General features: G+C 49.6%; 46 protein-coding genes, 2 tRNA genes, 1 rRNA gene and 1 pseudogene (1 of these 50 only partly in view). 19 read left to right on the plus strand and 31 right to left on the minus strand.

The window, feature by feature from the left end; all coding sequences use genetic code 11:
* From ACFSUS_RS10995 to ACFSUS_RS11055, 13 genes are all read right to left on the minus strand, one after another.
* Positions 1-96 carry the 5' end (the start) of a hypothetical protein gene (locus ACFSUS_RS10995; protein WP_381522437.1) on the minus strand. Its footprint begins 723 nt before the window's first position, so the window shows 96 of its 819 coding nt (coding positions 1-96); the start codon lies at positions 94-96; its stop codon lies beyond the left edge, outside the window.
* A 22-nt stretch (positions 97-118) separates the two neighbouring features.
* The gene (locus tag ACFSUS_RS11000; RefSeq protein ID WP_381522439.1) at positions 119-2,677 is read right to left on the minus strand and encodes an ATP-dependent Clp protease ATP-binding subunit; all 2,559 of its coding nucleotides are present in this window, start codon (positions 2,675-2,677) and stop codon (positions 119-121) included.
* A 243-nt stretch (positions 2,678-2,920) separates the two neighbouring features.
* Positions 2,921-3,373 (minus strand): hypothetical protein, encoded by a 453-nt coding sequence (locus tag ACFSUS_RS11005; RefSeq protein WP_381522441.1) that lies wholly within the window; start codon positions 3,371-3,373, stop codon positions 2,921-2,923.
* 11 nt (positions 3,374-3,384) lie between these two features.
* Positions 3,385-3,858, minus strand: coding sequence for a hypothetical protein (locus tag ACFSUS_RS11010; RefSeq protein WP_381522443.1), 474 nt, complete (start codon positions 3,856-3,858; stop codon positions 3,385-3,387).
* A gap of 109 nt (positions 3,859-3,967) precedes the next feature.
* A complete protein-coding gene (locus ACFSUS_RS11015; protein ID WP_381522445.1) occupies positions 3,968-4,720 on the minus strand; it encodes a caspase family protein in 753 nt (250 codons plus the stop codon).
* A gap of 42 nt (positions 4,721-4,762) precedes the next feature.
* On the minus strand, positions 4,763-5,911 hold the full coding sequence (locus tag ACFSUS_RS11020; RefSeq protein WP_381522447.1) for a caspase family protein: 1,149 nt from the start codon (positions 5,909-5,911) through the stop codon (positions 4,763-4,765).
* A 61-nt stretch (positions 5,912-5,972) separates the two neighbouring features.
* The gene (locus ACFSUS_RS11025) at positions 5,973-6,476 is read right to left on the minus strand and encodes an OmpA family protein (RefSeq protein WP_381522449.1); all 504 of its coding nucleotides are present in this window, start codon (positions 6,474-6,476) and stop codon (positions 5,973-5,975) included.
* A gap of 12 nt (positions 6,477-6,488) precedes the next feature.
* Positions 6,489-7,259 carry a hypothetical protein gene (locus tag ACFSUS_RS11030; protein WP_381522451.1) on the minus strand — a complete coding sequence of 257 codons (771 nt, stop codon included), beginning with the start codon at positions 7,257-7,259 and terminating at the stop codon, positions 6,489-6,491.
* A 20-nt stretch (positions 7,260-7,279) separates the two neighbouring features.
* A complete protein-coding gene (locus ACFSUS_RS11035) occupies positions 7,280-9,541 on the minus strand; it encodes a kelch repeat-containing protein (protein WP_381522453.1) in 2,262 nt (753 codons plus the stop codon).
* Between the two features lie 320 nt (positions 9,542-9,861).
* Positions 9,862-10,191 (minus strand): hypothetical protein, encoded by a 330-nt coding sequence (locus ACFSUS_RS11040; RefSeq protein WP_381522455.1) that lies wholly within the window; start codon positions 10,189-10,191, stop codon positions 9,862-9,864.
* A 61-nt stretch (positions 10,192-10,252) separates the two neighbouring features.
* Entirely contained in the window at positions 10,253-11,398 is a 1,146-nt protein-coding gene (locus tag ACFSUS_RS11045; RefSeq protein WP_381522457.1) for a caspase family protein, read from the minus strand.
* A gap of 15 nt (positions 11,399-11,413) precedes the next feature.
* Positions 11,414-12,202 (minus strand): hypothetical protein, encoded by a 789-nt coding sequence (locus ACFSUS_RS11050; protein ID WP_381522459.1) that lies wholly within the window; start codon positions 12,200-12,202, stop codon positions 11,414-11,416.
* Positions 12,203-12,222: 20 nt separating this feature from the next.
* Positions 12,223-13,038: a formylglycine-generating enzyme family protein gene (locus ACFSUS_RS11055; RefSeq protein WP_381522461.1), complete on the minus strand. Its 816-nt coding sequence runs from the start codon at positions 13,036-13,038 to the stop codon at positions 12,223-12,225.
* Positions 13,039-13,576: 538 nt separating this feature from the next.
* Between ACFSUS_RS11055 and ACFSUS_RS11060 the strand changes: the two genes are divergently transcribed.
* Together ACFSUS_RS11060 and tamL are read left to right on the plus strand one after the other, a co-directional pair.
* Positions 13,577-18,667 carry a translocation/assembly module TamB domain-containing protein gene (locus tag ACFSUS_RS11060; protein WP_381522463.1) on the plus strand — a complete coding sequence of 1,697 codons (5,091 nt, stop codon included), beginning with the start codon at positions 13,577-13,579 and terminating at the stop codon, positions 18,665-18,667.
* Between the two features lie 2 nt (positions 18,668-18,669).
* Positions 18,670-21,087 (plus strand): translocation and assembly module lipoprotein TamL, encoded by a 2,418-nt coding sequence (gene tamL, locus ACFSUS_RS11065; RefSeq protein WP_381522464.1) that lies wholly within the window; start codon positions 18,670-18,672, stop codon positions 21,085-21,087.
* 98 nt (positions 21,088-21,185) lie between these two features.
* Here the strand turns inward: tamL and ACFSUS_RS11070 are convergent, their stop codons facing one another.
* A complete protein-coding gene (locus ACFSUS_RS11070; RefSeq protein WP_381522466.1) occupies positions 21,186-21,914 on the minus strand; it encodes an arylesterase in 729 nt (242 codons plus the stop codon).
* 129 nt (positions 21,915-22,043) lie between these two features.
* Here ACFSUS_RS11070 and ACFSUS_RS11075 point away from each other — a divergent pair, with 129 nt between their 5' ends.
* From ACFSUS_RS11075 to ACFSUS_RS11085, 3 genes are read left to right on the plus strand one after another with little or no spacing between them, the layout of a single operon-like run.
* Positions 22,044-22,745 carry an ABC transporter ATP-binding protein gene (locus ACFSUS_RS11075; RefSeq protein WP_381522468.1) on the plus strand — a complete coding sequence of 234 codons (702 nt, stop codon included), beginning with the start codon at positions 22,044-22,046 and terminating at the stop codon, positions 22,743-22,745.
* 47 nt (positions 22,746-22,792) lie between these two features.
* Positions 22,793-25,318, plus strand: a complete 2,526-nt coding sequence (locus ACFSUS_RS11080) for an ABC transporter permease (protein WP_381522471.1) — start codon at positions 22,793-22,795, stop codon at positions 25,316-25,318.
* Positions 25,319-25,376: 58 nt separating this feature from the next.
* Positions 25,377-25,577 (plus strand): hypothetical protein, encoded by a 201-nt coding sequence (locus ACFSUS_RS11085; protein WP_381522473.1) that lies wholly within the window; start codon positions 25,377-25,379, stop codon positions 25,575-25,577.
* Positions 25,578-26,028: 451 nt separating this feature from the next.
* On the opposite strand, the gene ACFSUS_RS11090 is transcribed toward ACFSUS_RS11085, so the two are convergent.
* The 3 genes from ACFSUS_RS11090 to ACFSUS_RS11100 form a co-directional block, all read right to left on the minus strand.
* Positions 26,029-26,658, minus strand: a complete 630-nt coding sequence (locus ACFSUS_RS11090) for a hypothetical protein (protein ID WP_381522475.1) — start codon at positions 26,656-26,658, stop codon at positions 26,029-26,031.
* Between the two features lie 402 nt (positions 26,659-27,060).
* Positions 27,061-27,456, minus strand: coding sequence for a hypothetical protein (locus tag ACFSUS_RS11095; RefSeq protein ID WP_381522477.1), 396 nt, complete (start codon positions 27,454-27,456; stop codon positions 27,061-27,063).
* Positions 27,457-27,608: 152 nt separating this feature from the next.
* Complete coding sequence (locus tag ACFSUS_RS11100; RefSeq protein WP_381522479.1) at positions 27,609-28,361, minus strand: SDR family NAD(P)-dependent oxidoreductase; 753 nt, start codon at positions 28,359-28,361, stop codon at positions 27,609-27,611.
* 175 nt (positions 28,362-28,536) lie between these two features.
* Here ACFSUS_RS11100 and ACFSUS_RS11105 point away from each other — a divergent pair, with 175 nt between their 5' ends.
* From ACFSUS_RS11105 to ACFSUS_RS11120, 4 genes and pseudogenes are all read left to right on the plus strand, one after another.
* Entirely contained in the window at positions 28,537-30,120 is a 1,584-nt protein-coding gene (locus ACFSUS_RS11105) for a CehA/McbA family metallohydrolase (protein ID WP_381522481.1), read from the plus strand.
* A gap of 75 nt (positions 30,121-30,195) precedes the next feature.
* A pseudogene (locus ACFSUS_RS11110) lies at positions 30,196-30,947 on the plus strand (IS5 family transposase).
* Between the two features lie 256 nt (positions 30,948-31,203).
* On the plus strand, positions 31,204-31,788 hold the full coding sequence (locus ACFSUS_RS11115) for a DUF308 domain-containing protein (RefSeq protein ID WP_381522483.1): 585 nt from the start codon (positions 31,204-31,206) through the stop codon (positions 31,786-31,788).
* A gap of 156 nt (positions 31,789-31,944) precedes the next feature.
* Positions 31,945-32,631, plus strand: coding sequence for a class I SAM-dependent methyltransferase (locus ACFSUS_RS11120; RefSeq protein ID WP_381522485.1), 687 nt, complete (start codon positions 31,945-31,947; stop codon positions 32,629-32,631).
* Between the two features lie 113 nt (positions 32,632-32,744).
* On the opposite strand, the gene ACFSUS_RS11125 is transcribed toward ACFSUS_RS11120, so the two are convergent.
* The 5 genes from ACFSUS_RS11125 to ACFSUS_RS11145 all read right to left on the minus strand — a co-directional run bounded on the left by ACFSUS_RS11125 (position 32,745) and on the right by ACFSUS_RS11145 (position 38,229).
* A complete protein-coding gene (locus tag ACFSUS_RS11125; RefSeq protein WP_381522487.1) occupies positions 32,745-33,365 on the minus strand; it encodes an ABC transporter ATP-binding protein in 621 nt (206 codons plus the stop codon).
* Positions 33,366-33,381: 16 nt separating this feature from the next.
* Positions 33,382-34,176 (minus strand): acyl-ACP--UDP-N-acetylglucosamine O-acyltransferase, encoded by a 795-nt coding sequence (gene lpxA, locus ACFSUS_RS11130; protein WP_381522489.1) that lies wholly within the window; start codon positions 34,174-34,176, stop codon positions 33,382-33,384.
* Between the two features lie 94 nt (positions 34,177-34,270).
* Positions 34,271-35,665: a bifunctional UDP-3-O-[3-hydroxymyristoyl] N-acetylglucosamine deacetylase/3-hydroxyacyl-ACP dehydratase gene (locus ACFSUS_RS11135; RefSeq protein WP_381522491.1), complete on the minus strand. Its 1,395-nt coding sequence runs from the start codon at positions 35,663-35,665 to the stop codon at positions 34,271-34,273.
* A 91-nt stretch (positions 35,666-35,756) separates the two neighbouring features.
* A complete protein-coding gene (lpxD, locus tag ACFSUS_RS11140) occupies positions 35,757-36,785 on the minus strand; it encodes a UDP-3-O-(3-hydroxymyristoyl)glucosamine N-acyltransferase (protein ID WP_381522493.1) in 1,029 nt (342 codons plus the stop codon).
* A gap of 175 nt (positions 36,786-36,960) precedes the next feature.
* Entirely contained in the window at positions 36,961-38,229 is a 1,269-nt protein-coding gene (locus tag ACFSUS_RS11145; protein WP_381522495.1) for an HD domain-containing protein, read from the minus strand.
* Positions 38,230-38,356: 127 nt separating this feature from the next.
* On the opposite strand from ACFSUS_RS11145, the gene ACFSUS_RS11150 reads away from it, so the two are divergent.
* Positions 38,357-38,433 (plus strand) — tRNA-Ile (locus tag ACFSUS_RS11150).
* A gap of 156 nt (positions 38,434-38,589) precedes the next feature.
* Here the strand turns inward: ACFSUS_RS11150 and ACFSUS_RS11155 are convergent.
* From ACFSUS_RS11155 to ACFSUS_RS11175, 5 genes are all read right to left on the minus strand, one after another.
* Complete coding sequence (locus ACFSUS_RS11155) at positions 38,590-38,880, minus strand: hypothetical protein (protein WP_381522497.1); 291 nt, start codon at positions 38,878-38,880, stop codon at positions 38,590-38,592.
* A gap of 192 nt (positions 38,881-39,072) precedes the next feature.
* Positions 39,073-40,113 carry a DNA polymerase IV gene (gene dinB, locus ACFSUS_RS11160; protein WP_381522538.1) on the minus strand — a complete coding sequence of 347 codons (1,041 nt, stop codon included), beginning with the start codon at positions 40,111-40,113 and terminating at the stop codon, positions 39,073-39,075.
* Positions 40,114-40,295: 182 nt separating this feature from the next.
* On the minus strand, positions 40,296-41,618 hold the full coding sequence (locus ACFSUS_RS11165) for a Gfo/Idh/MocA family protein (protein WP_381522498.1): 1,323 nt from the start codon (positions 41,616-41,618) through the stop codon (positions 40,296-40,298).
* Positions 41,619-41,704: 86 nt separating this feature from the next.
* A complete protein-coding gene (locus tag ACFSUS_RS11170; protein ID WP_381522500.1) occupies positions 41,705-42,532 on the minus strand; it encodes a hypothetical protein in 828 nt (275 codons plus the stop codon).
* A gap of 23 nt (positions 42,533-42,555) precedes the next feature.
* Positions 42,556-43,731, minus strand: coding sequence for a dipeptidase (locus ACFSUS_RS11175; protein WP_381522501.1), 1,176 nt, complete (start codon positions 43,729-43,731; stop codon positions 42,556-42,558).
* Positions 43,732-43,952: 221 nt separating this feature from the next.
* Here ACFSUS_RS11175 and ubiE point away from each other — a divergent pair, with 221 nt between their 5' ends.
* The 6 genes from ubiE (at position 43,953) to ACFSUS_RS11205 (ending at position 48,010) form a co-directional block, all read left to right on the plus strand.
* Entirely contained in the window at positions 43,953-44,690 is a 738-nt protein-coding gene (gene ubiE, locus ACFSUS_RS11180; protein WP_381522504.1) for a bifunctional demethylmenaquinone methyltransferase/2-methoxy-6-polyprenyl-1,4-benzoquinol methylase UbiE, read from the plus strand.
* On the plus strand, positions 44,624-45,436 hold the full coding sequence (gene porT / locus ACFSUS_RS11185) for a type IX secretion/gliding motility protein PorT/SprT (RefSeq protein WP_381522506.1): 813 nt from the start codon (positions 44,624-44,626) through the stop codon (positions 45,434-45,436). The genes ubiE and porT overlap by 67 nt, the downstream gene beginning before the upstream one ends.
* Before the next feature lie 135 nt (positions 45,437-45,571).
* A tRNA-Val gene (locus ACFSUS_RS11190) sits at positions 45,572-45,646 on the plus strand.
* 566 nt (positions 45,647-46,212) lie between these two features.
* Complete coding sequence (locus ACFSUS_RS11195) at positions 46,213-46,467, plus strand: DUF6364 family protein (RefSeq protein ID WP_381522507.1); 255 nt, start codon at positions 46,213-46,215, stop codon at positions 46,465-46,467.
* A complete protein-coding gene (locus ACFSUS_RS11200; RefSeq protein WP_381522509.1) occupies positions 46,464-46,940 on the plus strand; it encodes a type II toxin-antitoxin system VapC family toxin in 477 nt (158 codons plus the stop codon). The genes ACFSUS_RS11195 and ACFSUS_RS11200 overlap by 4 nt, the downstream gene beginning before the upstream one ends.
* Before the next feature lie 650 nt (positions 46,941-47,590).
* On the plus strand, positions 47,591-48,010 hold the full coding sequence (locus ACFSUS_RS11205) for a hypothetical protein (RefSeq protein WP_381522511.1): 420 nt from the start codon (positions 47,591-47,593) through the stop codon (positions 48,008-48,010).
* Positions 48,011-48,175: 165 nt separating this feature from the next.
* Here ACFSUS_RS11205 and ACFSUS_RS11210 read toward each other — a convergent pair whose 3' ends face one another.
* From ACFSUS_RS11210 to ACFSUS_RS11220, 3 genes are all read right to left on the minus strand, one after another.
* The gene (locus ACFSUS_RS11210; RefSeq protein WP_381522512.1) at positions 48,176-48,571 is read right to left on the minus strand and encodes a DUF5991 domain-containing protein; all 396 of its coding nucleotides are present in this window, start codon (positions 48,569-48,571) and stop codon (positions 48,176-48,178) included.
* 46 nt (positions 48,572-48,617) lie between these two features.
* On the minus strand, positions 48,618-48,878 hold the full coding sequence (locus ACFSUS_RS11215; protein WP_381522513.1) for a hypothetical protein: 261 nt from the start codon (positions 48,876-48,878) through the stop codon (positions 48,618-48,620).
* Between the two features lie 71 nt (positions 48,879-48,949).
* Positions 48,950-49,780 carry an MBL fold metallo-hydrolase gene (locus tag ACFSUS_RS11220; protein WP_381522540.1) on the minus strand — a complete coding sequence of 277 codons (831 nt, stop codon included), beginning with the start codon at positions 49,778-49,780 and terminating at the stop codon, positions 48,950-48,952.
* A gap of 475 nt (positions 49,781-50,255) precedes the next feature.
* On the opposite strand from ACFSUS_RS11220, the gene ACFSUS_RS11225 reads away from it, so the two are divergent.
* The 3 genes from ACFSUS_RS11225 to ACFSUS_RS11235 all read left to right on the plus strand — a co-directional run bounded on the left by ACFSUS_RS11225 (position 50,256) and on the right by ACFSUS_RS11235 (position 56,207).
* Positions 50,256-53,354 carry a SusC/RagA family TonB-linked outer membrane protein gene (locus ACFSUS_RS11225; RefSeq protein ID WP_381522515.1) on the plus strand — a complete coding sequence of 1,033 codons (3,099 nt, stop codon included), beginning with the start codon at positions 50,256-50,258 and terminating at the stop codon, positions 53,352-53,354.
* A 55-nt stretch (positions 53,355-53,409) separates the two neighbouring features.
* The gene (locus ACFSUS_RS11230; RefSeq protein WP_381522517.1) at positions 53,410-54,870 is read left to right on the plus strand and encodes a SusD/RagB family nutrient-binding outer membrane lipoprotein; all 1,461 of its coding nucleotides are present in this window, start codon (positions 53,410-53,412) and stop codon (positions 54,868-54,870) included.
* 65 nt (positions 54,871-54,935) lie between these two features.
* Positions 54,936-56,207: a dipeptidase gene (locus tag ACFSUS_RS11235; protein WP_381522519.1), complete on the plus strand. Its 1,272-nt coding sequence runs from the start codon at positions 54,936-54,938 to the stop codon at positions 56,205-56,207.
* A gap of 187 nt (positions 56,208-56,394) precedes the next feature.
* Here the strand turns inward: ACFSUS_RS11235 and ACFSUS_RS11240 are convergent.
* Positions 56,395-56,531 (minus strand): 23S ribosomal RNA (locus ACFSUS_RS11240); the annotation flags it as partial.

Genomic DNA, 56,531 nt, shown 5'->3' on the forward strand with positions numbered 1-56,531 from the left:
ATTGAGCCCATCCATCGGCCTTGTCCGATCACGAGGGAAATACGGTGATGGCGACAACGTAACCTCCTGCATCGTACCATTGTGTGAAATAAACATATCGCTTCTCTGTCAGAATTTTCTAACCCGCTTCCCCATCTAAGAGACTCTCCTTATTCAAGCTTGTCTGAATTCCGTCGAAGCTAATTTCTCCGGATTCATTCGTCGTTAGCGTCAGATGACTTCCCTTGCTAATCTCGCCCGCCACAATCATACGCGAGAGTGGTCTCCGTAGCCGATTGCGGATAACACCCCGTAACGGCCTTGCGCCGTATTTAGGCGTATAGCCTTCCAGTGCCAGTTGCCGACGGGCAGCATCATTAATGGTTAACGTAATACCCTGCTTATCAAGCGTCTTGAGTAGCGACTTCAGTTGTATGTTGAAAATGCTGACGATAGCCTCCTCAGAGATGGGCTGGAACGGAATAATCTCAGTAAGTCGACCCAGAAATTCCGGCCGGAAATAACGACCCATGATTTCCAGCAACTCGTTTGATGCGGCTATCTCGCCTTTTGCCGCCTTCTCCACCACGTAGTCGCTGCCGATGTTGGAGGTGAAGAGAATAATGGCATTGGAGAAATCACCTTCGCGACCGAGTCGGTCATGGAGCAGGCCTTCGTCCAGGATTTGCAGAAATATATCGAACACCGAGGGGTGCGCTTTTTCGATCTCGTCGAACAGCACCACGGCAAAGGGTTGCTGCCGGATTTTAGTGACCAGCAAGCCCCCCTCTTCATAACCAACGTAACCCGGAGGAGCACCGTAAAGCAGGGCGGCCGAATGCTCTTCTTTAAACTCCGACATATCAAAACGGATCAGCGCCCGCTCATCGTTGAAGAGAAAATCAGCCATCGATTTTGCCAGTTCAGTCTTACCCGTACCCGTTGGTCCGGAGAAGAAGAACGAACCTATTGGCTGACCGGGTCGGCTGAGGCCCGAGCGGTTTTCCAGAATCGCATCGGCAATGATTTTTACGGCATGATCCTGCCCCACCACCCGCTGTTTCAGGTGATCGTCTAACGCCAGTAGTTTGTCCCGTTCCTTCGACTGAATCTTGCCGAGTGGAATACCCGTTCGGTTGGCAACAACGGCAGCCACTTCGGCCGGTTCGACCTTATCGCGAACCTGCTCACCGAGGGCTTCAAGTTTATTAAGTACGGTTGTTAAATGATCGGCCAGGGCGTCGGCTAGCTCAAACTGATCCGTCTGCAAATCTTCTTCAATTTGTCCTAGTAAAACCGGGCTTAGCCGGTTCTTTAATTGCCGCTCGAACCATCGAACGTTACCCATATACGTTAAAGGATCGTCGGCAGATGATTTCTCCCGAATGCCACCCAATTCGGTGCGTAACCGTTCTATTTCTGGTTGGGTTGTCTCAGCGGCCATTTTCATAGCGGCCATAGTCCGGTCGATCAGGTCAATGGCCGCATCGGGTAGCCGCCGGTCTTTAAGGTAGCGTTTTGCCAGCCGGACCGTCTCAGCAACGGTCGTGTCAGCGACTCCTATCTGATGATGTTTTTCGAATAAGGGGAGTATGGTACACACCATTCGGGTAGCTGTTGGCTCGTCGGGCTCTTCGACAGCCAGCACCTCAAACCGACGGGCAAAGGCTTCATCTTTTTCGAGGTATTTCCGGTACTCGTCGTTGGTGGTGGCTCCAATCAGCGTTAATTCGCCCCGCGCCAGTTCGGGCTTCAACAGGTTTACAGTGCCAACTGCTCCACCGTTGGGGTCCATCAGGATATGGATCTCATCAATGAAGAGCAGCGCCCGGTCGAACTGTTTCAGATCGGCCAGAATGCCCTTCAACCGATCTTCGATTTCACCCTTGTACGACGCTCCGGCAATCAGCGAACCCATATCTAACTGGAACAACTGCGCATTTTTAAGGTGAGGGGGCACATTACCGGCCACAATCTGTTGCGCCAGTCCTTCAACTAATGCAGTTTTGCCAACGCCCGGCTCACCGGTAATGATTACGTTTGGTTTGAGACGACGACCCAGAATTTCGATCATCTGTCGGGTCTCGCGGTCTCGTCCAACAATGGGATCAAGTTTGCCTTCGCGGGCTGATGCAGTTCGGTCGGTGCAGAACTTAAAGAGCGTTTTGCCGGTCGCAGCGACGCCGTTGGTATTGGTAGCGGCCTGCCCATTACTGGTTTTTCCGTTGCCGCCCATCGCCCCACCGCTGATGGCCTGCTGCAACCCAACGTCTAACAACGCTTTTTCGAGCAACTGGTTTTCCGTTAGCGGAAAGGATTTGAGCTGGTCACGGCTAAAGGCTACGTCGGGTTTACACATCGCCGTTAACACCGCTATTGGCGCTAGTTCAGTCTCACCAAGCTTCATCCGGACTACGTCCGAAACCTCCATCAGGGCGCGTACCTGCTTGTCGCCGGTGGGTTCCTCAACCGGGCGTGCCGACTTGGGATAGGCTTCAACGCGGATGTCGGCCCAATCGCGGAGGTAGGGCACGTCAATGTCCCAGACGGCTAGTTGGGAGGCCAGGCCAACATCGTTGTGAAGCAGGCCCATGAGCAGATGCCCCGGCGAAAACGTCAGGTGCTGATGCTCCCGCGCAATGGCCTGGGCAATACTGACAGCCCGGCGAAGTTCTTCCGTATAAGCAAGGGTTAGCATGGTGAGAAGGGGTTTATCCGCACCGATCAAGCGCTGAACGTAGCGGTTTATTGACCGGAGCCAAAGACTCTTTGAGTAAAAGGCAAAATGATTGAGTAAACGGCACTAAACCGCTCATCTTTAATGAAATAACCTTCATACCTTACTTTAAAAATTCCAGCTTCTGTATGTATTCGTTTCGCAGATTCAAATCCTTTGTGTTTGTCGTTAAAATGATTGGCTTAGGAAACAATGGCTTTATTTTTAATACCACTTGCCTTGTGGATAATTGCCCACAAAAGCAACGATCTGAAATAAGAGTGGACGAACAAGTTTCCATTGCGGCACACCGCCACCGGGTGGATATTGACGGTCGTCGTCCATGTCAGCACTGTGACGGATAACCGGCAGTACTTTCACCAGAGCATCGCTGCCATTTGGTTCCCATCCAGCCACAGCTATCTCTTTAAGTTTGGTAACATTCATTGTACCGGTGCCAGCCCAGCGATGGTCAGCGACCTGGCTGTAGCCCCGTAATTCAAAATCAGCTGGACCGGGCAGCGATTGGCCAGGTGCCAGCAAAGCCACGTATATTCCCTGGCTTAATCGCCCCTGATGGAATCCCAGCGCTCGTTCAACTTCAGACAATGTCCAACCTCTGACGCATTTGACTTTAGTGACGAAGCCCTTCTGCTCAATGATGTTGCCGACCTGCATAGCACATTTAGTTACAAATAACCCCTGAACAACGCTTTTATAATCTCGCTTTCCATCCACATGTATGTGGGAGCAACCACCTCGTTTATCTTTTTCTGAACAGGGGTAGCACAAGCATTCGTGGTGTCGTATACATCTTTGAGCAGAAAGACAGAGGTGGTCAAAAGCCCCAGCGGTCCGGAGACGGATGATAAGCCGGTTTTGACAAATGACATACTCATGAAAACCACCGCAATAGCGCATTCATGCTGACCATTGAGAGCCAGTTTTGTTGTTGACAGCGTTTGTTGGGCCAGGAAGAAGCCGAGATCTTTACTGCTGATCTTACGCCCCTTCTTTACTAAATCGTAAGTTAAAGTGAGTTGACCCGCCAAAAAATCGACGTACTCTTTTGGTAACTCGGCCTTAAGGAGCCCTTGTTTTACGGCCGCTTTCGAAGCCTCTTTAACCAATTTTTCGAAAGCAGCCTTCTGATCATCGCTCATGAGTGGATAGATTTAATGATTGTGGATGGCCTGTCATTTTCGGATGAAGTGATAGTGCCCTGCCAGCAACGAATATGCAGAGTGGTAGCGGTAAAAAGCGATACGCCGTCTACTTCCGGGAAAAATAGAAATCACCCGTCAGCGATGTTAATTCCCAAGGTATCTGTCTATTGTTCGATTGCTGGATAACATCTGCTCTAACAGCCCGAAACATCTGAATTAAAGTCTGGTTGGGAACGGTCATAGCTTTTAATAAAGCCCCTGTATAGAGGCCATTCCGACCAGTGCCTTCAAGTGCTGCCCGGCCTGGCGAGGTAGCGTAGGCCACTACAAAGCCGATAGGTGTATCCAGATCATTCAGCGGATTAGTCGCAGTCCGTGTGAAAGACCTCTCAAACGGGTTGGTTCGGTCCGTATCCAGAATAATAATATTGGTTTTTGCTTTGGCGCTTTTCAAGCCATTTATGAGCTGGTTAGTCATCAGGCACATCTGTTCTACATCGGCCGCGTTGGTCGGTCCAGCATCGATAGGTGCCATGAAGTGCAGGCCATTCACCTCAATTCCATGCCCGGCATAGTAAACCAGCCCTACTGGATAGCCTGCCAGTTTAGACGTGAATTCGCTGACAGCCTTTTGCATAGCCTCTTTATTCAGATTCTTGTGTAGCAACACCTCAAATCCTAATCGGGTAAGGATAGCCACCATGTCATCGGCGTCGTTGAGGGCTTTCGGCAATGGAGTATGTTGGGTATACGTACCATTACCAATTATCAAAGCCAGGCGCTTTTCGGCAGGTGGTGACTGGGCAAAGACAGCTCCCATCAACGAGCCAATTATTAGTAAAGGCAGAAGGGTTTTCATAGTGTAGATAGTGGTAGACAGACGTAAAACGCTATAAGTCGTTTACTTCCGCAGGAAATAAAAATCACCAGTCAGTGACGATGAGTCCCAAGGTGTTTGTTTGCTATTACTTTGTTTCATGACCTCCAGTCGTACCTGCTTGAACACGCTTTCAATGGATAGATCTGGCACATTTAGGTATTTCAGCAAGGCCGACGTGTAAAGACCATTGCGGGCAGTACCGTCGGCGGCTGTCTGGCCAGGTGCAGTAGCAAAGGCTAAATAAGACCCACTTGGTCCGTTCATTGGCGATAAGCCTTTGTTTCCATCATCACCCCTGGCCCAGCTACGATCGAAGGGATTATTCCGGCAGGCATCCAACACCACAATGTTGGTCCGCACGTGCGCTTCCCGCATCTTGGCCAACACTCGGTCGGCAAACTCACAGGTATATTCAATATCGCCTGCACTGCGCGGCTCAGCGTCAATAGGAACTAAGAAGTTGGTTCCAGCGTGCTGCATACCATGACCAGCGTAGTAAAACATACCAACCTGACAATTATCCTGTAGTTTCTCACCAAAATCATTGATGGCCGCAGCCATCTGCTGCTTGGTAACGTTGGTATGCAACATCACCTCAAAGCCAACTTTTTCCAGTGCAGCTGCCATATCGTTGGCATCATTGACCGGGTTGACTAAACGGGAAGCCCCCGGATAGCTTGCATTCCCAATGACCAATGCCAGCCGTTTTTCGGCAACAACCGGTGCTTTTTTCTCGTAGCGAACCAAGAATGTTTCGGAGGTAGTACCGCCTGGATTTTGGGCCACTAGTTTGAGCCGGTTATCTCCTTCGCGAAGCTGTACAGTTTGCGAGAGTGGATGGTCGCAGGCAGGTTCGGTATCGGCCTGCACTTTCAGATCACGATCAGCCTGTTGGAGAGCATCGTTGACAAACAAGCTCAGACGAGTCAGCGGCTTGCTGGTTTTGACGCAGGCCTTGATAAGCAGTTGATCGGTTTGTACAGTTGCCATCGACCCATCGCCTGTCAGGAAAATGATTTGGGGAGCTTCGACGGTCTCAATACCGTAAAGACCTTTTGTATCAATTTTCTGGCGTACACTCCGGGAGGTCGAAATAGCGGATTCCGGCTCCTGCGCCAGGGCTGTTATGGCAAACAGCAAGCCACTCAACAAAAGTATACCTGGTTTCATATGTCTGGACAGGTTAAAAGACAATGTATTTAGCAAGTCTGTTTATTCTGATATTAATTTATTACTGCTTCGTTACAGTCATCTCGACACGTCGGTTTAACTGCCGCGTTGCTTCTGATTTATTACTGGCAATAGGCCTGATAGGACCGTAACCACGCGTGCTGATACGCTTAGCAGCAATTCCATTTTTTACGAGATAGTCCTTCACTAAATCCACTCGCTTTTTTGAAAGCCTCACGTTTTCGTCGAAATCACCCTGATTATCGGTGTGGCCCGTTAGCTCAATCTCAACCGTCGGTTTATCGCGCATGAAAGCAACCAACTGATCCAGCGCTGGCTCAGCGCCAGGTAGAAATTCGGCCTTACTCTGTACAAACTGAATTGACTGCAACGGATTAGAAGCGCCCCCGTTAGACCCCGAACCAGTTAAACTAGCCTCGAATATGGGTTTTGTACTGATCTTCACACGCCCACTTCGAGAGGTTGATACTCCTGAACCGGGTTCCTGTGCCCGAGCCAGATTCAGAACTAACACGCTGACAACAAGTAGTAACGATGTTCTCATGCCAATACGAATTTAAAACTTGCGAACAAATCCAACACGAATAGCCTGGCTATCAGGCTGGATTAGCCAGGCGGACCCACGGTTAGCCGTGCGCGGCTGCTTTGACTTACGAACAACTAACCAAACGACATTGGCAACGGCGAGGGCTGCGGTTGCTCCGGCCACAATAGTAAATGTCCCCTGGCGACTCTCAATATCCTTACGCTTCGTTTCGGCAGTGTTCCACTCGGGAAGTGTTGCCGCTACGGTATTTTTGTTATACGCTTCTACGTCTTTGTTCAGGCTTGACGACAATGAAAACGTGTAAGCAGCTAGTCCGCCTGTAGCGACCCAGCCAATAATTGGTAATATTGATTTCTTCGGAGCTGTCACGACCGGGACAGGAGCTGGTGTTGGTGGTTTGGCTGCTACTGGGGGGCGGCTCCCCGACACTGGCCGCACCAACCGGATGATCACTTCAACTTCTTCATCCAACTGTACATTATCCCGCACGACGTCCCAATAAATGGTCTTGTTACGGCCAGGTGTTAATGATTTACCCACATTACCGCTGACGGTGTTCGGACGAAACCGCCGACCCGAGGCCGTTTCAATTTCAACGTACAGCGAGTCACTGGGCTGAACCGACGGCAGGTCGTACTGAATAACCAGCCGTTTGGTCTTCTCGTCGGTCGATATCCGGATGTTCGTTGCCTGCGACGGGCTTTGTTGAGCCCGAGCATGTAAGACTGCAAGTAATACGATTAGAAGAGTTAACAGTTTATGATTAAATATCAATTTCATAGTCAGACGATTATACCTTATTACTCAACTATTAATGCCCAAACATCCTGAGACCTCACACCATTGCCATCCATTGAAGACCCAAAGCACAGATAGATTGTATTACCAATACTAAACAAGGTTCGACCCGATAAACTAGGCGGCTGAGGGCCTTGAGAGGAAAGTGATACTTGTAGCCACTGTCCGTTTTTGTATTCAAATAATTTGTTATCATCAACCGATACCGCGAAGGCTCTATTACCAATTGTAACACCCGTATTGATGCGAGGTTGAGGCATATCGGCTTTAGCGTCAAATTTAGTTGTTGCATTGGGGCTAAATTCGACTGTAGCAGTAGGATGGCTGTAGGTGTTATTAATAACTAGTGTTCCACCGCCAATAACACATTTACCATCATAAGAGACCATCGCTGGGTCGCGAACTCCCGCCAGACGAGTTCCCATACCTGTCAATGGAATAATCGCTGATGTACTGGTTTCTGTATTATACTCAAGTATGCTAGACTGATCTACTGTTTTACCTGCAGCATCTATAATAAGACCAATTCCTATATAGGCTTTCTTTCCAAGGACACACACGTTACAGAATGCCCTATTTAAGCGAGCGTCAGTACGGCTAGTCCATTTATCTTCTTTTGGATTATAAATTAGGATTTCTGATTTGATGCTATTGTTATTAAATAAACCGGTCAAATAGCCCACTCCATCAACGGCAAAGGCCGCGCCATTAAATCCTCTTAAAGGCAGGTTGGCTTTCCTCGTCCAAGTTTCATTACTCGGATCAAATTGCCATACTTCGTCTGTCAGGCTCTCTGGTGCTAAATCGCCACCAGCGATGTAAGCTTTATTGTCAATAACGAACACATCTGAATTGGCTCTAGCTGCACCGGGAAAATTGTTTAAACGACGCCATACAAATGAAACTGGTAATGTTTTAAACTTCTTTACTTCTCCATAACCAGGTTCCGCTTTACCATTAACAGGTATAGTAATTGCGTAAGCTCTGTAATAGTATTCGGTATTTGGTTCCAGCGGCAGATTGTAAATGTCTGTGGCAAGACCGTATAGACTATTTAATTTTAATTCGCTGCCCGGTTCACGATTGGACATCACCACGCTCCCATTGTCAGGTTTGGGGTCACTATTCGTTTTTGAGAAGCAGATACCGTATTTATCTATTGTCGTCGGTGCTGATTTTACCTTCAACACCAAATTGGCTTTTGTCGCCGTAATAGCTACCGCATCAACGGTTTCAACATCCGGTTTTTGAGCTACGGGTGCAGCGCCCGTTTGGAACGTTTTTACTGAACCATACCTAACAGTGTCAACTTTATTGATCGCATAGGACCGGTAATAGTATTTTTTGTTTGGTTCCAAGTTAGTAAGCACTATAGTGGCCGATGCCCCTGTAACTCCCGAGGCAGCCGCTTTGCTGTCACCGACTGATGGCGTCTGATTGCTGGGCGAATACACAACTCCGTACTCCTTCAAAGTGACCTGACTGGCATTTGTAACCTGGCTTTGCACCACAGCGGAACTTGATGATGGCGTCCCCACTACATCGAGAGTTTCAACCGACGGGACCGGTTCACCTGTTTTAGCCTGCCTCACATCACCATAGCTTACATCACCCGTGCTGGTAATCGCATAAGCCCTATAGTAGTACGTTGTGTTGGGCAGCAGGTTCGTGACGGACACAGGAACAGTTGCTCCCGTAGCGTTGACCGCCGGAATTTTATTATCACTAACAGTCGGGGTTTGGCTAGTAGGCGAATAAACAACGCCATATTCTTTAAGCGTTACAGTGCTGCTATTCATGACCTGCACCTGTATCTGGAAAGAATTTGATCCAGGCGAGCCAGTCAAATCGAGGGTTCTTACATCAGCAATAACAGTTGCTGTTTTAAAAGACATTATTTCACCATAGCCAACGATGCCTTTATCGTTAATGGCGTAGGTACGGTAGTAATACGTAGTATTAGGCTGTAGACCATTCAGCATGACTTGGGCATTACCAGTTGTACCATTAGCTGGTATTTTGGTATCACTAGTAGTCGGTTGCTGATTCGAGGAAGAAAAGACGACACCAAATTCCTTTAGGCTATTTGGGCCTAAAGTTTCAATCCGGCAATCAACTTGCACCGAAGTCGTAGCTGGATTAGTAGCCGTTCCAGTCTTAACCTGGGGAATAAGATCATAGGGATTCACTTTCCATTTGGAACAGTTAGCCAACAGTAATCCTAAGCCTAGCATGATAAGCAAGCTACGTAAAGATAACGCCATAAAAACAAGTGTTAATATGTTATTTATCAACAGTTTACTTAGCAAATGTACAGCGTAGCACTGGGTGTAGGCAATACCGTGAATACGGTATTTTGACGAGAATATGCCCCTTATTTTACCACCAAAAAGGGTGATTTACCCGTTGCTATATTGAATCTTGTAATATGGGTTACCTGCCGTTTTTATGTCCTATAAATAGATTAAGAAAACTGTGTTTTTATTATCTTCTTACTTACTATACGTAATCCAGCTCAGCGTTACCGTCCGGCCAGTAAAGTTGTAACTACCGACATGAAACACGCCGTACCGGCCTTCGTTTGTCACATAAGCAAACTCCCGTTGGCATTCGGATCACAAGCCGGTAAGCCAATCTCGAACTGTCTTGCCGAAAACGTCAGGACAGTCAACTCTTCAAAAGAGATTGCTGATAGACTGAGCACCGTGGTCAGGCTATATCTAGTTCCACTGGCTGGCACAAAGAGGAGATTGTTGCTTTCAGTTACGTTCCATTTAAAATCACCCGCAGCACTAATGGTCTTTCCGCCATCGAGATCGTAAAACCCGTTCTCTGCAATCGTGACTTGGCCTTTTGAAAATACATTGGAGGCTTCGACCTCTTTAGGGTCAATATTCCATGTAGAACATCCCATGGATAGACCAGCAAGCGTAATCACCAGGACGAGGTTAGCTGTGGTCACTTGTACTGCGTATCTATTTGCGTTGGAAATAAAAGTCTCCTGTCAGTGAGGTCGATTCCCAGGGTACCTGCTTGTTGTTCGATTGCTTCAATACTTCCGCCCGCACCTGCTGAAAAAGTTGAATGATTGTCTGATTGGGCGTCTGTAAAGCTTTCAATAAAGCAGCCGTGTAAAGACCATTGCGGCCGTTGCCGTCGGCGGCCGTTTTTCCGGGCGAAGTGGCATAGGCAATGACCGAGCCAATGGGGGCATCCATCGTGGCTAAGCCGTTATCGCCCCCGCCCCGGCTCCACTTGCGCTCAAAAGGAGCATCGCGACAGGCATCAAGCACCACAATGTTAGTACGCGTACGGGCGTCTTCCATCTTAGTCAGAATACGATCGGCAGGTAAGCAATCATATTCTATCTCGTTGTCACTCTCCGGCTTAGCGTCCAGCGGCACGAGGTAATTACGCCCTTTACTTTGGACACCGTGTCCGGCGTAATAAAACAACCCCACCTGATAGTCACGTAGTTTGTCGCCAAAATTGTTAATGGCTACACGCATAGCCCGGTTATCCAGATTGGTGTACTGCATGACCTCGAAGCCTAATTTTTTTAACGCAGCCGCCATATCATTAGCATCATTGACAGGGTTACTCAACTTGTTTGCGCTTGGGTAATCGGCGTTCCCAATTACCAACGCTAACCGCTTTTCGAGCACCAGCACGGGCGGCTTCTTGTAGTTTACTTCTAGTGATGAAGTTATCTCCCCTCCTCCCGTCAGATAGGCTACCAACTTCAGCTTGTTTCCACCCTCGATTAGTTGCACCGTCTGGCTGAATGTCTGCGGACACTCTTTGTCCTGATCTACTTTCAGGTCACGAGTACCTGATTGTAATTTATCATTCAGGAAGAGCGTGTAACGAGCAACAGGTTTGGCCGACGTGATGCAGGCTTTAGCAATAAATGTAGGGGCCGACACAGTCTGGTCGGCTTCCATATCGCTTGTCCAGTCAATACGCGAGGCTACCGTTGTCGCAGGTACATTGGGGAAGAAGGGGGTTGTATTGAGCCGCGTCATCGGGCTTTGGAAGGTAGTCACTTGCTTTGGGGCAGGCTGGGCAAATACGGCTCCGACCAGCAAGCAGGCAGCAGTAAAGAGTATAGGCGTTTTCATGATCCACGGAGCGGGTTAGAAGGTGCGGCTTAGTCCAATGCTGGTAATCTGACGGCCTGACTGAATCAGCAAGGACGTTCGGGCGGGCTTTGGCTTTCGGACAACCATATAAACCACATTAGCTACGGCCACCAGGGCGGCCGCACCTGCCACCACGGTAAAGGTGCTTTTGTTCTTATCAATCTTAGCTTTTAGGTCATTAAAACGTTGCAGATCGGCTTCGTTGTCGGCAAATTCTTTGCTATTATACTCGTCTACGTCTTTGTTCAAGCCTAAGGCGATCGTAGTGGCATAACCCGCTAATCCGGCCGTGGCTACCCAGCCGATGATCGGGATTATCGATTTTTTACGTACAACCGTCCCCGGCTCGGCAACGCGGTCGACGCTGGATTTTACGGCCGGCGAAACTGCCGACGTGCTTTTGTCCGCAGCCGCTACGGTGGCTGGGTCCGTAGTTGTCACCATACGAGCTACCCGCAGTAATACCTTTACATCTTCGTTGAGCCGGACGTTATCACGCACAACATCCCAGGCAATTAATTTGCTCTTACCCGGTTTGAGCCCTGATCCTACGTCGCCGTTCACGCTCGTGGGCCGGACGATACGCCCTGAAGCGGTTTCAAGCTCGATGTAAATCGAATCGCCGGGTGATACCTGCGGCAGTTCATACTCAATAATGACCTTGCGCACGGTTGGATCAGTACGTAGCCGGACGTTAGTGGCCGATGTCTGTGCTTCTACCCGACCCGATAGATGCAGCAGGACAGTAACGCAGCTAAGGATTATGTGATGGTGCTTTTTCATAAGTAATAAGAAAGGACAGATCAGGGTTCACGCACAACTCGAAAGCCAGTTTCGTTGGGCGGGGTGGCAAAACTTCGGTCGGCCACGCGGCAAAAGTTCGATTTATAAGAACCACCTCTGGCCACCCGGGCGGTACCTCTGGTGGGCCCAGTCGGGTTAATAGCCGTTCCCGTCAGTGTACTGTAATAGTTCACGGCGTATAGGTCAGCACAATGCTCATGGACGTTACCACTCATGTTGTAGATACCCAGTTCGTTGGGGGCTTTTGCCATGCCGCTACCCGGCTGCGAAACGTTTGTCTGGGCCACGGCGGCCAGGTTATTGCTACCCGCGTACAGAAACCCCTGGCTTTTGGTACCCCCACGAGCGGCAAACTCCCACTCGGCTTCAGTTGGCAGGCGATACCGCTTGCCATTATTCACTTTGGTAGTTAGCCACTGGCAGTAAGCATTGGCATCGTCCCAGCTGACATTGACTACGGGGTACTCATTGATCAGCCCCCAGGGCGGAGTGGCAGGTGCGGCACGCTTCGTATCGGTAACGAAGTCGTTGTATTGCTTAACCGTGATTTCGAATTTACCAATGTAAAAGCCGCTCAGTTCAACGTCGTGAATAGGCATCTCATCAACGTCGCCATCGCCCCCCATTTTGAACTTACCGCCCTGCACAGTTATCAAATCTACCAGGGGTGCATTGGTTATGTCGGGGAGCTGAGTGACAGGAGGTGGGGGCGGAGGGGTTACTATCTCACGAATTGTTTTATCGGCTACATCCCATTTAGAGCAGCCCGCCAGCAACAGAATGAGTGTAAGAAACGTATAGAGTGTGGTACGCATACTGGTAAATGGACTAAAGATTCAGGTACTTTCCTCAGCAAACAAGAGCACTTTCAACTGACGATAACATGTTCATATATAGCCTGTTATTCCATAGAAAATATAGCGTAAAAATGACGTCAGCATACGATCAAAGCGGCATTATATTGAGCAAGCGGTAAACGTCTTTGAGTAACCGGTTATTCTACGCTCCCGAGTAAATACCTCATTATGATCATATTATGAAAAATATATTCATTCATCGGCTCTCGTTAACCACTTCATTTAAGTTAGTCGCAGTCAGCATTGCCGAGGGCAACAAGTGTACTTCAGGTTGTGGTATGTTTTTGGCTAGACGAGCTACTGGATACCGACAAGTTTATCGTCTGGCGATTGTTCTCTCAGTAAACGGGACAATGTCTTTGAGACCATTCGTTAGCTTTGGAGCCGTCTAGTAACATATTTCCCCCTGTACTCGTTATCAACAGGAAGCTTGTCGCTCCGAAGTGGCACTAAACTGACGTAGTCAGTCTTAAAATTTGTTCAACTATCTCGACGAATGTCCGTGTCGAAGTCGATAATTCGGGTTCTGTTTGGTCTGCTTGCGCTCGTGCTGTTGCTGGTGGGGTTTGTGGTGCTTGTGGCCACTACGCCCTGGGGGCAGGGCTTTGTGACAAAGCAGGTCAATAGTTATTTGGCAAAAAAAATTCAGTCGCCCTTTCGGATTGGACGCATCAGTTATTCCATTCCAGACTGGATTGAACTCGAAGACGTGTTCTTTAAAACCCCCAAAGGCGATACACTCATCGACGGTGGCCGCATGCGTGTAGACCTTGATATGTGGGGATTACTTAATAACCGGGTAGCTATTAACCAGGTCGAACTGGAACGCATTCGTTTGAATATCAGCCGTACGTTGCCTGATACGTCCTTTAACTTCCAATACATTTTAAACGCATTTGACACAGGCACCGCCCCTGAACCCTCAGACACAGCCTCGACTCCATTAGCGATTAATCTGACAGGGATTACCCTCAAAGATGTGCGTATTAAATACCGCGATGATGTGGTCGGCGCGGATGTTAATGCCTCTCTCGATAGCCTACGAGCCAACTTCAAAGAGACTGACGTTGATAAGTCACGGTATCATTTGTCGGACGTTACTATAGATGGCCTCAATGCCTTTACCCGTTTGTACGAAGGTTTACCTACACCCCCTAGCCCCCCCAGCGACCCAAACGATTCGCTCGATATTGGTTTAGGGAAGTGGCAGGTAAACCGCGCCAAGTGGGACGTCCGGGTTGAAACTGCTGATTTTAAAACGCAGGGTAGCATCGGACGACTAGCGATGGAAACGGATTATTTCTACCTCAACGGCTCAAAGATTGGCATTCGATCGCTTAATCTGGCCAATGCCGATATTGCCGCCGTTCTGACTAAACCAACCCGAAAAGCGACAACAACCCAGCCCACGGCAACAACCGCAACGACCACCCCAGGCTGGCAGGCCAAACTGAGCAATGTCCGCTTCGCCGACAACCGGCTGCGTTTTGACGATGAAACCGCTCCCCGGCAAAAGCGCGGCTTAGACTACGGTCATCTTGACTTGCAGAACCTAGGCATTGACGGCCGGTTTTTAACGTATGCTGATCTGGGTTCACGGGGCCAGCTCATAAGCGGTCAATTGCGCAATGGGCGGTTCCGGTCAACGAGCGGGTTTGTGCTTCAGAGCCTGAACGGCGACGTACTATATACCGACAAAACGACCAGCGTGACTCGGCTATTCGTGCAAACCCCGACCTCGCTCCTGCGTGATCAGCTGGTGCTGCGTTACGATTCCCTGGCCCAGCTGAGTGATCCACGATTTGCTAAGCGCGTGAGCGTTAATGTCAATCTGCGCCAAAGCCGGTTGTCCGTTGACGATGTGCTACAACTGGCCCCTTTCCTGGCCGACACCCCTCCCTTTGCGGGCAACCGTGGAGGTGTCTTCACGGCCAACGCGCAGGCAACCGGTACGCTGGCCGCCCTGAACCTGCCCCGACTTGAATTTGCGATGCTTTCGGGCACACGAATTCGGGCGAAGGGTCGTCTGACCAACGTAACGGACCCCGAGCGCCTGGGGGTAGATATTGACATTCAGGAAGGCACAACCCGGCTGGCCGACATCAACAAACTAGCACCGAAAGGGTCTATTCCCCCATCAATTGCCCTGCCGCCAGCGCTGCGGCTAACCGGGCAGTTGAAGGGTCAGCTGAACGATCTTATTCTGGATGCCAACCTGAACACCGACTGGGGAACCGCTAGTTTTGATGGTCGGTTGGCTGGCTTTGTTTCGGGGAAGAACCAGACCTACAAAGGAACGCTCGACCTGGATAACTTCGATGCCGGCAAATGGCTCAAGCAAACGGGCACCGTTGGCAAACTAACCGGCCGGGCTACCGTCGATGGTCGGGGCATTGACGTCAACACACTCACTACGCGCTTTGATCTCAACGTGCAATCGGCCGAGTTGAGTGGCTACCGATACCAGAATCTCGATGCCGAAGGGAACCTGACCAATGGTAACCTGACCTTGACGGGTGGCCTTAAAGATCCGAATGCGAACCTATCGCTGGACATTCGATCGAATCTGAAAGGAGAATTTCCGAGTGTAGAAGGTCAGACAGTGATTAACGAGCTGAATCTACAGCCGTTAAAACTCTACAATGACCCCTTATCGCTCAAAGGACGTATCCTACTGGACATGGCGTCGACCGATCCGGCCAAACCCGTAGGAACCGTTTCTGTGGGCGACGCCGTCGTTACGTTATCCGGTAAAAGCTATCCGATTGATTCGCTGTATGCCCGACTGGCGGCCAACGGCACCAACAAGACCGTGGTGGCGCAGGTGCCGGGGGCTCGGGTTAATCTCGATGGTCAGTTTGAATACACTCAGTTGTACGACATTATTGCCGGAGAAATCAGCAAGTACATTGCTATACCGGCCTTAACCTACAAACGAATTCCGCCCCCCTACGCCTTCACCGTTGGCATGAAAGCGTATCAGAATCCGTTGTTGCAGGCCTTCGTACCATCGCTGACTAGTTTGGACACGGTTCGCTTGAACGCGTACTTAGACAATACAAGGGATACAACCCTATCGGCGACGCTCCGTACTGGTGTAGTTGTGTACGATACCACCACTTTGCAGGGAAGCCGCGTGACATTACGTGGGGTTGGCAATCAACTGAATGTCAATGGGCGCATTGATGGTGTTCTGTACGACGGTATCACCGTTCGGCAAACGAATCTGACCGGAACGGCGGCTAATAATCAGTTTCGGTTTGCGGTTATCAACAAGGACTCGGTTAATCAGGACCTGCACGGCATAGCCGGTACACTCAGCATTGTCGACTCCAGCTACCGGTTTCAGTTTGCCAAAAATGGGTTGCTTACCAACTATCAGCGGTGGGAAACCGACACGACCGGCTTCGCGCAATACGGTAAAGACGGTGTACTGGTAAATAACATACGGATTGAGCAGGACCAGCAGTCACTGGAAATTACGAGTACTGAACCGTATGGCAATGCTCCAATCCGGGTTACTACCCGCGCCATTGAATTAGCGAATCTGGCCCGGCTGGCTAATCAGGACACAACCCTGGCCAGTGGGCAGCTCAACGGTACCATTGTCGTACGCGATTATCTGGCCGAAGATAGTCAGCTGGCGTTTATCGGGTCCATTTACGTCGATAGTCTTCAGGCAATGAGTAAGCCGATTGGTAACCTGACCGCCCGTTTCCGAAATAATACCGATGGGCGTATCAACGTCAATACGTCCCTCGCCGGTCCTTATAACGATGCCACAATAACGGGTTTCTACAACCCCGAAAATGCCAAAGAAGCGCTCGACTTAGCCATCAGCCTCAAAAGATTAGATGCGCGCACGATTGAAGCCTTTAGCTTCGGCGAACTGCGGCAGGCCCGGGGTAAACTTACTGGCGAATTCAGCGTGGCTGGTGCCATTGACAATCCAAAATTAAACGGTAATGTCGCCTTCGATTCCGTGGCGTTTAACATTAAGCAATTAAACGCCACATACCGCATCGATAACGAAAAGCTGGCGTTTGCGGGTCAGACGATAACGCTGAATGACTTCAACGTGCGCGATACACTCGGCCGAACCCTCACGACTGATGGCACAGTTGTCCTGAAAAATCTTCCTAACGCCACGTATAATCTACGCGTTCGGGCCGAGGAGTTCCAGGTATTAAATGCCGCCCGAAAAGATAACGATTACGCCTACGGCCAAGCCGCCATTAGTGCTGATCTGCGCATTAAAGGAGCCGGTTCTAACGCGTCCATTAATGGAAAAGTCAAGCTCGAAGATGGAAGTAAAATATCCATCGTACTGCCTGATGAATCGTTAGGAGCCGATACCGGAGAAGGCGTGGTGGTTTTTGTCAATCACAGCGACTCGTTAGCACTGGCGAAGTACTTATACCGTCCAAAACGCGACAGCCTGGCCCCACGCCTGGCCTTTGAAGAACTCAGTAACTCGACCATTTCGCTCGACCTCGAAGCGGATGAGAAGTCGGAGCTTACTATTGTCGTCGACGAACTAAACGGCGACTACCTGCGGGCCCGGGGCAACGCTCAACTTAACGTAGGCGTAAATGCGGCAGGGCAAATTACGGTGCTGGGCCGCTACGACGTAACGGAAGGTGAGTACTCGCTGACGTATCAGGTCTTGAAGCGTCAGTTTCAACTTCAGAAGGGTGGCTACATCCAGTTTACCGGCGATCCGCTCAAGGCGGACATTAACATGACCGCTATCTATAAGGTATCGGTTCCTCCCGCCGACTTAATTGGCAATGAAACGACAAGCGCGGATGCTTCAGGTTCGGCAGCTCAGCGTAAATTACCGTTTGAGGTAGCGTTAACTATTAGCAATAATCTGGCCGCACCCAAGCTGGACTTCGACATTCGGCTCCCCGAAGCTGAAGACGGTAGTTCGGGTGGTATTGCCTCAAACGCTTTTGCCACGACAATCGAAAATAAGCTAAAAACGCTTCGTCAGGATCAGTCACAGATCAACAAGCAGGTCTTTGCATTGCTAATTCTGAACCGGTTCCTGCCCGAAAATACGTCTGATTTCTTCTCGGGTAATAACAACAGTGGCGGTTTAAACAACCAGGCTGAAAACCTGGCGCGTAACAGCGTTAGTAAACTGATCTCTGACCAGCTCGGGCGACTAGCTTCGGGCGTGCTCAAAGGCTTTGATGTTGACTTTAACTTGCTTTCTCAAACCGGTAGCGCCAACACGGGTGGCACAACCAACGGAGCCAGAACTGATTTGAACGTTGGTTTATCACGTAGTTTTCTGGCCGGACGGGTAACCGTGTCGGTGGGTAAAAACTTCGTGCTCGAAAACGCAGCTGGTGCCGCTACGTCGAACAACCAGGTATTCGACAATTTATCGGCAAACTACAATGTCACCCGAGATGGCCGCTACGTCTTACGGGCGTACCGCCGTAACGATTACCAGGCCATTCTGGACGGCTATATTATTGAAACGGGTGTTGGCTTCGTCATAACAGTGGATTACAATACGTTCTCAGACATATTCCAACGATCACCCAGCCCCACGCCTACGCCCACGGTAAACTGATTATGATTGATCGTGTATTTAAACCTCTCATCGGTTCTTTAACTATCTCTCATGTACAGCGAGAGATCCGGTGGCTTTGTTTCCTGTCGCTGCTATCGCTCAATGCCTGCAACATTGCCAAGCACCTGCCCGCCAATGAGCGACTTTACACAGGAATCGATGTCGTTATCAACGCGGATTCAACGGTCTCTAAAAGCGATCAGTCGGCCGTTCAGACCCAACTGTTAGAGCTGGCCCGGCCCAAGCCTAACTCTCAGTTATTCGGTTATCCGTTTAAGGTCGGTCTCTACTACCTCTTTGGTGAACCCAAAAAGCCAAAGGGTTTCCGCGCCTGGTTCCGACGTAAGTTTGGTCAGGAACCCGTGTTGGCCAGCGCTAAAGCCATTTCGTCGAACATTCCGATCTGGGAAGCGACGTTGCAGAACCAGGGGTACTTTGGCTCTCAGGTTACTGGGTCGTTAAAAGAAGAAGGCTATAAAGCACGAGGGGTTTATCAAGTCGATCTGAAAACTCGGTTCTATATTGATTCGGTAGCTTTCCAAAAAGATACAATTCCTGAGCTTCAGGAGTTGGTCAAAGCACTGAACGCATCGGCCCGCCGAACGATCATCAAGAAAGGAAGTCCTTACAGCCTCGATAATATCAAGCTGGAGCAGGAACGGATTGGGCAAGCCATTAAACAGCGGGGATTCTTTTATTTTATACCGAGTTACCTGATTACGTTGGCGGATAATGATACGGCCACCCACCGAACGACCCTGTATTTCGCGATTGAGCCGACAATGCCTACTGCGGCTGGCGTTCCTTATTCCATTCGCAACGTATTTATCTATCCCAACTATAACCTCTCGACCGCCCAGATTGATACCAATCGGCGTTTGGCTTATCAGTCTGACGAACGGTTCAGGATTGTCGATTCAACCCGACGCTTCGATCCCAGGCTGTTCCGCGATGTGGTAACGGTGCGGCCCGGTGCCCGCTACAATAGTCGACAGCAGGATTTAACCCTGTCGCGGCTCACTAATGTAGGGGCGTTCAAATTTGTCCGGAACCGATTTGATCCGGCGGAGCAGGGTGATTCAGCTGTGCTGGACGTAAGCTACTTTCTGACGCCTGCCCCCGCCAAGTCGATGCGCCTGGAGTTAGATGGCACCTCGCGTTCTAACAACTTTAGCGGTACGCAGCTGATTGCCAGCTGGCGAGACCGTAATGCCCTCCGACGTGCCGAGCTGCTTACCATAAATGCAACCGCCGGTATCGAATTTCAAATTGGTGGTGGAATTGAGGATCGAGCCACGAACTACCGATTTGGCCTAGATGCAACACTGAGCTTTCCACGGCTGGTAAGCCCGGTCAGCTTTAAGTACGACCAGCGCCAGGCTTTACCAAAAACTAACATAACGGCCGGGTATCAAACCATTATCCGTGGCGGGCTATACCGCATCAACTCATTCTACACAACGTTTGGCTATTCGTGGCGGCAGAACCAGCAGGTTGAACATACGTTTCAGCCGTTCAACGCAAACTATGTGTATGTGCCGTTGCCCGCCGGGGACCGGCTTTATGAGATTTTAGAGAGTGATACCGTGCCGAAGATTATAAAGGATCAATACAATGCCATTCTATCATCTGGTCAACTTATCCTCAGTACATTATATACGTTTGCTTATAATTCACCAACCCGTTCTCAATCTCCAACGACGTATCGTTTAACATTCAATGCTGAAGCGGCTGGAAATTTGGCTAGCTTGGTTTTTCGTAAGCCCATTCCTAATGATGATCGAAACGGTGTATTCAACGTTCCCTACGCGCAGTACCTTCGCTTTGACGTAGATGGGCGCTTATATCGTCGTTTAGGGGCAAATTTGACATGGGCCAACCGCGTGTTTGGAGGTTTAGGTATTCCGTACGGTAATTCAAATGGGTTCCAACTACCATTTACTAAGCAGTATTTCGTTGGGGGGAGTAACAGTATTCGTGCTTTTCGGCCAAGGGCTATTGGACCTGGTTTGTTCACGCGTGACACTCTTCGTAACATAGCTCCTTTTCAAGAGGGCGGAGGAGACATTCGACTTGAGGCCAATACAGAATTACGAGCAAAATTCAACAAGTATATAGAAGGAGCTGTCTTCGTCGATGCAGGTAATGTATGGACGTACTACAATGCAGCCCAGTTCTCTGAAGATGCCAGTGCATCTAAATTCACTCCCGAATTCTATAAACAAATCGCTATTGGCACCGGGATTGGTATCCGCATTGACCTATCGTATTTCTTAATACGTCTTGATTTGGCAACGCCCCTCCGGAAACCGTACAAAACGAACGGTAGCGAGTGGGTCATTGACCAAATTGACTTCGAGAACCGCGATTGGCGTAAGCAGAATCTGGTATTCAACATCGGGGTCGGTTATCCATTTTAAGGGAAAGGTTTAAACACAGAGTAAACGGAGGAAGGCACGGAGAGTACAGAGTTTTTTACTTCTCCGTGTTCTCTGTGAAACCTCCGTTCCCTCTGTGTTTAAACTCCTTTTTTCAGCACAGGCTGCAAAACTCCCCAGACCGTGTTCGCCACAATTTTATGGCCAGCAGGCGTCGGGTGAATACCATCCGGCTGGTTCAGCCTCGGGATACCACCGACACCCTCGAGCAGGAATGGAATCAGCACCGCCTTATTTTTATCGGCAAGCTCTTTGAACAACTCCCGAAACTCCCGCGTGTACGTAGTACCCAGGTTTGGCGGAATCTGCATACCCGCCAGCACAATGGTCGCTTCGGGACTCTTCCGACGAACCGTATCCATGATGGCTTGCAGGTTTTCGCGGGTAGCCTTGAGCGGAAGACCCCGTAACCCATCGTTACCACCTAGTTCCAGCACGAACACAGCAACCGGCTGGCGCATTACCCAGCTGATCCGACTTCTGCCCCCGGCGGTGGTTTCTCCACTGAGGCCAGCATTAATAACCTGGTAATTCAACCCAGCGGAATCGATCTTCTGTCCAACTAAGGCCGGAAACGCTTGAGACGGTTCGACACCATAACCAGCGGTGAGGCTATTTCCGTAAAATAGGATGACCGGCTTCTTGGCCGTCGCAGCCGAACGAGACTCGGCCGACGTTGCCTGATTATCCGTAGCTGTCGATGTAGAGTTAGTCTTTGAGTCGGAGGAGCCGCAGCTGCAGACCGTTAAGAGCAACAGGAGGCCGCTTATCACGGAATACGACGTTTGCCTTATTCTTGAGAACTTCATTGTTTTTGTGTCAGTTTGTGATATAAACGCAGAGTAAACAAAGTTTTCCACCGAGAACACAAAGAAAAGCCAAAACTTGGTGCTCTTTGTGAAAAACTCTGTCCGTTCTGTGTTTAAAACAAACGTTTCATGAGCATCTTACGCGTCGAGAATCTGACCAAAACATACGCCAGCGGTGGCCGTGACCTGACCGTTCTACATAGCGTTAACTTCACGCTCGAACCCGGCGATACGTTTTCCATTGTGGGCCCATCGGGTAGTGGTAAAACGACACTCCTGGGCTTATGTGCTGGCTTAGACCGGGCGTCGTCGGGTAGCGTTTATCTAAATGACATTCGTTTGGATACGCTCAACGAAGACCAACGGGCTGCCATCCGAAACCAGTACGTTGGCTTTATCTTTCAAAACTTCCAGCTACTGCCTACACTTACCGCCCTCGAAAACGTAATGGTTCCGCTGGAGCTACGTGGTGAGAAAGGCGCTCAGAAAACGGCGCAGGAACTACTCGATCGGGTTGGCTTAGGCCAGCGGGGGCACCACTACCCTACTCAACTATCGGGTGGTGAACAACAGCGTGTTTCGCTCGCTCGGGCATTCGCGAACCGGCCCAGGCTGCTTTTCGCCGATGAGCCCACCGGAAACCTTGACGCCGACACCAGCGCGACTGTAGTTGACTTACTATTCGAACTGAACCGCGAGGCTGGTACGACCCTTGTTCTGGTCACGCACGATCTGGAATTGGCCTCCCGAACTCAACGCATTATTCGTATCAAAGGCGGTACGGTTGTATCGGATTCCAAAGAGCGAAAGAGTGAGATAGTGAAAGAGTGATCAACTCCACTCATTCGCTCATTCACTCTTTCACTATCTCACTCTCTATGAACTTCTCCTGGCTTTTCAAAATGGCCTGGCGCGACAGCCGCCGGAGCCGACAGCGCCTACTGCTGTTTATGTCGGCTATTGTGCTGGGCATAGCAGCTCTGGTGGCGATTAACTCCTTCGGCGACAACCTCGCCCGTAGCATCGACGATCAGGCCCGCGAACTACTCGGCGCCGATTTGACGCTCTCCTGGAATCGCGCTCCTTCGCGCAAAACGCAGCAACTCCTCAAGACAATCGGGCGCGATCGTGCTTATGAAGTATCGTTTGCGTCGTTAGTCTCAATTCCGAAAACCGGGGGCGTTCGCTTAGCGCAGGTAAAAGGATTGGAAGGCCGTTTTCCCTATTACGGCACCTGGGAAGTCCAGCCAGCGTCGGCTATTCAAACCTTTCGGCAGGCCAGCAGCCGCGTAGCCTTGGTTGACGATGCCCTGCTTGTTCAGCTGAATGCGCAACCCGGCGACTCCGTTAAGGTGGGTAATCTCTCGTTCCTGATTGCCGGTCGGGTGACTAAAACTCCCGGTCAAGCCGCCATTGCCGCCACGGTTGCCCCGACAGTATTCATTCCTAACCAATTTTTAGCGAACACGGGACTACTGCAGCGAGGCAGCCGGGTTAACTACAAATACTACTATCAATTCGCCCCCGGCACGGACGTTGACAAGTACCTTAAAACCATTGCAGCCAGACTGGATAAAGATGGCGTAAACTCCGATACCATCGCCGAACGCAAACGCCAGACGGGCCGCTCGTTTGGCGACCTGACCAAGTACTTAAGCCTGGTGGCGTTTGTCGCTTTACTACTCGGCTGCGTAGGGGTGGCCAGCGCGGTTCAGTTATACGTCAAAGAGAAAGTAGCTTCGGTAGCTATTTTGCGTACACTGGGGGCTAGCGGACGCCAGGCGTTACTTATTTATCTGCTTCAAACCGCGCTTATGGGTCTGATTGGTGCCACCATTGGTGCTTTGGTCGGGTCAGTAGTTCAGCTTGTCTTGCCACAGGTGTTTGGCAATTTCTTACCCGTTACGGTACAAACGACCTTGTCGGCACCAGCCATTTTAAGCGGCATCGGGACGGGCCTGCTTATTTCGGTTTTATTCGCCTTACTCCCCCTACTGGCCATTCGGAACGTATCGCCTTTGCGAACCCTCCGCACCTCCTACGAAGCTGATCTGAGCGGTCGTGATCCATTTCGGTGGTTGGTTTATCTGCTCGTTGTTGGGTTCATTATTGGCTTTGCCTACTTACAAACCCGAAACCTGACGCTCGCCTTTGGGTTTACGGGCGGATTAGCCTTGGCATTCGGCATTCTGACCGCCTTGGGTCTGGGCCTGATCTGGCTGGTACGCCGTTTCTTTCCGGCGTCCTGGAGTTACGTCTGGCGGCAAAGCCTGGCCAACTTATACCGACCCAATAACCAAACCCTCATTCTGGTAACCGCCATTGGTTTGGGCGCTTTCCTGATTGCTACGTTATACCTGACCCAAGGGTTACTCCTCGGCCGGGTGGAGCTGTCAGCCAGCGGCAAGCAGCCAAATATGGTCTTGTTCGACATTCAGAACGAGCAGCTTGCCGGAGTTCGTTCATTAGTCAATCAGCAGAAGCTACCGATTTTGCAGGAAGTCCCCGTTGTGACCATGCGCTTGAATGACATCAACGGGCGCACGGGAGACGCCATCCGAAAAGATACGTCGGCGAAGATTCCAAACTGGGCTTTCACTCGTGAGTACCGCGTTACGTATCGCGATTCGTTGATTTCGTCGGAGAAGCTGGCTTCAGGCAAAGGCCCCTATCAGGCCAACGGCAATGTGTATGTGTCCATTGAACAGGGCTTCCTCGACCGATTACATCTCAAACTTGGTGATACGCTTAACTTCAACGTGCAGGGCGCTCCCATTCCAGTAATTGTTGGTGGCACTCGCGAGGTCGACTGGAACCGCGTTCAAACCAATTTTCTGCTTGTGTTTCCAAGTGGCGTACTGGAACAGGCTCCTCAATTTCACGTTTTGATGACCCGGGTGCCCGACAACCAAACGTCGGCGGTGCTTCAGCGTGGTCTTGTGAGCCGCTTCCCGAACGTATCGGCCATTGATCTCGGCCTGATTCTGAAAACGGTGGATGAGATACTTGGCCAGATTTCGTTTGTCATTCGCTTTATGGCGCTGTTCAGCATCTTAACCGGTTTATTGGTACTGGCCAGTTCGGTCGTTATCAGCAAATACCAGCGTCTGCGCGAGAGTGTTCTCTTACGCACCCTTGGTGCCAGCCGCAACCAGATTCTACGCATCACCGCGCTTGAATACGGTTTGTTGGGGCTGTTGGCGGCCCTGTCCGGCATTCTACTGTCGCTAGCCGGAACGTGGGCCCTGGCCCAGTTCGTTTTTGAAGTCCCTTACCGCCCCGATTTCTTGCCGTTAGTTGTCATTTCAGCCGTTGTTACGGTGCTAACCGTAGTAATTGGCGTTTTCAACAGCCGCGAGGTACTCGTCAGGCCACCGCTGGACGTGTTGCGTAGCGAAGTATAAAAAGGGGTGCGTCTCACCTGATTAATGACTTTCTTTGAGGTATATAAATCGGTAAACTATGCGTGTTGCAGAAGCATTTGAAGATGTGGCCAGCAGTCTTGCTCAGTTAGTTCCTGATAAAATCATTACATTGAAAGCTCCACAAGCCATGTCGGCACGGGTCGAACAGCTCATCTCCCGTAAGAAAAATGAGCTAATTACACCCGAAGAAATAACAGAGCTGGAACAATTTTGGCGCTCGACTTATTTATTAGCCTAACTGAAGCACGCGCACGAATACTGCTGGCTTCGTGAGGAAAGCGCTTTCTGCCAAGATTCGTCAGTTGGTGGCTCAACGTGCGGGTTATCGCTGTGAATACCGCCATTTTTATGAAGACGATTTAATCAACCATCTCACTAGACGTTTACATTAAACTAGTGCTTTACCAATTTAAATTTTATAGCTGATCAAATAATAATCTCCTGACTATCAAACCTATAAGGTTTTAAAACCTTATAGGTTTAAATTGCTCAAGTACTAGATGGTTTTCTTGCTTGTATAATTTATCAGTTTGAGATTAATAGTTTTACAATCTTTGCAAGATTGATATATTTTGATAGAGACATTTGACTGAACACAACAAGTTGAAAGAAGTAGCTACGAGAAAGAATGATATTATCTAATCTTCGTCAAAGTTACTTTTCCTAGACGCATTGGATAATAGTTCTCATCAGAATAGGTATCCAAACGTGAGGCCAAAACGAGGCAACAGCCGTTCGCCACTCATCGCTTCGGGTACGATGTGTTCTAAAGCTGGGCGTTGGGTCGGTACCTGGTAATGAAATCCAAGGAAGGTCTCTAACGTAAAGCGCCGACCGATGGGAGTCTGGATGCCCGCTAATGCACCGGGCATCAATACGTATAATTGTCGTTTCTCCTGGATGGGCAAGTTATTCGGGTCGCGGACCAACTCGCCTTCGCTGTCTAATTGATAATCATCAATCGTTAACCGGGCTAAGCGACTGTAAAGGCCTACATAAACTCCAAGTGGTGCATGATGGCGTCGCGTGAGATAGTAGCGTGACTCAATCGTAAGCCGTTCATACTGAAACTGGCCCGGTGACGGCACGTTAGCTTCGTACTTGTAAGTGTACGTTTCCTGGCCGAAACCTAACCCGACGACGATGGCGAGTCGCTTGGTCAGGCCGCGTTCGTAAAAGACCGATGCATCGGCTCCCAGTAAACTTAATGGGTTAATCTTGACAATGTTTCTACGGACAGCTACTGAATCCAAACCAGTTTGGGCTTGAGCCGCATTGACTACAACAATCAACCAAAGGCAGTATAGTATTGCTTTCATTAAAGCTAAAGTAAAACGTTGGTATATATTTTTTCACGCTATTGCTGAACATTTATCGTTTACATATAGACATGATCTAAATCCGTTGCTTAAAACCACTACTTACTCCTTGCCGAATGACCTGCTTATAAAAAAGCACACGGCTAGTGTAATTTCATTACTAATTTCCATAGGACGATAGGACGGTACACATGAGAGGTATGTTGCAGGGAACAGAAGCTACGGAGTAGCCTACAATCAGCTGTTGTAAAGCGGTCAGAACTACAGGACCTTGTAGATTCCTTGCTTTGTTAGCCATCCACCAGGACGGTTTTTGTCTGTACAAACTCCTCAGGTTAAGTTTATTAATTATGTAATTTTCATGAAATTATTCTAATGTAATACAGCGCTTCAAGAAATAAGTCAATTGTTAACCTTAGAGACAATAGCCTCCTCTGGTCCTTTTACTGAATTTATATTGGCAGTCATAATAAACTCTCGTTTTGATTTTTCCGTGATTACAGGGCGAGAATTGTAGCCACCCTCAATTACAAAATAGTACTGTTTACCGGAGTCGAAATGAAGAAAGTAAGGCTTATTATCAATGATGAAGCTTAAGCTATCACCAATGGTTTGTATCACTACCCAAGTACGTGATTTAACTTGTATAGGCTTTTTCTCGTCCGTGCTCGTTCTGATCTCGTAAAACGTTCCTGATATCATATTCAACAAATTAATCTTCGCTGGAGCCACTACCTGAGCCTTACCTCCTGCGCTTATTAAACAAGTGATGATCACAGCTGCAATTAACTTTTTCATGGTTAATATATGTTGTATGAGTCGGCTATATGCTAAGAGTGCCCAAAATAGCTGAGAGACGTCCAGACAAAGAATGAACTAGTTTGATCTACCAAGCCACCTGGTAACTCAAAGGCTAAGATTGTTACCGATTACTGCTTCCTGCATAGCTTTTACTGCGCCAGATAGCCTCCGTCAATGGGATAATAAGAACCGGTCACGAACGACGCCTTATCCGACGATAACCAGAGTACCAGTTCGGCCACTTCTTCGGCCTTACCGAGCCGCCCGATTGGGTGTAAGTTGATTAGCTGCTGACGGGCTTCGTAGGGAAGTGCCGTTAACAGGGGCGTATCAATATAAGCAGGGCCAACCGCGTTAATGCGAATGCCTTTCGATGCATTCTCAAGCGCGGCTGTTTGTGTCAAGCCGACCACCGCATGTTTAGCCGCTACGTAACCCGGCGAGTTCGGCGTTCCTACCTGTCCCAAAATCGAAGCCATGTTCACAATAGCCCCATGCCCCTGCTTTACCATCTGGGCAAGCTGGTACTTCAGGCAGTAGAAAACGCTGTTCAGGTTGATGTTGATAATCTTTTGCCAGCCTTCCAGGCTATAGTCGGCAACGGTGTTTAGTTCGCCACCAATGCCCGCATTGTTGCAGGCAATGTCGAGCCGGCCATAGCGGTTGACAACATCATGAACCAGGCGTTGGCATTCGGCCGGGTCACCAACATCGGCCAGCACAAAATGCGATTGAACATCCATTCCTTTAATCTGTTCAACCACTACCTGCCCCTTTTCGGCGTCGATATCCGACACAAGTACGTTGGCACCATGTTGGGCATAGAGAAGAGCGATAGCCTTACCAATTCCAGAAGCAGCGCCGGTAACAAGAGCCGTTTTACCAGCCAGTGAATGTTCCATAAGGTTGTACGTTTGTAACAAAACCTGGCAGGTCTGGAATGGTTATGTTTTAATCGTAAAAGGTTTTTTATTAACTTATTAATCCCTAACAACGTCGGATCTGGTGTGTAATAATGTACGAAAATGGGCAGTAGTTACTGGTTACCTACCGTTACTCCAACCCGCTTTATTGCTGATGGTTGGCCTTATAGGTATCTCCGCGATTGAGACAGTCAATGGCCGGCCAACGAGTAAAATTACCATAAACATTCTTGATGAATCTAGCGGCAAACCCACGCCCGTACGTGTGCGACTCACGCAAAACGGCCGCCCCGTTAAACAGATTCCTCTTGAAGCAGCCGCCGTTATGTATGGCCTATGGGACCACGAAGACGGCTACGCTTTTCAACCCGACAGCTCGTTCTACGTTGCAGGTCGCTTTCATATGTCCTTACCGCCGGGTATGTATCAGCTGTCACTTTCTAAAGGCAATGAGTATCTTAAACAGCAACACACGCTGGTGGTCACGGCCGGGAAACCGGTGCAGCGAACGTATCGCTTGAAACGCTGGATCGACATGGCTGCCAAAGGCTGGTATTCGACTGATGGGCACATTCACCTTCGGCGCTCCCCGCGCGAGAATCCCTACATCATGACGTGGTTAAAGGCTGAAGACGTCCACGCGGGCGTTTTGTTACGCATGGGCGATTTCTGGGAAACGTATTTTCCGCAGTATGCCTACGGTCAGAAAGGCGTCTATCAGGAAGGAAACTATCTGCTCACGAGCGGCCAGGAAGATCCCCGGACATCGGAGCTAGGTCATGTTTTCGCGCTGGGAGCCGCCGATCGTGTCCGCAGGCGGGATCGGTATTACTTTTTCGATGAGATTTTCGACAAGGTGCATGAGTTAGGCGGTTTAACCGGTTATGCGCATCAGGCCGAAACCTTTCATGGCTACCGTGGCTTAACCCTTGATGGCCTTCGGGGCAAAGTGGATGCCTTTGAGCTGCTTCAGTTCTGCGTCGACGGCAATCCCTTACATACCGAACATTATTACCACTTTTTAGATTTGGGCTTTCCACTTACGGCCACGGCCGGCTCCGACTTTCCATGGTGCGGTCAGGACCACGGCCACGGACCACCAGAACGGACCGCTCAAATTGGCAACGCCCGGTTTTATGCCTACGTCGGTAACGCAACCTCCCGCAAACCATTTAGTTATTCGGCCTGGCGTTCGGCTATTCAGGCGGGGCATACTTTTGTGTCGAGCGGCCCGACACTCTATTTACGGGTGAACGATGCCCTACCCGGCGATGTCGTTGACGTTAAACGGGGTAGCGCGGTCAGCATTACAGTCCATGCGTACGGCAATACCCAACAGGTTCCGCTCGATACGCTTGAGCTGGTTAGCCACGGTCAAGTAATCGGTCGGGTAACGGCGCACGAGGCAGGTCAGTCTGCCAATCATCTGTCACTTAGCTTATCCCTTCCATCGGTAAAAAAAGGGCAGTGGATTGCGGCCCGATGCTCGGCCGGGCCGGGTCAGGCAGCACATACTACACCTGTTTACGTAACAGTAGAAGGCGGAGGCTTTTACAATCCTGCTACAGCCAGCCGATACCTGGATCTAAGCGAACAATACTTACGTGAAATAGAAGGAACTTTTGAAGGCGCTCACCCAAACATTGAAGAGCAAGCCTGGAAGTATCAGGAAGGTTTGAAAAGCCGCATTGCTGAAACGCGCCGAATCATTGCCGAATTACGGCAAAAGCTACGGTAAATGTAGGGCTTGACGCACTAAACTAGGGCGCGTGGACAATTAGGTAAAAGTGAGGTGGTTTTGCAACTTTGCTGAATGCGACGCTATGAGATTACTGACCAACAATGGCAACGAGTGGCTCACTTACTACCCGGCAAAGTCGGTGATGTAGGACGATCGGCGACGGATAACCGCTTGTTTATCAATGCTGTCCTGTGGATCGCTCGCAGTGGCGCTCCCTGGCGTGATTTGCCTGAACGCTTCGGCCCTTGGAACTCAGTCTACCGCCGATTCCGGCGGTGGGCCAAGACAGGCGTCTGGCAAACCGTTTTCGAGGCCTTACAGGAGCCTGACTTGGACTGGCTGATGATCGATTCGACAGTCGTGCGGGCGCATCAACACGCAGCCGGGCAAAAAAAAGCGATCCCGCCAGTGAGTGTTTAGGCCAATCGGTGGGTGGCTGGAGCACGAAGATTCACGCTACCGTTGATGCCTTGGGTAATCCGTTGCGCATCATTGTGACGGTAGGTGAGCGGGCTGATGTCACTCAGGCCGAGGCTTTGTTAATGGACTATCAAACCGATGCGGTGTTAGCCGACCGGGGCTATGACGCCAATTCGTTGGTTGATGCCTTGCAGCAGGCAAACGTCGAAGTGGTCATACCTGCGAAAAAGAGTCGGCTTGATCCCCGACGAATCGATGAGGATTTGTATAAGGATCGTAACAAAGTAGAGCGTTATTTTAACAAACTTAAGCAGTACCGGCGGGTAGCCACCCGTTACGAAAAGACGGCCACTAGCTTTGTGGGATTCGTCTATTTAGCATCGGCCATGATTTTGCTCTTGTAATTGTCCACGCGCCCTAGTTATACTACCGACTTAATAAAAAGTCGCCCTACGTACAAAACAAAGTTGCTGATGAGGTATTTATGAGTTGTTTGTGTTTGAGTCGTTATAGGGATAGGTATTGTACATCCTGAATGTACTCAACGCCCACACAAGCTACTATTAACAGATTTAACAGGCTGTTGGCGTTGAGCGTTGGTAATCGACAATAACGATTCACTCAGCTTCTAATCAGTAGGAAACTTCAATCAGCACATTTATGAACCCTGCAAATACGCATCAAACCCCTCAACCTTGGTGGCTATCCTACCTGAGAGCGGGGTTGTTTATTCTCGCTGGAGTAATACTTTTTCTATGGAGTAAATCCTCACTCGCATTAGTTCTAATACTTGGCCTGTGTCTGGTTTTATCGGGCTTGTCAGCAATTCGTTTTTGGCAGATCAGTCGAACCAACACCTGGTTTTTAGTGAACGGAATTCTGGACACCTTAATTGGTTTAGCTTTCCTGGTATATCACACCACCCCCTTCGATGACATTTCCCTTTTTTTAGGAGCCTGGGGCGTTTTAGTTGGTACTCTCAGCCTTGTCGAGACGATGTTTTTGTTTCTGGGATTTCAATCGTCCAGCCGAGCGGCCAACGATTTAACGCTTGGCGTTCTTAGCTTTTTAACGCTATTACTAGGCGGTGCCATAGCCTATCTTGTGATTGGACAACCTCTGGATGCGAGCTCGTATCGTTATGCCGGTTTAGCTATCGTTGCGATGGGTATCCTTCTAGTGTTTAACACCCGCCGATTGCAGCGGGACGCGGAAAACTATGGTCAGGACTCCAATTCAGCTTAGACGAGAGTCATCCCAGTTTAGCCATCCGTGATTTTCCGGCATCCATCACGGATTACTACGCGTTTTGCAAAAGCCGGGAATTCGCGCTAAAAGCCTGACAAACTGTGAAGGAAATTTGTGCCACCAAAAACAACTCAAACCCTCTACGTATTTGTCATGGAAAAAGCATTCTGGTTCAACTCTTGGGAGTTAGAAGGACACTACACCAGTTTTCACCGTAAAGACATCCACCCGTACATTCTCAAGCACTTGCCTCCTTTCGAGCTGGAAGGAAAGTCGGTGTTCGTTCCTCTCTGCGGTAAAACGCTTGATATGCTCTATTTCAGCCACTTCGCGCAGCGGGTAGTAGGCGTTGAGTTTGTGGAGAAGGCCGTCATTCAATTCTTTGAAGAAAATAAATTAACCTATACCCAACGGGGCAGGCGTTTTGAGTCGGGTAACATCACCATTTTGTGCTGCGACTTCTTTACGTTGACACCTGAAGATATCGGCTCGATAGACATTGTTTACGACCGGGCCTCATTAGTGGCGTTGCCTTATCCCATGCGTATGCGTTACCTGCAAACGTTGGAGCGGCTAACGCCTGTAGGTGCGCTTACATTCCTGAACACGCTGGAATACGCGCCAACGATGCCGACGCCCCCGTTTAGCATCACACCCGACGAAGTAAGCAACTACTTTCCGAACTACGTGATCGACCATATAGAAAGCCCGTCGTTACCTAATCATGGCATGGTGCGGAAATTCAACCTGGAGTTTCTGATTGAGCACGGCTTCATTATGCGAAAGTTGTACGACTCACCAATGCACGTTGATGCGGAAGAGCTGGTACAGGCATTCTAATTGCCGACCTACTCAGGTCATATTCAAACACAGAGGAAACAGAGTTGGGCACAGAAATTATAGAGTGTATAGTCTCTGTGCCCAACTCTGTTTCCTCTGTGTTTAGAAAATACTTACTTCCACTGGGTAACGTCGATCACGTTTGGGCAGAAATCATATTCTTCGGGAACGTTTGAGCCGATGAGTAAAAGTTGATTCTCGTCCAATTGCCGGACCTGCTCATGGTACCAGGCCGCGCCTTGCCGGTCGAGGTTGGAGGTGGGCTCGTCGAGAATAACGATCGGCGCGTTGGCAAAGAAGGCCAGCCCGAGCTTAACCCGCTGCTTCATACCCGACGAAAAGTATTTGATTTCCTTATGCCGGGCGTGGGTTAACAGCAATCGGTCGGCAACATCGGCAGTCGTCAATCCTGCCTTAAATGGCTTAAACGTCTGGTGAAAGGTAAGCAACTCATCCAGGGTGAGTTCTTCAACTAACTCAAGATAGGGCGCGGCAATACTAATGTGTCGAAACCAATCGTCTGGCTCTAGTAGGCTACCATTAAATACGTAACTAAGTTTTCCTTCGGTCGTTAGCAAACTACCCGCCAGTAGTTGCAGCAGAGTTGATTTTCCACTGCCATTAGGTCCCACGAAGGTATAACTCGTTCCAGCATTGAGGGTCAGGTCCACCCGCCGAAAAATCCATTCCTTTCGGTACTTTTTGCCTAATTGCTCGGCGGTGATGGTCAGCATTGTACTCAAAATAAGCTTACTCTCTATCGCCGTTGGATGATGGTCCCTTCATAATGCCGCGCTCAGAAGCACGAATGAAGTTCACAATCTCGTCGCGTTCGTCGGAGGGTGGTAATTCGAGCTCGATCTGCGTCAGCGCATCGGCGTTGTTCAGGCCCCGCATGTACACGTAGCGGTAGATTTCCTGAATCTGGTTAATCTTGTCACTATCATACCCGCGCCGACGAAGTCCAATGGAGTTGATACCCGTGTAGGACAGCGGCTCACGAGCGGCTTTTGTAAAAGGTGGTACGTCTTTGCGCACCAGCGATCCACCTGAAATCATGGCATGCGCGCCAATTTTCACCCACTGGTGTACTGAGCTCGAACCACCAATAATGGCCCAGTCGCCCATATGGACGTGCCCAGCCATTTGTACGTTGTTGATAATAATGCAATGATTACCGATGCGGCAGTCGTGTGCAATGTGCGCATAGGCCATAACAAGACAGTCGCTACCTATCTCGGTTTTCCAATGCTCTTCGGTGCCCCGGCTGATGGTTGCGTATTCCCGAATGGTCGTATTGTCGCCGATAAACGTCCGTGTATACTCATTCTTGAACTTCAAATCCTGGGGCGTCGATGAAATAACAGCACCGGGGTATATTTTGACGTTACGTCCGATCCGGGCACCTTCATTGATGACGGCATGGGAACCTATCCATGTCCCCTCAGCGACTTCAACGTCTTTGTGGATGATGGCAAACGGCTCAATCACCACGTTCTGCGCAATTTTTGCTTCGGGGTGAATATAGGCTAATGGTTGAATCATTACTTTCTTGTCATTGATGGTCATTTGCCGTCATTAATGGTCACGTGTTGCACGAATGAATGACAACCGAATGACAAGAAATGACACTAAATGACTATTTTTTCTTAACCAGACTGGCAATCATATCGGCCTCGCACACCAACTGATTACCGACATAACCCCGGCCCTGCATCTTAACGATGCCCCGTTTCATGGGTGATGTAAATTCACATTTAAAGATTACGGTATCGCCGGGTAGTACGTTGCGCCGAAATCGGCAATTCTCGATACCGACCAGAAACGGCCAGTAATTTTCTGGATCAGGCACCGTACTAAGCACCAGAATACCACCCGTTTGGGCCATCGCTTCCAGCTGCATAACGCCTGGCATAACCGGATTGCCCGGAAAGTGCCCCGGAAAGAAAGGCTCGTTCATAGTCACGTTTTTAATACCGACCACGCTATTTTCATCCAGCGCAATGATTTTGTCAATCATCTGGAATGGATAACGGTGCGGTAATAAATTCGCAATCTGATTAACGTCGAGTACGGGCGGCTGCTTCGGATCGTACTGTGGCACCTGGTTAGCCGCGTTTTTCTGGATTAGTTTCTTGATTTTTTTGGCAAACGCTACGTTAGCGGCATGGCCCGGCCGGGCGGCTAAGATTTGCGCCTTAATGGGTCGGCCAATCAGCGCCAGATCACCCACTACGTCCAGCAGCTTATGGCGCGCCATTTCGTTAGGGTAATGTAGCTGAATGTTATTTAAGATGCCCTCCTGCTTGTTAACGCTTACTTTTGGCTTGTGCAACAGGTCCGCTAAATAATCGAGTTCGCCATCGTTGACCTCCCGGTCCACAATAACGATTGCATTTGTCAGATCGCCCCCTTTAATCAGGTTCTGTTTGAACAATGCTTCGAGCTCGTGCAGAAACACGAACGTACGGCAATTGGCAATCTGTTCAGGAAATTGACTGATGTCGTTCAGGTAGGCGTGCTGGCTGCTGATTACCCGCGAATTATAGTCGACCATCACCGTCAGGCGATAATCATTCAGCGGCAGGGCTGCTAACTCAATGTCTTTCTCCGCATTGCGATAGTGAACGTATTCACTAACCTCGAAATAGTTGCGGGTGGCATTCTGTTCCTCAATTCCTGCGTCGCGCAAAGCGTCGATAAACTGAATCGACGAACCATCCATAATCGGAGGTTCTGGTCCATCCAACTGAATCAGAATATTATCTAATTGCAAACCAACCAGCGCAGCCAACGTGTGCTCAACGGTGTGAATCCGCGCGCCACTTTGCTCAATGGTCGTTCCACGCGATAAGTCTACTACGTTGTCGACGTCAGCGTCGACAACGGGTTGGCCAGGCAGGTCAATACGCTGAAATTTATAGCCGTGGTTCGTTGGTGCAGGCAAGAACGTCATCGTTGCCGAGACGCCCGTATGCAAACCTACTCCCGATACTGAGACGGCTTTTTGAATCGTCTGTTGTTTCGTATTCATTCGATTTCACCGGGTCGCCGGCGCGATTTACAGTGTACGATTCACAATTTCTCTGCTGGTCAGCCAAAAACTGTAAACCGAAGGCTGTAACCTATTTTTCTGTTTTCTTCTCCAGGTCAAAAACGCGACGTTCCAAATCGGGTAGCCGCCTGAAAATGGCCAACGAACGCATACTTTCTTTCAAGCCAAAAGCGGGCGAGCTGTTAATGGCTGTCCCCTCTTCAGTGACATTCTTTCCAACTCCCGACTGCGCGCCGACTTTAGTACCATTGGCAATTGACAGGTGACCAGAAAAGCCTACCTGACCGGCAATCACGCAGTTTTCACCAATTTTGGTTGAGCCCGAAATACCGGTCTGCGCAGCGATAACTGTATTTCTTCCGATTTCGACGTTATGGGCAATTTGAATGAGGTTGTCCAGTTTTACGCCCTGCCGGATGATGGTTGACCCCATTGTGGCACAGTCGATCGTAGTACTGGCTCCTACATTTACGTAATCTTCCAGGATTACGTTGCCAAGCTGCGGAATTGTTTTGTAGGTGCCATCGGGCTGCGGAGCAAAGCCAAAGCCTTCGCTACCGATCACCGCGTTCGGATGGATAACGCAATGCTGACCAATAATACAGTTGTCCAGAATCCGTACCCCGGCATGAACAATTGTATTATCACCGATCGAAACATTATTACCGATATAGGCATGGCCATAGATTTTCACATTCCGGCCCACCTTGCAGTTCCGGCCGACGTAAGAAAACGCCCCTCGATATATCTGTTCACCAAACTGGCTTCCTTCTCCCACAAAGGAAGGCTGCTCTACGCCGACGCGGGCATAACTTAACTGCTTGTGGTATTCCTCTAATAAGCGGGTAAAAGCTGAGTAGGAATTTTCCACAAATATTAAGGCAGACGATACTGGCTTTTTAGGCTGAAATGAACGATCAACAATCACCGCCGACGCCTGAGTCGTGTACAGATGCGGTTCATATTTAAGGTTCGACAGGAATGAAATATCGCCTGGTTGCCCTTCTTCTATTTTGGCTAATTTAGTGATTGCCAGTGAATCGTTCCCGGCTACTTCACCCCCCAGCAGTGTGGCAATCTGCTTGACTGTAAACTCCATATACGTATGACGGCCGTCGCAAAACGCTCGGGATTGACGAGCGATTGGGCCGCTAAGGTAGCTAACAAATTGCACTTTTCGGATAAAACCGCCGGAAATAGTCAGTAAGTTGATGTGTAAGGAGGCAAGTAGATAGACTACAGTAGATGAATAACCGCTCCGTTGACTCTTCGTTTTAACTGATCGACTTGCTCTGTATATTTAATTCTTTGGCCCAGCAGACGTAATACCGACGCACAATGTTAGTGAGTACCTGAATGTTCGACAAGTCCGACGCGTCGGCTATATCAATGACTTTGCCGGATTTAAGCTTGATGTTAATCCGCTCTTCCGAAGGCAAATAAGCGGCATTGGTGGCCTGCCCCTCTACCAGAAAATAAGACAACACCTCGTCGGAGAGTCCGGTCCGGCGTAACTGATCTTCGAGTTCGTTCAGCAGTTGCCCCGCGAAGGGCTCGGTAGACAACATGATTTTGAATAACTTCCGGTCGAGCAACTTTTGGCAGAGGGTCGACAGTACGGCATCATCGTGCCATGCCCACTGCTTGATGCATGACCAGACGTCGTAATCGTCTAGTTGGGTAAAGGCGTTCAGATACATCTGATTAGCCCGAAAATCGGCCAGTCGAACGCTTTCCTGTAAAAACAACATAAACGTCTCTGGTGCAAACACCGGCTCCCGGTGTGCCGTATCACCCTGCCGGACCAGGAACCGCGCCCGACGTAGAATTTGAATGAGCATCGACTCGCAGCAGATCGACGTTTTGTGCAGGTACACTTGCCAATACATGAGCCGTCGGGCGTTTAAGAAGTTTTCGACACTGAGTACGCCTTTGGCTTCGACCACCAGCTGATCGTCGACCAGATCGAGCATTTTGATGATCCGTTCGGCCCCGATGGCTCCCTCGGCAACACCGGTGTAGTAGCCATCGCGGTTAAGGTAGTCCATCCGGTCCATATCGAGCTGGCTGGAAATAAGCTGATGAAAGAACGGGCGCTCGTAGGTTCCCTCAAACATTTGGATGGCCGTTGTCAATCGGCCACCGAACTGCTGGTTCAGGTCGTGCATCAACAATAGCGATATTTCTTCGTGCGGCACATCGTCCAGCAAACAGCACTCCAACACGTGCGAAAACGGGCCGTGCCCAATGTCGTGCAGTAAGATGGCGACCTGCGCAGCCTCGCACTCATCGTCGGACAGGTGGTGGCCTTTGCTACGTAGCGTATGGGTGGCTTGCCCCATTAAGTGCATAGCGCCCAGCGCGTGGTGAAAGCGGGTGTGCAACGCACCCGGATACACGTACTCTGACAAACCTAGTTGTTTGATCCGCCGAAGTCGTTGAAAATACGGATGTTCGACCAGATCAAATACCAGATCGGAGGGAATCGTAATGAACCCGTAGACCGGATCATTAAGAATTTTTTTCTTGTTGGGGGCTGGCATTGAGCAAAGTTACCGGACTAGATGCAGAACGAAACAGCTTGTATAACCAAAAAATCATGTATCGGCCTGCAATCCTGTCTAAAAATTTGTAAATTTGCACAGCTAATCAGAGAAATCTAGTAGCGATGGGCTTGTAACTCAGTTGGTTAGAGTGCCTGACTCATAATCAGTAAGTCCCAGGTTCGAGTCCTGGCTGGCCCACCAGATCATATAAAAACCTCGTCTACAGCGCTGTAGACGAGGTTTTTGTTTTTACTGTTTCTCGCTACTCTTTACCTTTCTGTAGGTGGGCGATCGAAATGGCCCGCCTACAGAACAGCTAGCTTCATCAACTCATCCTAGCATGGGTAACTAACCACTTTACCAGGCGGCTTCGTCGACATCGTCAACGGTTTGCATCTGATGCGCCAACCAGGCTGGTACAATCTGCACGGGCGTAGTCAGAACCCACTCCTGTGAACCTCTGGACTTCCGGCTAAAGCGTAGCTGAAGCGCCTGGTAGCCAATGGTAGATATACCCTGGGCGGTTCGCGGATCAATAGGTGGATCAACCAGAATGGCCATAACGTCTAAATACATGTGGGGGGCTAATCGGTGGGCAGCCGCCTGGGCCTTGTCAAACTGGTACTGGGTAAGCCAAAGTGTTTTCATACGAAGAAGCTCCCTAATGGGTGCTATGCTTTCACACTAGGCAATTCTCGTGCCGACACTTACTTTACATGGCTAAATTCTTGACGACATTGACCAACAATTGCGGGAATCCTTCAATACACAAAACCTATAATGTAGCTTCCAAATTCACTTTAAAGTACAAACCCGTGGCTTGGGCGGTTTTCCAACACCTCATAAATTAAGCATGAGCTGACCACGTTCGGCCTGATCTGGCGCTTGTAGGGTTGATAACGAAACACCCAGCAACCGAACCTCTTTCTGTAAGGGTAGCAGCGACGTCAGAAGCTCGATGGTGATACGTTCCAATGCAGCTTTATTACCGATGACACCCAGCAAAGTTTTACTGCGAGTAATTTGCTGAAAGTCTGCGTACTTCACTTTTAGGGTAACAGTGCGCCCCATAATGCTGGTCCGTTCGCAATAGGACCAGACGTCATCAATAAGGGGTTGCAGGCCCGCCACCAACGCTGACTCGTCCATTAAATCTTGTTCAAATGTGTTTTCTGAACCCACCGATTTTCGTACTCGATTGGCCGTTACGGGCCGCTCGTCAATAGCCCTGGCGATGGAGTAGTAATGGTGACCTACTTTACCAAAGTGTTGGGTCAGAAACGCTTCACTCTGCTGGCGGAGGTCTAACCCGGTGAATATACCCAACTCGTTCATCTTATGGGCCGTTACCCGACCAACGCCGTGGAACTGGCCTACATCCAGTTGCTCAACAAAGGCCAGCCCCTGGTTTGGCTTGATTACATACAGGCCATCGGGTTTGCGGTAGTCTGAAGCGAGCTTGGCCAGAAATTTGTTATACGAAACCCCCGCCGAAGCGGTTAATTGGGTCTCGAGTTTAATACGTTCTTTAATCGCCTGCGCGATTTCAGTAGCGGTTACCCCCTGAGTAGTTATAGCTGTTACGTCCAGATACGCTTCGTCCAGTGAAAGTGGCTCTATCAGGTCGGTGTACTCGGCGAAGATGCTACGTATCTGCTGGGAGACCGTTTTGTAGACCTCAAAGCGTGGTTTAACAAAGATCAGGTCGGGGCATTTCCGAATGGCCACCGACGAGGCCATGGCTGAGCGTACCCCAAACGTACGGGCTTCGTAGCTGGCAGCAGCCACCACACCTCGCTGACGAGATCCACCGACCGCTACCGGCTTGCCTCGTAGCTCTGGATTGTCACGTTGCTCAACGGAGGCATAAAAGGCGTCCATGTCAACGTGAATGATTTTTCTGGGTTGTTTAGTGTCCACACAGGAGCGCCTTTACTATACAGGTACAATACATATAACAAAACTATATTATATTGAGCGCATAGCAAAAGGTAGACTGCTATTTAGTAATGAACGTAGTAACAGAATAAGGCTGACTAGCTTCCAAAACTTACGACATTATATTACACAGGATATTGCCATTCGCCCCGGTAGGCTCGGCTCAGCAGTTTGTTGGCTTCAGGGTCGTTCAGAATTTTATCCCCGTCCCAGTCAACGCTCCGCCCCAGCTTCATCGATAGCATGCCCAACAACGCCATGTTAGTCGACCGGTAGCCGATTTCGATGTCGCTGACGGGTGTTTTATTGGTCTTGATGCAATCGAGAAAATTAGCCCAAAGTTGAGCAATGTTCTGATCATCGGGTTTGTTAAGCTGGGCATCCTGATGAATGACGGGCTTTTTAGAATCGGCAGGATAAAAGGTCCAGCCGTCGAGCCAACCCATGTGGAACGTCCCTTCCGTACCGTAGAAGTACACACCAACCGCCTGGTTAGGCATGGTCTTCTCGGCGTTGTTTCCGGCAAATTGGCGGTGCTCCCAAACCACCGTGAAATCTTCAAACTCATAGGTCGCTACCTGATGATCCGGGGCATCCGTATTGTCTTGCTTGATGGCCCGTCCGCCGGTCGAGTACACTTTACGAGGATACTTCTCGTCGGTCCACCACAAGATCTGGTCGAGCCAGTGAATGCCCCAATCGCCAAGCGTGCCGTTGGCGTAGTTAAGAAACCCGCGAAATCCTTTGGGATGAATCATTGGATTGTACGGCTGGAGTGGAGCCGGACCGCACCACATATTCCAATCCAGTTCTTTAGGCGCTTCGGCATCGGGAACAGCTTTGCCAGGGCCACCGCCATAGCTAACAAAGGCTCGGGCCATACCAATCTTTCCGGCCTTTCCCGACTTAAGAAACTCCATGCCTGATACGTTATGAGGAGATATGCGTCGGTGCGTACCAACCTGACATATCTTACCCGTTTGTCGGGCCGTCTTCACCATCGCTTTTCCTTCATTGATGGTGTGGCTGATGGGTTTCTCTACGTAGACATGAGCCCCGGCCTGCATAGCGGCTATAGCGATGAGCGGATGCCAGTGGTCGGGGGTAGCCACAATCACGATTTCGGGCTTCTCGGCCGCCAGCATCTCGCGGTAATCTTTATAGAGCTTGGGTTTGTCGGACGTCAGCTTGCTTACTTCATCGCTGGCGGTTTTGAGTTGACGACTATCAACATCGCATAGCGCGACGACCTTCGATTCGCCCGCCTGCACGGCGCAACGCAAGATGTTGGTGCCCCACCAGCCCGAACCGACCAGGGCCGTGCGGTATTTTTGAGCAGGTTTACGAGTAATAAAGGCCCGGGGCACGATTGCCCGAACTTGAAGAGGGTCGGTAATGAGTGTGGCTCCGGCTAAAGCAGAGGTTTTCAGAAAATCGGTACGGTTCATGGAGATAGGTAACGTCAGTCAACGGCTAAAGCGTAAATATGGCTTCGTTTTACCGATTTTATGCTTAGAATTTACCTTGTGAGGCATTATCCCCCGAAGCCAAACAATAGTGGTTTACCCATGAGTGCCTGCACCAGCACAGTCGACACAATGACCCAATACAGTGCTGCGGCTATGATAACCTGACTTGGCTTTCGGGCAACGTAATAGCTGAACAAAGGCAGCAGTTGCAAGGCATGCATGCCTAAAAAATGAGCAACCCGCAAGTCGCCATGTCGAACGCTCCAATTGGTTACGGGTAAACCAGCTCCTCCATCGGGTGCACCAACGGTATGGCTCAACCGCCCACCCATCAGGAACCCTTCAAACGCAAAAATGACAAACAGCACTATACCCAGCCGAATGCCCCATACATACGCCATAGGCGCATCAAAGCGTTTTTGGCTAAAAAAGAGGTAGCCGATGTAAGCTGTCCACATTGTAAAAATGAAGATTACTATTCCCATAGTTTGAAACAGGATAGCATCAACGAGGGATGAGATGTTGAAATGGGAGAGTTTTCCTAATGCCGCTTGATACGTTACGACCGGTAGTTCATACATCATTGCGATAACTACCATCCAGGAGTACACAACTACCGCTCGCTTGCGGTCGAGTAAGTGCGTGAACCAGCCCATCGTCCAGCAAAAGATACCTGTCGACAAGAAAAATTTCATCGGCTTGATGAACGCATTAATCCCCAAAACTTGCACAGTAGTTGTAAGCGACAGTAGGGTACAAACAAAAAAGCTCACAAAGCAAATCCAGCCGAAGTTGTAAAGAATCGCGTTTCGGCTTTTTAGCGTATGCAGGATAACGTTCATCTCGTCAATGGCTCGCTCATGAGCATAGAGCAGAAAGTAATTTATTACCAACGTTTTAACAAGTGTATAACACCCTACTCTACCTTTGCTTTGCCTAACACGCGCAGTAAATTGCCGCCCCAGATCTTAGCAATATCAGCTTCCGAGTAACCTCGTTCGACGAGCGCAGCGGTCAGGTTCTCAATCTGACTTACGTCTTCTAGGCCAATCACGCCACCACCCCCATCAAAGTCGCTGCCGATGCCGACATGATCGATACCCACCAGTTTAACGATGTGGTCAATATGGGCAACAATGTCCGACAGGCTGGCTCGCTCCGACGCATACACTTTCGACACAGAATCACTCTGAGCGGCAATGCGCGTTTCCAGTTCAGGCGTCATCACCTTACCCACCCGAGCCATGCGAATCTTGGTTTTAGCCGTCCGATGCGCATCGGACGGCTTTTTAAGGTAATCGCTCACGAAGTTCACCTGCACAACGCCCCCTTTAGCCGCAATGGCTTTAATCATGTCGTCGGTCATGTTACGCGGGAAATCGCACAAGGCACGACAGTTGGAGTGAGAGGCAATAACGGGTGCTTTGGAAAGCGCCAGCGCATCGTAAAACGTACTGTCGGCCACGTGCGATACGTCGATCAGGATACCGAGCCGGTTCATTTCGGGCACGACTTTTTTACCAAAATCACTCAAACCTCCGTAGATCGGTCCGTCGGGATCAGTGGATGAGTCGCCGATCAAGTTATTTGCAAAGTGCGTGAGCGTAATGTACCGACACCCTAGATCATAGTACGTTTTCAGCAGCGAAAGATCATCCCCAACAGGATAGCCATTCTCCATGCCGATGAAAACCGCCCGCTTACCGGCTTTTTGTATGCGATAGGCATCGTCGGGTGTCGTTGCTAACTCCGCCTGATCGGGATATTTCTTCAACGCTTCGTGAATCAGCCGGAATTGGTTCAGCGCATTCCGTTTGGCTTCGGCATGTCCTTCCGGCGTACGAGGCCCCTGCGAGGTGTAGACCGCAAAAAACATGGCGTCCATGCCACCCTCTTTCATCCTCGGAAAATCGATCTGGGATTGATCCCGCTGCGTATCGTGCGTTTTACCTACATCGAAGCCTTCTTTCTGCATCATGATGGGTGCATCGGCATGGGTGTCGAGCGTCAGAATACGCTGGTGTAGTTTATGTACTTTTTTGGGTGGCACAGGCCCTGCCAGAGCAAGCAGCAGCGGAAGGAGTAGGATCATGCTAATTGGGAGAGTAATCCGGGTTGTATGTATATTAGGTTGAAAACTACGGAAAGCTTGCCCGAAACGCAAGTCTGCAAGCAGCGCGAAACTTTCCAGCCGAACACCCGGTTTGTCAAATAACGAAAGAATAAAAGAGTGAAAGAGCGAAAGAATGGGAAGGCCAGTCATTCTTTTATTATTCCGCTCTTTTATTCTTTCGCTCTTTCACTCTTTCGAAAATGGCCGTCGTACCTTACAAAGATAAAGATACCTCCAAGCGCGAGCAGGTTGCCGAGATGTTCGACAACATTTCGCCTAAATATGACCTGCTCAACCACGTGCTGAGTGGTGGCATTGATATTCTCTGGCGAAAGCGAGCCATTCGCGAACTGCGGTCGTTTGCGCCCAAAACCATCCTCGACATTGCTACCGGTACGGGTGACTTCGCCCTGGAAGCCCTGGCGTTGAAGCCTGAAAAAGTTGTCGGTGTCGACATATCGGAGGGGATGCTGGCCGTTGGTCGGGAGAAAATGAAGAAGCGTGGCGTCGACCATATTATTGACATGCGCTCGGGCGATTCAGAAGGTTTACCGTTCGCAGACAATGAATTCGATGCCGTCATCGTTTCGTTTGGTGTGCGCAACTTCGAGAATTTGCTGAAAGGCTTAACCGACATGTACCGCGTTACGCGCCCCGGTGGTGTGTGCGTTGTGCTGGAATTCTCGAATCCGCGTCAGTTTCCGTTTAAACAACTATACGGTTTTTACTCCCGGACCATCCTGCCGCTCATCGGGCGCGTAGTGAGCAAAGACGCGTCGGCGTATACATACCTGCCCGAATCGGTGCAGGCCTTTCCCGACGGTCCTGACTTCCTGCGAATTTATGAGACGGCTGGATTCACCAACACCAAATGGATACCGCTCACCTTCGGCGTAGCTTCAATTTACATCGGCCAGAAATCAGTAGGCCCACGTTAGACCAACCCGTTACGGGTCGAATCGTTCGTCAGCCTGCGTTGTCCTCCGGGATTCGGTTCGGCATAGCTTTAGTACTGGTAATATTCATTTACGGCCGTGCACAGGCGCAGACCAGCTATAAGTACGTTCGCAAACACCTCGAACGCTACGACGATAAAACCATTCATTACGGTTTCTTTTTTGCCGCGCCCATCACGCGTTTCAGCGTGGGCTATAGCCCGGCGTTTTTGCAGGCCGACTCAGCGTACCGAATCTACTCGCCCAATAAACCCAGCTTCCGGGTCGGATTCGTAATCAACGGGTATTTAAACGACCGCTTCGACCTTCGGTTAACTCCGTCGGTATCGCTGTTTAGCCGCGAAGTAAAATACGATTATCCTGGGGGCATGACCCAAACTCAAGTGCGCGAATCGACCTGGCTAGATTTTCCATTGCTATTGAAATACAAATCGGAGCGACGTAACAACACCCGCATGTATTTACTGGCGGGTGGCGCATTCAGCGTGGAGACAAACGTACGTCGAAAAGAGAATCGGGGGGCAAGTAATCTGAGTACCGGCACTATGGATTTCGCCGTGGAGTACGGTGTAGGCTTTGAGCAGTTCTTCGAGTTTTTCAAGTTTGCCCCTGAACTGCGCTTTTCACACGGCCTGGTCAATCTATACAACCCAGGCACGAATGCAGCCAGCGTTGGCATTAACAAGCTGACGACTCATACGGTAACGCTGTATCTGAACTTCGAGTAAGCCAAGCTACTTTGGTTATCAGGTGCTTGCAAAAAACTTTAGCTTTTTTTGAATAAATGCTTGCAAAACGGCGATTCAGCCTAGTATATTTGCACTCCCAAACGACAACAACGGGGTCGGGCAGGAAAGCAAAAAGGGAGTTTAGCTCAGCTGGTTCAGAGCATCTGCCTTACAAGCAGAGGGTCGGGGGTTCGAATCCCTCAACTCCCACAACTAATAATCAGCCAGTTAGCAGTAATGTTGACTGGCTTTTTTGTTTAAACTGTAATTTAAACAAAGACTAAACACCTTATTGAAAGATATTACTCGCTGTAGTGGTTATTTTGGATTAATTGACCAGTCTATTTTTCTTTTCATCAGCTAGTTATTATCATTTCTCTGAGATACCCCTAACTATTGGAGGAGGTCAACTTTACGCTTGCTAACAACATTTCCCAGACCGCTTTATTCACTTCGATCAAGGGCTTACAGGTATGTGTAGTTACTTCGTCATGGACCGCTTTCAATTGAGCGTCCGTCAGCCAAGTATCACTATCGTCGGTGGTGTTGACCTTACGAACCATGCGCTTGAAAATGCCTTTTAACGTAACCTTACGGAAACTACTGCGGTCGCTCCTGGCGGGGTCGGTGGGTATACCTGATGGCTGGTGACGGTCCAGCCTAAGTCATGCAGTTGACCGATAAATAACCGCAATTCACTTCGTTGTATGCTATTATTCACAATACAATCCTACCAACAATACGTATCTTTGTAGTAATTAAAGAAATATACGTACATGGGCAAAGTAAAGCTGACCCTGACGGTTGATGAACGGGTTGTAGCAAACGCTAAGTTGCTGGCCAAACAGCAACGAAAATCGTTGTCCGAAATGATTGAGCAACTCCTGGCACCGGCAGACACCAGCCTGCCTGAATCCGTTCCAACCACCCCCAGTGCTCTACGCTTACGGGGCATTGCGAAAGGAACGCTGAGTCGAAAAACCGACAAGCAGATTCGGGACATGATGTACAAAGGCCGCTACGGCCTATGATCATTTTTTTGGATACGAATGTGGTGCTCGATTGGTTGCCAGACCGGGAAGATACGTTTGCCGAGGAAGCGACCAGCCTGTTTTTGGCCGCCGAAGAACAACGGCTGACCATTTATATCTCAGCCGGCTCAGTGTATACGGTGGCCTATGTGCTGCACCGTGCCGGAAAACGTGGGCAAAAACTACGCGATGCGTTGCAGAGTTTTCTGAATCTGGTAGAGGTAGCCGGTGCCAGTAAAAATACGTTCATGGCAGCCAATCAACTGCTGACCATCACAGATTTGGAAGATGGCTTTCAGTATCAGACCGCACTGGAAAACCGAGCTATTCAGTATTTTGTGACGGGTAACATCAAAGACTTTCGCTTAGCTGACCAAAGCCAATTACCGGTCGTGACACCCGCCGAAATGATTCCGCACTCCTTAAGTAGCCCTTTGGCAGCCAGTATTTATCTCATTCGGGAGATAGGTTAAATAACTGACAGATTGACGGCTACATCGTTGAGGTGAAAAGCCCAGTCAGAATTACTCCTGTGAAACATCTGTTTTATTCGTGGAACGCCTACGGTTTTGTGCCATCATTAAAAGGTTCCATAGCTCACGAACGCCTAAGTTCCACTTGGGGGCTCATGTAATACCTCCCGTCAAGTTTCTGCTTCGGCATTTTGGAGAGATCGTAATAGCTTGCCGCTAATAGTGGGCTGACTGAAGCTCCAAACAGAACACCCAGGCTAGCCATATGCCCCACCGATTGCGACAAAGGCTAGCCGTGCGTACCGACGCGCTTTTCGCGCTAACCATGTAAGCCATTTCGGCATCAAGCTTCCATCGGTTCCAGTTCTGCTTAAAGAATTGATCCCGGATTGGATCGAGTAGTTTTTTAGCTTTTATTGCAGTGCAGTCTCACCTCTGTTTATAGTTTCCTCTTCGATTAAATTAGAGTTAGGGACAACGTTCACTTCCCGGGCTTTGTACTAAGGTCTCGAAAATTTTTTATTAGCGCGTGGATCTCCGGCATCGATGATTGGAATGCGGAGGCCGGACGTATCAAAAAATAAATTCCTTTTCCAACTGTTTACCGAATTGCAGAATCCTACAAGGGTCAACAATTCCATTCAGTGACTATGAAGAAGGTATTTTTTAGTGTTGCCCTGCTTGGGCTGATGATTGCCTGTGACAACAAAGAAAATGTAACTCCTCAGGCTGATGCTGGGGTGAAGGTAGCTTACCAGAAAAGCGTCCGTTTGGCCGGTACGTCGCTGGACATGAAAGTGGCGGCTGTTACGGATAGCCGTTGCCCTATCAATGCCCGTTGCGTGACTGCTGGCTCGGTTAAGGTTAATTTTGAAGCTAATCAGGATGGTAATGTTCAAGCCGTTGAGCTTGACCTTCCCGCTTATCCTGACAAATCGGTTCGAAAGACGTTTTCGCTGGGTGGTCAATCGTACCAGCTAACATTACAGGAAGTGCTGCCTTATCCAGAAGCCGGTAAACCAATCGAATTAGAAGATTACACGGTTCAGTTCTCGGTGGTAAAACAATAAGAACGCCCTGGGCTTGCCCGAACTACATTTTAGAATGCTTCAATCAATAAAGCCTGGGCCAAATAGACCCAGGCTTTATTGATTGATATGAAAGGCCTTTGTCCGGTTACAGACCGGATAACGCTGTGCCGTAGTCTTAGACTACGGCAAACACAGTATCAACATTCAACGCGCCTTCCGCATTGTCATTTTGTCGTCGAATATTTGCTGCCACTGCCAAATAACTTTGCCCTTTTCGCGCTTCAGGATTAGCAAGGGGTCGTTAACCTTAACTCGGTCGCCTGCGTAAAAAGCGCCGTCGGTGGTAGATCGGTAGTAGACTTTCAACAGGTTGGGCGTACCCGTTGCCTGGCACTCGAGCGTATAAAAGGTTTGAATGCCCTGCGCATGAATGCTGCATAGGTTCATGCCCCGGTATTTGTCTTTAATGGTAATCGTGTAATCAACGCCATCGCGGGTCCCTCCCGACCATTTTCCCATCCAGCTATCTGTTTGCTGGAAACCAAAAAACAAAGATGCGATTAGACCCAAAACAGCAATGGAAGATAACAGCTTATACATATCGATTCGTGAATGAATGAGTTTGTCGATCTGGGAAAACAATACATCAGAAGTGCCGGGCCCCGCTCCAAACGATGCCCACAAAAACGGCTTCGATTAGCCAGACATACAATGTATTACGGTTTACGACCCGCCGGATAACAAAATCGAGTCCGCCAGCAAAGACAGTAAGCGGAATACCGAAAATGAATTGCAGCTCGTTATTCTGCCGCCCCATATGCACAAGCCCATCACCGATCATATACACCCCCGCTACTGCAAGCAGCACAAGTGGCGTTACATAGTCAAATACCTTCAGTACGTTCATAGGCGATCCGTAGTAGTGAAATAAACGACTCGTTAAGTCAACGTTTACACCCAGTAGGTATATTGTGAGGGTTAACGCATAAGAAGCTCATCAAGGGTCGTATTTCCTATTGTACGGATCGGTTGAGAGTTGGCTGAGGCTTCTATTCGATAGATGGGCGTTTCGGCAGAGCGAGAAGCAACAATGAGTTTTGTGCCCTCGATGTGCGGAGCGAACAAGGTCTGGGCCACCTGAGGGCAGTTATTCTCTTTCGACAAGTGCGACAGCAGAACGTGGCTCATAAACGCCGGTCTGTGCGTCCTGAACAGCTCCAGCGCCTGCTGGTTCGATAAGTGCCCTTTTCCACCACGAATTCGCTGCTTCAGGTAAAACGGATACTTTCCGTGCTCCAGCAGATCCTCGTCATAGTTCGCTTCCAGGAAAGCAGCATGGCACTGGCTGAAGTGACGTATCACGTGTTCACAGGGCGCCCCTATATCGGTAAACACGCCGACGTTCGTGTCATGGCAAGAAACGATAAAGCTATGCGGGTCGGACGCATCATGTAATTTTGGGAAAGCCGTGATACAGAGATCGCCAATCCAAACGGGTTCATAGCCCCGCAAGTGCCGAATTGGAAACGCCTGTTCGGGTAGCCGGGCATGCCGTAGCGTATGACGCGTAATGAAAACCGGCAACTGATATTTACTAGCCAGTCGGACAATCCCCCGAATGTGGTCAGAATGTTCGTGCGAAATGAAGATGGCTTTCACGGTATCGAGCGACAACCCGAGTCGCTGCATGCGCGCTTCTGTTTGTCGGCAGGAGATACCGGCATCAATCAAAACGGCTTCGGTCTCATTGCCAACGTAGTAGCAGTTGCCATTACTGCCAGAATTCAGAGAGGTAATAAAGAGGGGCATATAACTACAAAGTAACGCTTTTTTGGGGTTCATCGCCACTTCTATTTCACCATTAAGCAGGTAAATCACGGCCTTAAAACGTTAACTTATTCCCTATGCTGAACCGACACAAGACCTATACGTACTAATCCGCTGTACATGATTAAATCACATTATCATTAAGCCGGAGCCTTCCCCAACTAAGGACTTACAAGCGAATAGCATCTAACGATCACACACGTAACATCATTCCGAATTAACATCATTTTCCAAATAATTATTTTTGTATTATTAATAATATCAGAATATAATTTTTAATATAGAGAAAGAAGATTATAAATTAGAATAGTGATCTCTCATCAGAAGCTACTTCGTTTGGGCAAGTCATGTTTTTGCAGAATTTGCTGACAGCTCTGTTTTCATTCATTTAATCCACGTGCATCTCAAACATCATTTAAAAGTACAATTCACATTCTTACTTCAAAACTGGCTAACCGTGAAAGATTTCTCTACGACATGTGTGCTGGTCATGGCTATGCTGATTAGCGTGGCTGGCTATGCACAAGACCTAACATTGAAAGGGCGCGTGACGTCAAAGTCAGACGGTACTGGGCTACCAGGGGCAAACGTTCTCATTAAAGGCACCGACAAGGGAAGCACCACTAATGCCAACGGTGAGTTTTCGTTAATTAGTCCGCCCAACGCTACGTTGATTATTTCTTTCATTGGTTATAAGCCGCTAGAAATACCGGTCGGTGCAAAGTCATCGATTGATATTTCGCTCGAAGAAGATGCGTCTAACCTCAATGAAGTGGTCGTTACGGCCTTAGGCATCACCCGCGAGAAGAAAGCCTTAGGATATGCGGTACAGGAAGTAGCGGGTAAGCAGTTGACCCAGGCCCGTGAGACCAATTTAGTGAATGCCTTGTCGGGCCGCATTGCCGGGGTGCAGGTCACCAATTCAAACGGCGCACCAGGGGCCTCATCCCGGATGCTGATTCGCGGAGCCAGTTCCATTGGCAGCAATAACCAACCTTTGTTCGTAGTAGATGGCGTACCCATTGATAACGGCAACTACGGCTCGGGAACGGGCGTGGACTACGGCAACGGAGCCGCTTCGCTAAACCCAGATGATATTGAGTCGATGAGCGTACTGAAAGGACCGAGCGCAGCCGCTTTATACGGCTCGCGGGGCGCTAATGGCGTTGTGCTTATCACGTTAAAAAGCGGCAAAGGCACACGGGGCATTGGGGTGTCGGTTAACTCAAACACCGCCTTCGACAGCCCCTTTCGACAGCCCGAGTGGCAGAACGAATACGGCCAGGGAGCCAAAGGATTGTTTTCGTACGTCGACGGCCGGGGTGGTGGCGTGAACGATGGCGTCGACGAAAGCTGGGGGCCTAAACTTGATGGCCGTCTGATTCCACAGTTCAATTCGCCCATTGGCCCCGACGGCAAGCGAACGGCAACGCCCTGGATAGCTCATCCTGATAATGTCAACGAATTTTTCCAGACCGGCCGGACCTTAACGAATAACGTTTCGGTGACGGGCGCCAGCGACAAAGGCGATTTCCGGCTCTCGTTTACCGACCTGAACCAAACGGGTATCTTACCCAATACAGACTACAAACGACGGACGGTGGCGCTGAACGCGGGCTGGAACTTAAGTAAGAAGCTGAGTATTCGGGCAACGGGTAACTACGTAAAAGACGGCAGCCACAACCGCACTAACTGGGGTCTGTATTTCATCTGGTTCGGTAGGCAGGTCGATATGGAGAGTTTGAAAACGTACCAGAAGCCGGGTAGTATTTACCAGAACAACTGGAATGACAACTACTGGACGAATCCGTATTACCAGCTTAACCTCAGTACGCGCGCCAACGAGCGTGACCGGTTGTTTGGCAACTTGTCTGCTACGTATAAGTTCACGGATTGGCTAACGCTGACGGCACGTTCGGGTACGGATTTCTACGAAGATCGGCGCAAAACTAAAAATGCAGCCCGGACAGCGAACCTTTATGACAGCTACAACGAAGAGCAAATCTACGTGCAGGAGTCAAACTCTGACTTTCTGCTAAACGCCACCCATAAATTTGGCGAGTTTGACATCACAGCCAACGTAGGCGGCAACCACCGCCGGAACTACTACCAGCGCAATTACATGTCAGCCGCCGAACTGGCCATTCCCCGCGTCTGGAACATGGGTAACTCACGGTTGCGCCCCGTGGCCGAGAACAGCTATAACGAACGGGTCATTAACAGTGCCTATGCCTCGGCCAACATCGGTTTCCGAAACTACCTGTTCCTGGATCTGACGGCCCGAAACGACTGGTCGAGTACGTTACCCGCAGACAATCGTTCGTACTTCTACCCATCAGCGGCCGTGAGTGCGGTACTGACCGACATGTTCAACATCAGTTCACCAATTCTGTCGTTCGCAAAAATTCGGGGCGGTATTGCCCGTGTTGGTAACGACACCGACCCCTACAACTTACTCCAGACCTACGCCTATGCCAACGCCTGGGGTAGTACGCCGTCGCTAGCCGAAAGCAATGCCATGCTCAACGCCGATCTGAAGCCTGAGTTGACCAACTCCTACGAGATTGGGGCAGAAGTGAAACTGTGGCGCAACCGCGTTGGCCTCGACGTTACATATTACGACAAGCAGTCGTTCAACCAGATTCTGAACGTAAATGTGTCGAACGCAACGGGTTTTGCCTCAAAGCTGCTCAATGCCGGGCGGCTGCAAAACCGGGGCGTTGAAGTGCAGTTAACAGCTTCACCGGTCAAGACGGCCAGTTTTCAATGGGATGTAACGCTTAACTGGGCTCGCAACCAGAACAAGGTGCTTGAATTAGCTCAGGGCCTGGTTACCTATACGCTTAACCCCACAACCAACATTCGGGGCATGGCGGTCGAAGCACGGGTTGGTCAGCCATACGGAACCTTTTTCGGACAAGGCTTCCTGCGCGACCCGTCGGGCAACATCGTCTACGATAATAGCGGTTATCCGCAGATTGATCCGGTACGTCGAATTCTGGGCAATTTTACGCCGAAATGGATTGGGGGCCTGCAGAATACCTTTACCTACAAACGCCTTTCATTGAGCACCCTGATCGACGTGAAGCAAGGGGGTGACATCTTCTCGCAAAGTATTAACATCGGTCGTTACACTGGTGTATTGAAAGAAACGACAGTTGGGCGGGAAGACGGTATCGTTGGACAGGGCGTGGTCAACATCGGCACCGCAGCCGAGCCTAATTACGTGCCCAACACCAAGCGGATTTCATCGGAAGAGTGGCACCACAAATATTATCTACTAACGAACAATGAAGCCACCATTTTCGACGGCAGCTTTGTGAAACTTCGCGAGGTACGCTTAACGTACACCCTGCCGGGCAAGGTGTTTAACCGCCTGCCGTTCCGCGACATTACCATATCAGCGGTTGGCCGAAACCTGGCGTTGCTCCACAGCAATGTCCCTCACATTGACCCAGAGACCAGCTATTATAACGATGGCAATCTGCAAGGTATCGAAAACGGTCAGATTCCAACTACCCGGACCATTGGCTTCAATATCAATTTCAACCTGTAAATCTTAGAGTTGCCAACTAATGTCTCTACAAAACAGGCCAAACGCTTTCGCTTCTATGAAACATATTCTTAACTCGTTCCGACATAAAGCTCTACTAGCCTCTGTGCTGTTAGGCCTATCTGCCTGTACAAATGAGTTTAACGAGATTAACACCAACCCGAATAATCCGACCGTAGCGTCAGCTGATTTGTTTATGCCGCATGGCATTCAAAGTGCCGTTGATGTCTATTGGGGTGGCTCGCTGGGGCAAGATATCGGCAACTTGATTCCGCAGCATTGGGCGCGTATTCAGTACACGGACGTCGATCAATATACAACCTCCAACGACATTGTCAGTAACAGCTGGCGAGACTTGTACATTGAAGCGCTGGCCGATTACCAGCGTATTTACAAGATCGGGCAAGAAACGGGCAACACGAACTACCAGGCCGTGTCCATGATTTTGCGCTCGTGGGTGTTTTCAATACTGACCGATGTATACGGCGACATTCCTTACAAAGATGCCATTCTGGGTCTGGAAGGAACGTTGCAGCCTAAATACGACGCGCAGAAAGATGTGTATGCCGGTATCGTTGCCGAGCTGAAGACGGCCGGTGAAATGATCGACGTTGCCGACAAAACGAAAGTTATTAGTGGCGACATTCTGCTCAGTGGCGACCTGACGAAGTGGAAGAAGTTCGCCAACTCACTCAGCCTGCGTATGCTGAACCGGATGCTGGGCAAAGCCGATGCCCCCATCGACGTGAAAGCTGAAATCAACCGAATCCTGTCCGATCCGACTAAATATCCGGTGTTTACGTCGAACAGCGACAACGTACAGCTGAACTACTTAGCAGCGGCTCCGAACAACAACCCTATCAACGAAAACCGGAAAACCCGCGACGATCACCGGGTGAGCGCTACGTTAGTTAACAAGCTAAAAGCGCTGGGCGACACCCGTCTGACCATTTACGCGAATGCCCCCGCCGATGGTGGCGACTATAAAGGTGTTCCGAACGGATTATCGGCTTCGGATGCGAATGCGCTGGGTTTGTCGAAAACGTCTAAAGTAGGGAATTACTTCGTAGCCGCCACGGCACCAGGAGTTATTATGACCTATGCTGAGCTGCTGCTGATTAAAGCCGAGTTTGCTTACAAAGGCATTACATCGGCGGGGGATGTAGCCACGAATTACACCAACGCCATTACAGCTTCCCATAGCCAGTATGGCCTGACGGTATCACCAGCTTACCTGACAGCCAATGCATTGAAAACAGGAGCTGATGCCTACACGCAGATTATGGAGCAAAAGTGGATAGCTCTGTACGGACAAGGCCTCGAAGCCTGGACGGAGTACCGACGGACAGGCATTCCGGCGCTGACACCACCGGCCTTAAATACAAATGGTGGAGTTATTCCAACTCGTTTGCCCTACCCAGGTTCGGAAGAGTCGCTCAACTACAACAACTTCTCCGAAGCACTGAAACGGCAGGGGGGAGCAAATGACAAAAAGATGAAGCTTTGGTTCGCCAAGTAATTAAGTACAATGTGTAGAGATGCATATTAACGTGCCCCTTTGTAATTCCTTTCAACTAATCGCTCATGAAAAACGCTCTTTACTCCACTCTGCTAACCTGTTTGGCCATGGGTTTTCTGCCAGCCCTGGGGCAGGACGACAAAGCATTACTGAAAAAAGCCCATAAAATTCACGACAAAGCATTTACAGTCGATACACACGCCGACACACCCATGTTGCTGTCGAGGGGTGGCTTCGACGTAACAAAAGATAACGACGCCCGAGCTACTAACAGTAAAGTCGATTACCCACGCATGAAACGCGGAGGTTTAGATGCTATCTTCTGGGCGGTTTACCTGGGACAAGGCCCACGCACGCCCGAAGGCCACGAAACGGCCAAACAGAAGGCGCTGGGTATTTTTGAGGCTGTTAACAAAACGCTTGCAACTACCGCTTCTCAGGCGGAACTGGCCACAACGCCCGAAGACGCGTACCGAATTGGCAAAACAGGCAAACGAGTTATTTTTATCGGCGTCGAAAACGGCTACCCCATGGGGCATGACATTTCCATGCTAAAGAAATTTTATGACCTGGGCGCCCGCTACATGACGCTTTGCCATTCGAGCAACAATGACATCTGTGATTCATCAACTGACCCCAAAGGAGCCGAGTATCAGGGCTTGAGTCCGCTGGGCGAACAGGTAGTTGCCGAAATGAATCGCCTGGGCATGATGATCGACGTATCGCACGTGTCAGACTCAACGTTTTATGATGTCATCCGCTTGTCGAAAGTCCCTATCATTGCGTCGCATTCAGGAGCTAAAGCTATTTGCGATCATCCGCGCAACATCACCGACGACATGCTGCGGGCATTGGCTAAAAACGGAGGTGTCATTCAACTCAATCTTTTGAGTGACTACGTAAAAGCCATTCCGCCTAGCCCGGAACGTGAAGCGGCCATGAAAGCAGTATTTGAGAAGTGGGGCGTTACTGATCGACGGGCACTTATGGGTATCCTGAGCAAGTTACCGGAACAAGACCAACAGAAAGCCCGAGCCGAGTTCATGGACGTAAATAAGAAGTTTCCGGTGCAGCTAGCTACGGTGAAAGACGCCGTTGACCACATCGACCACATTGTGAAAGTTATTGGCATTGATCACGTGGGTATGGGCGCGGACTTTGATGGTGGAGGAGCCCTGGCCGACTGCTTCGACGTAAGTCAGTATGAGAACTTTACCATCGAACTGGTCCGTCGCGGCTATTCTAAAAAGGACATTGAAAAAATCTGGAGCGGCAACTTTTTCCGGGTTATGAAAGCGGCAGAAAAAGGAAAAGCACAGGAGATTGCCAGTAAATAAGGAGCAATATTTGTCAGGCATGGTCAAGTATAGAACTGACTACAACTAACCATGTCTGACAAATATTGACAAAAAACTTACCTTATCCATAGGCAAAAACGCCAAAAGCCACCCTGGTTAGGATGGCTTTTGGCGTTTTTATAATATTGCTCTCTTCCCGTTTGAGAAAAGAAGGTAGATTATAATCAACTAGTACACTCCCGGGCTCATTAGTACGGCTCAGCTCTAGACATCTCTGCCCCTACACCTGCCGCCTATCCACGTGCTCGTCTCGCACAACCCTTTCGTAGATGACTCATCTTGGGGCCAGTTTCGCACTTAGAT

Origin of the sequence: Spirosoma soli (assembly GCF_042684525.1) — a bacterium.
In the GTDB taxonomy this organism is placed as follows: domain Bacteria; phylum Bacteroidota; class Bacteroidia; order Cytophagales; family Spirosomataceae; genus Spirosoma; species Spirosoma soli.

Coding starts and splice junctions, on each gene's coding strand:
- ACFSUS_RS11000 (WP_381522439.1), bottom strand. CDS start 2,677: ATGCTAACCCTTGCTTATACGGAAGAACTTCGCCGGGCTGTCAGTATT.
- ACFSUS_RS11005 (WP_381522441.1), bottom strand. CDS start 3,373: ATGCAGGTCGGCAACATCATTGAGCAGAAGGGCTTCGTCACTAAAGTC.
- ACFSUS_RS11010 (WP_381522443.1), bottom strand. CDS start 3,858: ATGAGCGATGATCAGAAGGCTGCTTTCGAAAAATTGGTTAAAGAGGCT.
- ACFSUS_RS11015 (WP_381522445.1), bottom strand. CDS start 4,720: ATGAAAACCCTTCTGCCTTTACTAATAATTGGCTCGTTGATGGGAGCT.
- ACFSUS_RS11020 (WP_381522447.1), bottom strand. CDS start 5,911: ATGAAACCAGGTATACTTTTGTTGAGTGGCTTGCTGTTTGCCATAACA.
- ACFSUS_RS11025 (WP_381522449.1), bottom strand. CDS start 6,476: ATGAGAACATCGTTACTACTTGTTGTCAGCGTGTTAGTTCTGAATCTG.
- ACFSUS_RS11030 (WP_381522451.1), bottom strand. CDS start 7,259: ATGAAATTGATATTTAATCATAAACTGTTAACTCTTCTAATCGTATTA.
- ACFSUS_RS11035 (WP_381522453.1), bottom strand. CDS start 9,541: ATGGCGTTATCTTTACGTAGCTTGCTTATCATGCTAGGCTTAGGATTA.
- ACFSUS_RS11040 (WP_381522455.1), bottom strand. CDS start 10,191: ATGGGATGTTCTACATGGAATATTGACCCTAAAGAGGTCGAAGCCTCC.
- ACFSUS_RS11045 (WP_381522457.1), bottom strand. CDS start 11,398: ATGAAAACGCCTATACTCTTTACTGCTGCCTGCTTGCTGGTCGGAGCC.
- ACFSUS_RS11050 (WP_381522459.1), bottom strand. CDS start 12,202: ATGAAAAAGCACCATCACATAATCCTTAGCTGCGTTACTGTCCTGCTG.
- ACFSUS_RS11055 (WP_381522461.1), bottom strand. CDS start 13,038: ATGCGTACCACACTCTATACGTTTCTTACACTCATTCTGTTGCTGGCG.
- ACFSUS_RS11060 (WP_381522463.1), top strand. CDS start 13,577: ATGTCCGTGTCGAAGTCGATAATTCGGGTTCTGTTTGGTCTGCTTGCG.
- tamL (WP_381522464.1), top strand. CDS start 18,670: ATGATTGATCGTGTATTTAAACCTCTCATCGGTTCTTTAACTATCTCT.
- ACFSUS_RS11070 (WP_381522466.1), bottom strand. CDS start 21,914: ATGAAGTTCTCAAGAATAAGGCAAACGTCGTATTCCGTGATAAGCGGC.
- ACFSUS_RS11075 (WP_381522468.1), top strand. CDS start 22,044: ATGAGCATCTTACGCGTCGAGAATCTGACCAAAACATACGCCAGCGGT.
- ACFSUS_RS11080 (WP_381522471.1), top strand. CDS start 22,793: ATGAACTTCTCCTGGCTTTTCAAAATGGCCTGGCGCGACAGCCGCCGG.
- ACFSUS_RS11085 (WP_381522473.1), top strand. CDS start 25,377: ATGCGTGTTGCAGAAGCATTTGAAGATGTGGCCAGCAGTCTTGCTCAG.
- ACFSUS_RS11090 (WP_381522475.1), bottom strand. CDS start 26,658: ATGAAAGCAATACTATACTGCCTTTGGTTGATTGTTGTAGTCAATGCG.
- ACFSUS_RS11095 (WP_381522477.1), bottom strand. CDS start 27,456: ATGAAAAAGTTAATTGCAGCTGTGATCATCACTTGTTTAATAAGCGCA.
- ACFSUS_RS11100 (WP_381522479.1), bottom strand. CDS start 28,361: ATGGAACATTCACTGGCTGGTAAAACGGCTCTTGTTACCGGCGCTGCT.
- ACFSUS_RS11105 (WP_381522481.1), top strand. CDS start 28,537: ATGGTTGGCCTTATAGGTATCTCCGCGATTGAGACAGTCAATGGCCGG.
- ACFSUS_RS11115 (WP_381522483.1), top strand. CDS start 31,204: ATGAACCCTGCAAATACGCATCAAACCCCTCAACCTTGGTGGCTATCC.
- ACFSUS_RS11120 (WP_381522485.1), top strand. CDS start 31,945: ATGGAAAAAGCATTCTGGTTCAACTCTTGGGAGTTAGAAGGACACTAC.
- ACFSUS_RS11125 (WP_381522487.1), bottom strand. CDS start 33,365: ATGCTGACCATCACCGCCGAGCAATTAGGCAAAAAGTACCGAAAGGAA.
- lpxA (WP_381522489.1), bottom strand. CDS start 34,176: ATGATTCAACCATTAGCCTATATTCACCCCGAAGCAAAAATTGCGCAG.
- ACFSUS_RS11135 (WP_381522491.1), bottom strand. CDS start 35,665: ATGAATACGAAACAACAGACGATTCAAAAAGCCGTCTCAGTATCGGGA.
- lpxD (WP_381522493.1), bottom strand. CDS start 36,785: ATGGAGTTTACAGTCAAGCAGATTGCCACACTGCTGGGGGGTGAAGTA.
- ACFSUS_RS11145 (WP_381522495.1), bottom strand. CDS start 38,229: ATGCCAGCCCCCAACAAGAAAAAAATTCTTAATGATCCGGTCTACGGG.
- ACFSUS_RS11155 (WP_381522497.1), bottom strand. CDS start 38,880: ATGAAAACACTTTGGCTTACCCAGTACCAGTTTGACAAGGCCCAGGCG.
- dinB (WP_381522538.1), bottom strand. CDS start 40,113: ATGGACGCCTTTTATGCCTCCGTTGAGCAACGTGACAATCCAGAGCTA.
- ACFSUS_RS11165 (WP_381522498.1), bottom strand. CDS start 41,618: ATGAACCGTACCGATTTTCTGAAAACCTCTGCTTTAGCCGGAGCCACA.
- ACFSUS_RS11175 (WP_381522501.1), bottom strand. CDS start 43,731: ATGATCCTACTCCTTCCGCTGCTGCTTGCTCTGGCAGGGCCTGTGCCA.
- ubiE (WP_381522504.1), top strand. CDS start 43,953: ATGGCCGTCGTACCTTACAAAGATAAAGATACCTCCAAGCGCGAGCAG.
- porT (WP_381522506.1), top strand. CDS start 44,624: ATGGATACCGCTCACCTTCGGCGTAGCTTCAATTTACATCGGCCAGAA.
- ACFSUS_RS11195 (WP_381522507.1), top strand. CDS start 46,213: ATGGGCAAAGTAAAGCTGACCCTGACGGTTGATGAACGGGTTGTAGCA.
- ACFSUS_RS11200 (WP_381522509.1), top strand. CDS start 46,464: ATGATCATTTTTTTGGATACGAATGTGGTGCTCGATTGGTTGCCAGAC.
- ACFSUS_RS11205 (WP_381522511.1), top strand. CDS start 47,591: ATGAAGAAGGTATTTTTTAGTGTTGCCCTGCTTGGGCTGATGATTGCC.
- ACFSUS_RS11210 (WP_381522512.1), bottom strand. CDS start 48,571: ATGTATAAGCTGTTATCTTCCATTGCTGTTTTGGGTCTAATCGCATCT.
- ACFSUS_RS11215 (WP_381522513.1), bottom strand. CDS start 48,878: ATGAACGTACTGAAGGTATTTGACTATGTAACGCCACTTGTGCTGCTT.
- ACFSUS_RS11220 (WP_381522540.1), bottom strand. CDS start 49,780: ATGCCCCTCTTTATTACCTCTCTGAATTCTGGCAGTAATGGCAACTGC.
- ACFSUS_RS11230 (WP_381522517.1), top strand. CDS start 53,410: ATGAAACATATTCTTAACTCGTTCCGACATAAAGCTCTACTAGCCTCT.
- ACFSUS_RS11235 (WP_381522519.1), top strand. CDS start 54,936: ATGAAAAACGCTCTTTACTCCACTCTGCTAACCTGTTTGGCCATGGGT.